At 44.2% G+C, this 57671-nt stretch carries 56 protein-coding genes, 2 tRNA genes and 1 riboswitch (1 of these 59 running past the window's edge); of the genes, 17 read left to right on the forward strand and 41 right to left on the reverse strand.

Annotated elements, in window-relative coordinates; genetic code table 11:
- Positions 1 to 21 precede the first annotated feature (21 nt).
- From MHN32_RS12040 to orn, 3 genes are all read right to left on the reverse strand, one after another.
- A tRNA-Gly gene (locus MHN32_RS12040) sits at positions 22 to 97 on the reverse strand.
- A 114-nt stretch (positions 98 to 211) separates the two neighbouring features.
- Positions 212 to 287, reverse strand: a tRNA-Gly gene (locus MHN32_RS12045).
- Between the two features lie 164 nt (positions 288 to 451).
- Positions 452 to 997 carry an oligoribonuclease gene (orn, locus tag MHN32_RS12050; RefSeq protein ID WP_010607090.1) on the reverse strand — a complete coding sequence of 182 codons (546 nt, stop codon included), beginning with the start codon at positions 995 to 997 and terminating at the stop codon, positions 452 to 454.
- Between the two features lie 161 nt (positions 998 to 1158).
- On the opposite strand from orn, the gene rsgA reads away from it, so the two are divergent.
- Together rsgA and asd are read left to right on the forward strand one after the other, a co-directional pair.
- Positions 1159 to 2211, forward strand: a complete 1053-nt coding sequence (rsgA, locus tag MHN32_RS12055; RefSeq protein ID WP_239421810.1) for a small ribosomal subunit biogenesis GTPase RsgA — start codon at positions 1159 to 1161, stop codon at positions 2209 to 2211.
- Positions 2212 to 2308: 97 nt separating this feature from the next.
- Positions 2309 to 3175 (forward strand): archaetidylserine decarboxylase, encoded by an 867-nt coding sequence (gene asd / locus MHN32_RS12060; protein ID WP_206473018.1) that lies wholly within the window; start codon positions 2309 to 2311, stop codon positions 3173 to 3175.
- Positions 3176 to 3200: 25 nt separating this feature from the next.
- Here the strand turns inward: asd and MHN32_RS12065 are convergent, their stop codons facing one another.
- The 8 genes from MHN32_RS12065 to MHN32_RS12100 all read right to left on the reverse strand — a co-directional run bounded on the left by MHN32_RS12065 (position 3201) and on the right by MHN32_RS12100 (position 10768).
- Positions 3201 to 3950, reverse strand: coding sequence for a HesA/MoeB/ThiF family protein (locus MHN32_RS12065; RefSeq protein WP_239421811.1), 750 nt, complete (start codon positions 3948 to 3950; stop codon positions 3201 to 3203).
- Entirely contained in the window at positions 3943 to 5466 is a 1524-nt protein-coding gene (gene thiE, locus MHN32_RS12070; RefSeq protein WP_239421813.1) for a thiamine phosphate synthase, read from the reverse strand. The genes MHN32_RS12065 and thiE overlap by 8 nt, the downstream gene beginning before the upstream one ends.
- A 34-nt stretch (positions 5467 to 5500) precedes the next feature.
- Positions 5501 to 6298, reverse strand: coding sequence for a thiazole synthase (locus MHN32_RS12075; RefSeq protein ID WP_102057619.1), 798 nt, complete (start codon positions 6296 to 6298; stop codon positions 5501 to 5503).
- A gap of 2 nt (positions 6299 to 6300) precedes the next feature.
- Positions 6301 to 6498, reverse strand: a complete 198-nt coding sequence (gene thiS, locus MHN32_RS12080; protein WP_010368823.1) for a sulfur carrier protein ThiS — start codon at positions 6496 to 6498, stop codon at positions 6301 to 6303.
- Positions 6495 to 7508, reverse strand: coding sequence for an FAD-dependent oxidoreductase (locus MHN32_RS12085; protein ID WP_239421815.1), 1014 nt, complete (start codon positions 7506 to 7508; stop codon positions 6495 to 6497). The genes thiS and MHN32_RS12085 overlap by 4 nt, the downstream gene beginning before the upstream one ends.
- Before the next feature lie 58 nt (positions 7509 to 7566).
- Complete coding sequence (thiC, locus tag MHN32_RS12090) at positions 7567 to 9519, reverse strand: phosphomethylpyrimidine synthase ThiC (protein ID WP_239421816.1); 1953 nt, start codon at positions 9517 to 9519, stop codon at positions 7567 to 7569.
- Positions 9520 to 9637: 118 nt separating this feature from the next.
- A riboswitch (TPP riboswitch) is annotated at positions 9638 to 9768 on the reverse strand.
- 68 nt (positions 9769 to 9836) lie between these two features.
- Complete coding sequence (locus tag MHN32_RS12095) at positions 9837 to 10256, reverse strand: META domain-containing protein (RefSeq protein WP_010607082.1); 420 nt, start codon at positions 10254 to 10256, stop codon at positions 9837 to 9839.
- A 104-nt stretch (positions 10257 to 10360) separates the two neighbouring features.
- A complete protein-coding gene (locus MHN32_RS12100; RefSeq protein WP_010607081.1) occupies positions 10361 to 10768 on the reverse strand; it encodes an acyl-CoA thioesterase in 408 nt (135 codons plus the stop codon).
- A 111-nt stretch (positions 10769 to 10879) separates the two neighbouring features.
- Between MHN32_RS12100 and MHN32_RS12105 the strand changes: the two genes are divergently transcribed.
- Positions 10880 to 12958: a TonB-dependent receptor gene (locus tag MHN32_RS12105; RefSeq protein WP_239421817.1), complete on the forward strand. Its 2079-nt coding sequence runs from the start codon at positions 10880 to 10882 to the stop codon at positions 12956 to 12958.
- 125 nt (positions 12959 to 13083) lie between these two features.
- Here the strand turns inward: MHN32_RS12105 and MHN32_RS12110 are convergent, their stop codons facing one another.
- Entirely contained in the window at positions 13084 to 13317 is a 234-nt protein-coding gene (locus MHN32_RS12110; protein WP_010607079.1) for a hypothetical protein, read from the reverse strand.
- Between the two features lie 346 nt (positions 13318 to 13663).
- Here MHN32_RS12110 and MHN32_RS12115 point away from each other — a divergent pair, with 346 nt between their 5' ends.
- From MHN32_RS12115 to MHN32_RS12125, 3 genes are all read left to right on the forward strand, one after another.
- Entirely contained in the window at positions 13664 to 14014 is a 351-nt protein-coding gene (locus MHN32_RS12115) for a helix-turn-helix transcriptional regulator (RefSeq protein ID WP_239421818.1), read from the forward strand.
- A gap of 157 nt (positions 14015 to 14171) precedes the next feature.
- Positions 14172 to 14855: a hypothetical protein gene (locus MHN32_RS12120; protein WP_239421819.1), complete on the forward strand. Its 684-nt coding sequence runs from the start codon at positions 14172 to 14174 to the stop codon at positions 14853 to 14855.
- Between the two features lie 98 nt (positions 14856 to 14953).
- Positions 14954 to 15607 (forward strand): hypothetical protein, encoded by a 654-nt coding sequence (locus MHN32_RS12125; protein WP_119232038.1) that lies wholly within the window; start codon positions 14954 to 14956, stop codon positions 15605 to 15607.
- 131 nt (positions 15608 to 15738) lie between these two features.
- Here MHN32_RS12125 and speD read toward each other — a convergent pair whose 3' ends face one another.
- From speD to rpe, 11 genes are all read right to left on the reverse strand, one after another.
- Positions 15739 to 16548, reverse strand: a complete 810-nt coding sequence (gene speD, locus MHN32_RS12130; RefSeq protein WP_095726638.1) for an adenosylmethionine decarboxylase — start codon at positions 16546 to 16548, stop codon at positions 15739 to 15741.
- An 85-nt stretch (positions 16549 to 16633) separates the two neighbouring features.
- Positions 16634 to 17047 (reverse strand): OsmC family protein, encoded by a 414-nt coding sequence (locus MHN32_RS12135; RefSeq protein WP_010607074.1) that lies wholly within the window; start codon positions 17045 to 17047, stop codon positions 16634 to 16636.
- 103 nt (positions 17048 to 17150) lie between these two features.
- A complete protein-coding gene (locus MHN32_RS12140) occupies positions 17151 to 17486 on the reverse strand; it encodes a DUF3802 family protein (RefSeq protein ID WP_029215895.1) in 336 nt (111 codons plus the stop codon).
- A gap of 152 nt (positions 17487 to 17638) precedes the next feature.
- Entirely contained in the window at positions 17639 to 19111 is a 1473-nt protein-coding gene (gene astD / locus MHN32_RS12145; RefSeq protein WP_211867163.1) for a succinylglutamate-semialdehyde dehydrogenase, read from the reverse strand.
- Between the two features lie 15 nt (positions 19112 to 19126).
- Positions 19127 to 20140: an arginine N-succinyltransferase gene (gene astA, locus MHN32_RS12150; protein ID WP_010607072.1), complete on the reverse strand. Its 1014-nt coding sequence runs from the start codon at positions 20138 to 20140 to the stop codon at positions 19127 to 19129.
- 67 nt (positions 20141 to 20207) lie between these two features.
- Positions 20208 to 21419: an aspartate aminotransferase family protein gene (locus tag MHN32_RS12155; protein ID WP_206472683.1), complete on the reverse strand. Its 1212-nt coding sequence runs from the start codon at positions 21417 to 21419 to the stop codon at positions 20208 to 20210.
- Positions 21420 to 21776: 357 nt separating this feature from the next.
- Entirely contained in the window at positions 21777 to 22952 is a 1176-nt protein-coding gene (locus tag MHN32_RS12160) for an HDOD domain-containing protein (RefSeq protein WP_010607070.1), read from the reverse strand.
- A 213-nt stretch (positions 22953 to 23165) separates the two neighbouring features.
- Positions 23166 to 23747 (reverse strand): aminodeoxychorismate/anthranilate synthase component II, encoded by a 582-nt coding sequence (locus MHN32_RS12165; protein ID WP_010607069.1) that lies wholly within the window; start codon positions 23745 to 23747, stop codon positions 23166 to 23168.
- A gap of 186 nt (positions 23748 to 23933) precedes the next feature.
- Positions 23934 to 24938 carry a tryptophan--tRNA ligase gene (gene trpS, locus MHN32_RS12170; RefSeq protein WP_010368888.1) on the reverse strand — a complete coding sequence of 335 codons (1005 nt, stop codon included), beginning with the start codon at positions 24936 to 24938 and terminating at the stop codon, positions 23934 to 23936.
- 25 nt (positions 24939 to 24963) lie between these two features.
- Positions 24964 to 25629 carry an HAD-IA family hydrolase gene (locus tag MHN32_RS12175; RefSeq protein ID WP_239421820.1) on the reverse strand — a complete coding sequence of 222 codons (666 nt, stop codon included), beginning with the start codon at positions 25627 to 25629 and terminating at the stop codon, positions 24964 to 24966.
- The gene (gene rpe, locus MHN32_RS12180) at positions 25629 to 26300 is read right to left on the reverse strand and encodes a ribulose-phosphate 3-epimerase (protein ID WP_010368892.1); all 672 of its coding nucleotides are present in this window, start codon (positions 26298 to 26300) and stop codon (positions 25629 to 25631) included. The genes MHN32_RS12175 and rpe overlap by 1 nt, the downstream gene beginning before the upstream one ends.
- A 137-nt stretch (positions 26301 to 26437) precedes the next feature.
- On the opposite strand from rpe, the gene MHN32_RS12185 reads away from it, so the two are divergent.
- Entirely contained in the window at positions 26438 to 26740 is a 303-nt protein-coding gene (locus MHN32_RS12185) for a hypothetical protein (protein WP_010607067.1), read from the forward strand.
- A 38-nt stretch (positions 26741 to 26778) separates the two neighbouring features.
- Complete coding sequence (locus tag MHN32_RS12190; protein WP_010607066.1) at positions 26779 to 26973, forward strand: DUF2970 domain-containing protein; 195 nt, start codon at positions 26779 to 26781, stop codon at positions 26971 to 26973.
- Between the two features lie 19 nt (positions 26974 to 26992).
- Here the strand turns inward: MHN32_RS12190 and MHN32_RS12195 are convergent, their stop codons facing one another.
- The 9 genes from MHN32_RS12195 to MHN32_RS12235 all read right to left on the reverse strand — a co-directional run bounded on the left by MHN32_RS12195 (position 26993) and on the right by MHN32_RS12235 (position 35849).
- Positions 26993 to 27826 carry a Dam family site-specific DNA-(adenine-N6)-methyltransferase gene (locus tag MHN32_RS12195; protein ID WP_010607065.1) on the reverse strand — a complete coding sequence of 278 codons (834 nt, stop codon included), beginning with the start codon at positions 27824 to 27826 and terminating at the stop codon, positions 26993 to 26995.
- Positions 27827 to 27873: 47 nt separating this feature from the next.
- Positions 27874 to 29226: an AAA family ATPase gene (locus tag MHN32_RS12200; protein ID WP_239421821.1), complete on the reverse strand. Its 1353-nt coding sequence runs from the start codon at positions 29224 to 29226 to the stop codon at positions 27874 to 27876.
- Positions 29227 to 30297: a 3-dehydroquinate synthase gene (gene aroB / locus MHN32_RS12205; protein WP_239421822.1), complete on the reverse strand. Its 1071-nt coding sequence runs from the start codon at positions 30295 to 30297 to the stop codon at positions 29227 to 29229. It lies immediately after the preceding gene.
- Positions 30298 to 30323: 26 nt separating this feature from the next.
- A complete protein-coding gene (gene aroK / locus MHN32_RS12210; protein ID WP_010607062.1) occupies positions 30324 to 30842 on the reverse strand; it encodes a shikimate kinase AroK in 519 nt (172 codons plus the stop codon).
- A gap of 150 nt (positions 30843 to 30992) precedes the next feature.
- Positions 30993 to 33059, reverse strand: coding sequence for a type IV pilus secretin PilQ family protein (locus tag MHN32_RS12215; protein ID WP_010607061.1), 2067 nt, complete (start codon positions 33057 to 33059; stop codon positions 30993 to 30995).
- Positions 33049 to 33591: a pilus assembly protein PilP gene (locus MHN32_RS12220; protein WP_010607060.1), complete on the reverse strand. Its 543-nt coding sequence runs from the start codon at positions 33589 to 33591 to the stop codon at positions 33049 to 33051. Before MHN32_RS12220 ends, MHN32_RS12215 begins: the two co-directional genes overlap by 11 nt.
- Positions 33588 to 34193, reverse strand: a complete 606-nt coding sequence (locus MHN32_RS12225; protein ID WP_010607059.1) for a type 4a pilus biogenesis protein PilO — start codon at positions 34191 to 34193, stop codon at positions 33588 to 33590. The genes MHN32_RS12220 and MHN32_RS12225 overlap by 4 nt, the downstream gene beginning before the upstream one ends.
- 16 nt (positions 34194 to 34209) lie before the next feature.
- Positions 34210 to 34782: a PilN domain-containing protein gene (locus MHN32_RS12230; protein WP_010607058.1), complete on the reverse strand. Its 573-nt coding sequence runs from the start codon at positions 34780 to 34782 to the stop codon at positions 34210 to 34212.
- Positions 34770 to 35849 (reverse strand): pilus assembly protein PilM, encoded by a 1080-nt coding sequence (locus tag MHN32_RS12235; protein WP_010368913.1) that lies wholly within the window; start codon positions 35847 to 35849, stop codon positions 34770 to 34772. The genes MHN32_RS12230 and MHN32_RS12235 overlap by 13 nt, the downstream gene beginning before the upstream one ends.
- Before the next feature lie 129 nt (positions 35850 to 35978).
- Between MHN32_RS12235 and MHN32_RS12240 the strand changes: the two genes are divergently transcribed.
- Positions 35979 to 38435, forward strand: coding sequence for a PBP1A family penicillin-binding protein (locus MHN32_RS12240; protein ID WP_239421824.1), 2457 nt, complete (start codon positions 35979 to 35981; stop codon positions 38433 to 38435).
- 75 nt (positions 38436 to 38510) lie between these two features.
- Here MHN32_RS12240 and metL read toward each other — a convergent pair whose 3' ends face one another.
- Both metL and metB read right to left on the reverse strand, forming a co-directional pair.
- Positions 38511 to 40859, reverse strand: coding sequence for a bifunctional aspartate kinase/homoserine dehydrogenase II (gene metL / locus MHN32_RS12245; protein WP_102057632.1), 2349 nt, complete (start codon positions 40857 to 40859; stop codon positions 38511 to 38513).
- A gap of 4 nt (positions 40860 to 40863) precedes the next feature.
- Entirely contained in the window at positions 40864 to 42084 is a 1221-nt protein-coding gene (gene metB / locus MHN32_RS12250) for a cystathionine gamma-synthase (protein WP_069020523.1), read from the reverse strand.
- A gap of 344 nt (positions 42085 to 42428) precedes the next feature.
- On the opposite strand from metB, the gene metJ reads away from it, so the two are divergent.
- Complete coding sequence (gene metJ, locus MHN32_RS12255) at positions 42429 to 42749, forward strand: met regulon transcriptional regulator MetJ (RefSeq protein WP_010368921.1); 321 nt, start codon at positions 42429 to 42431, stop codon at positions 42747 to 42749.
- A gap of 80 nt (positions 42750 to 42829) precedes the next feature.
- Here the strand turns inward: metJ and MHN32_RS12260 are convergent, their stop codons facing one another.
- Both MHN32_RS12260 and rpmE read right to left on the reverse strand, forming a co-directional pair.
- Positions 42830 to 44071 (reverse strand): malic enzyme-like NAD(P)-binding protein, encoded by a 1242-nt coding sequence (locus MHN32_RS12260; protein WP_235367996.1) that lies wholly within the window; start codon positions 44069 to 44071, stop codon positions 42830 to 42832.
- A gap of 772 nt (positions 44072 to 44843) precedes the next feature.
- A complete protein-coding gene (rpmE, locus tag MHN32_RS12265) occupies positions 44844 to 45059 on the reverse strand; it encodes a 50S ribosomal protein L31 (RefSeq protein ID WP_010607053.1) in 216 nt (71 codons plus the stop codon).
- Between the two features lie 215 nt (positions 45060 to 45274).
- Between rpmE and priA the strand changes: the two genes are divergently transcribed.
- The 5 genes from priA (at position 45275) to MHN32_RS12290 (ending at position 50343) form a co-directional block, all read left to right on the forward strand.
- Positions 45275 to 47446 carry a primosomal protein N' gene (priA, locus tag MHN32_RS12270; RefSeq protein ID WP_102057635.1) on the forward strand — a complete coding sequence of 724 codons (2172 nt, stop codon included), beginning with the start codon at positions 45275 to 45277 and terminating at the stop codon, positions 47444 to 47446.
- Positions 47447 to 47459: 13 nt separating this feature from the next.
- Positions 47460 to 47990, forward strand: a complete 531-nt coding sequence (locus tag MHN32_RS12275) for an SPOR domain-containing protein (protein ID WP_017217264.1) — start codon at positions 47460 to 47462, stop codon at positions 47988 to 47990.
- A 70-nt stretch (positions 47991 to 48060) separates the two neighbouring features.
- Positions 48061 to 48579, forward strand: coding sequence for an ATP-dependent protease subunit HslV (gene hslV / locus MHN32_RS12280; protein ID WP_010368932.1), 519 nt, complete (start codon positions 48061 to 48063; stop codon positions 48577 to 48579).
- An 11-nt stretch (positions 48580 to 48590) separates the two neighbouring features.
- A complete protein-coding gene (hslU, locus tag MHN32_RS12285) occupies positions 48591 to 49919 on the forward strand; it encodes an HslU--HslV peptidase ATPase subunit (RefSeq protein WP_239421826.1) in 1329 nt (442 codons plus the stop codon).
- 49 nt (positions 49920 to 49968) lie between these two features.
- Positions 49969 to 50343 (forward strand): DUF971 domain-containing protein, encoded by a 375-nt coding sequence (locus tag MHN32_RS12290; protein ID WP_010607050.1) that lies wholly within the window; start codon positions 49969 to 49971, stop codon positions 50341 to 50343.
- Positions 50344 to 50345: 2 nt separating this feature from the next.
- On the opposite strand, the gene MHN32_RS12295 is transcribed toward MHN32_RS12290, so the two are convergent.
- The 4 genes from MHN32_RS12295 to MHN32_RS12310 form a co-directional block, all read right to left on the reverse strand.
- Positions 50346 to 50894, reverse strand: coding sequence for a hypothetical protein (locus MHN32_RS12295; RefSeq protein ID WP_239421828.1), 549 nt, complete (start codon positions 50892 to 50894; stop codon positions 50346 to 50348).
- A gap of 291 nt (positions 50895 to 51185) precedes the next feature.
- Entirely contained in the window at positions 51186 to 53066 is a 1881-nt protein-coding gene (locus MHN32_RS12300) for a methyl-accepting chemotaxis protein (protein ID WP_130126991.1), read from the reverse strand.
- A 105-nt stretch (positions 53067 to 53171) separates the two neighbouring features.
- A complete protein-coding gene (locus tag MHN32_RS12305) occupies positions 53172 to 54224 on the reverse strand; it encodes an MJ1255/VC2487 family glycosyltransferase (RefSeq protein ID WP_010607047.1) in 1053 nt (350 codons plus the stop codon).
- Positions 54221 to 54745, reverse strand: coding sequence for a phosphatase PAP2 family protein (locus tag MHN32_RS12310; protein ID WP_010368944.1), 525 nt, complete (start codon positions 54743 to 54745; stop codon positions 54221 to 54223). The genes MHN32_RS12305 and MHN32_RS12310 overlap by 4 nt, the downstream gene beginning before the upstream one ends.
- 158 nt (positions 54746 to 54903) lie before the next feature.
- Here MHN32_RS12310 and rraA point away from each other — a divergent pair, with 158 nt between their 5' ends.
- Together rraA and MHN32_RS12320 are read left to right on the forward strand one after the other, a co-directional pair.
- On the forward strand, positions 54904 to 55407 hold the full coding sequence (gene rraA, locus MHN32_RS12315) for a ribonuclease E activity regulator RraA (protein ID WP_010607046.1): 504 nt from the start codon (positions 54904 to 54906) through the stop codon (positions 55405 to 55407).
- Positions 55408 to 55425: 18 nt separating this feature from the next.
- Positions 55426 to 56481 (forward strand): arginase family protein, encoded by a 1056-nt coding sequence (locus MHN32_RS12320; protein ID WP_239421830.1) that lies wholly within the window; start codon positions 55426 to 55428, stop codon positions 56479 to 56481.
- Positions 56482 to 56524: 43 nt separating this feature from the next.
- Here the strand turns inward: MHN32_RS12320 and MHN32_RS12325 are convergent, their stop codons facing one another.
- Positions 56525 to 57671, reverse strand: the 3' portion of a protein-coding gene (locus MHN32_RS12325) for a GGDEF domain-containing phosphodiesterase (protein ID WP_239421831.1). It continues 638 nt past the right edge of the window; only the last 1147 of its 1785 coding nucleotides appear in the window; its start codon lies off the right edge, out of view; the stop codon is at positions 56525 to 56527.

The following is a 57671-nucleotide window of genomic DNA, read 5'->3' on the forward strand; positions in this document are numbered from 1 at the left end:
TATACACCTAAAGTAAGTGTTTGGAGCGGCACACGAGGTTCGAACTCGTGACCTCGACCTTGGCAAGGTCGCGCTCTACCAGCTGAGCTAGTGCCGCATCACATATTTAGCTCTGGATTTGTCGGTAACTACGCTAGGTCGCGTCTTTACCTGTAGCAGCTGAGCTAGTGCCGCATCACATTTTTTAGTTTATACACCTAAAACAAGTGTTTGGAGCGGCACACGAGGTTCGAACTCGTGACCTCGACCTTGGCAAGGTCGCGCTCTACCAGCTGAGCTAGTGCCGCATCACAATATTTAGCTCTGTATTGTTCGGTAACTACGCTAGGTCGCGTTTTACCTATAACAGCTGAGCTTATACTGCTTTAATAATGCTCAAGAAACCCCGCAAGGCTTGTCATCTCAAGCGGGGCAGGATTCTACAAGATAAAATTTGCTTTGCAAGTGTTTTTTAAACTTTGAAGAATTTTTCTTGGTAAACTTTCAGCTCCATGATGGAGTCTTTGATATCATCCAGTGCTAAGTGAGAGCTTTTCTTTTTGATCTCACCTAGTAGCTCAGGCTTCCAGCGTCTCGCAAGTTCTTTTATCGTACTGACGTCCAAATTGCGATAGTGGAAATAAGCTTCTAGCTCTGGCATGTATTTGTTGAGGAATCTACGGTCTTGACCAATAGAGTTACCACACATTGGAGAAGCACCTGGCGGCACCCACTCTTTAAGGAAATCTAGTGTTTGCTTAACTGCATCTGCTTCCGTGAACTTACTCGCCTTACAGCGAGCAGTCAGACCTGAGCGACCATGTTGATTGGTGCACCACTCATCCATATTGTCCAACAGCTCATCACTTTGATGAATTGCCACTACTGGACCTTCAGCTAAAACATTGAGATCACCATCTGTGATCACCGTCGCGATTTCTAAGATTTTATCTGTTTTCGGTTCTAGCCCCGTCATCTCTAGATCGAGCCAGATCAAGTTTGATTCATGAAAAGTCATACTTTACCTTAGCGGTACTTTCCTTTAGATCCAATGCAATTAGATATATCATATTAGTTTAAACACTCGACCTAAAGCTTTTTTTACCATGCGCGGCGTTTTATTGATTTATAGCCTAAATTTGAACGCTCTGCACGCCAAAGCTTAAACAGATTATAAACATGGCAAAGAAAAAGAAACTCAGTAAGGGCCAATCCCGTCGGATTAGAGCCAATCATCAGAAGCGAATCGATAAAGCGAAAGAGACAGAAGTATCTGATGTTTCATGGCAAAACGACAACTTAGGGCCAACAGAAGCCGCAGTGGTGATCAGCCGCTTCGGCCAACATGCGGATATAGAAACCACAGACCAAGAGGTTTTGCGTTGCAATATCCGTCGTACCGTAACAAGCTTAGTTTGCGGTGATGAAGTCATTTTTCGTCGTGCCAAGGTCAGTGATGGTGACTTAGCCGGCGTAATTGAGGCTGTACATGAAAGGCGCACACAACTCACTCGTCCGGATTTTTATGACGGTGTGAAAGTTGTCGCTGCGAATATTGACCAAATATTGATGGTGTCGGCCGTTGTGCCCGAATTCACCCCTCAAATCATCGATCGCTACTTAGTCGCTTGCGAGGATATGGGGATAGAGCCGATTTTATTACTCAATAAAATTGATTTGCTTGACCAAGAAAGCCTCGAATATATTGATGAAGTCTTAGATATATATCGTGAGCTTGGCTATCGCGTACTATTAGTCAGTACAAAATCAGGCAAAGGCATTGACGAGTTAAAACACATGCTTGAGGACAAAAATAATATTTTTGTTGGTCAATCAGGGGTTGGCAAATCAACGTTGGTCAATACGGTACTGCCCAATGCAGATATTCTCACCAAAGAAGTCTCCGAAAATAGCGGCTTAGGGCAACATACAACCACAGTATCGCGCTTACACCACTTGCCGTCCGGTGGAAACCTGATCGACAGCCCAGGGATCCGTGAGTTCGGCCTATGGCACTTAGACGTGGAACGCGTCACTTGGTGCTTTAAAGAATTTAGGGAATTTATTGGCGGCTGCCGCTTTAGAGACTGTAAACACCTGAACGATCCGGGATGTTTACTTCGTGAAGCCGTAGATGAAGGTAAAATCAGCGAATTACGTTTTGAAAGTTACCATCGTATTTTAGAATCTATGGCTGATGGCCGCGCAGGTGCGCGCGCGCCGAGAGTCTGATAATATTTGCTAAATTGGCTCAATGACTTGAGCCCGATAGTCACTTCGCAATACAAAAATCGAAAGTGACAAGACTAATAATTAGGAACTGTTAAAAGTGAATTTGGATAAACTAAAAATTGCCATGCAATATGCATTACCTAAACATGCGGTTTCTCGTTTGGTTGGTAAGCTTGCCGCAGCAGAAGCTGGCGCCTTAACCACAAAGCTAATTAAGCTGTTTATCAAACAATATAAAATCGACATGAGCGAGGCATTGCACGAAGATCCAGCTCACTACAAAACCTTTAACGAGTTTTTTACCCGTCCACTGAAGCCGGGGATCCGTCCTTTGGCAGAAGATAGCGATATCCTTGCCCACCCAGTTGATGGTGCAATCAGCCAACTTGGTGATGTCGTCGATGGTCAAATTATCCAAGCTAAGGGTCACAACTACAGCTTACAGACGCTGCTAGGCGGTAAAGAAGAAGACGTTGCGCCTTATGTTGGTGGTAAGTTTGCAACGATTTATCTAGCACCGAAGGATTATCACCGTATCCACATGCCGGTTGATGGCACCCTTCGTAAAATGATTTATGTACCAGGTGACTTATTCTCAGTAAATCCACTTACTGCGCAAAATGTGCCTAATTTATTTGCTCGTAACGAGCGAGTTGTTGCTATTTTTGACACTGAGATTGGTCCGCTTTCTATGGTATTGGTTGGTGCAACTATCGTCGCGAGCATTGAGACGATTTGGGCAGGTACAGTGACACCACCAGCCGGAAGAGATGTCTTTACTTGGACATATCCAGCAGAAGGTGACAACGCGATAACGCTGAAAAAAGGCGAAGAGATGGGTCGCTTTAAGCTTGGTTCTACCGTGATTTTAGCGTGGGGAGCAAATAAGGCAGAGTTCTTAGATGACCAAAACCCAGAGACCGTCACACGCATGGGTACCCCTTTCGCAAAAATAGCAGAGTAGACTAATTGGTATTAGTGGCTTGAAACTACTTCAAGCCACAACAATCACACTCGGGGTTTTTACTGAGCCCATACTGCTTTTGCTGCAAACTCATAGCATCTAGCGTACAAAATACGCTTCCTTGGTGATGTCCAAGTAACACGTTTATGGTCAATAAAGCTTGCTGCGCACCGATCACCCCCAGTAATGGACTAATGACGCCAAAGTTGTCACAACTCTCCACTGGTGTTTGCGAACCCTCAGGGAAAACGCAAGCATAACAAGGTGACTCAGCCCTAAAATCAAAGCACATGAGTTGGCCCTGCGTGGCAATCGCAGCGCCAGCTATCAACACCTTGCTCGCTTGATGACAATACCTATTGAGCAAATAACGGGTAGTAAAGTTATCGCTGCAATCCAAGACAATATCGGCATCACGGAGTAACTCGGCGACGTTCTTATCAGTCAATCTCGCATTAATTGGTACTAGTGTGATCTCGTTATTGAGACTTGCCAGCACCTTTCCAGCTACTTTGGCTTTTTGCTGACCAAGGTGGTTCACCTTATACAGAATTTGCCTTTGTAAGTTAGACAATTCCACGTCGTCATCATCAACAAAAGTAAGCTTACCAATGCCACTCGCCGCTAAGTAAAACAACGCGGGACTTCCCAACCCACCGCAGCCAATCACAGCCACATGCGCCTGTTTCAATGCGAGTTGGCCTTGCTCACCAACCTCTTTTAACAGCAAATGGCGACTATACCTTAGCCGCTCTTTGTCATTGAGTTCAGTCATGCCGCGCCATAGCTTGCTTTAATTCAAGTACAGCTTGCTCTGGGTCTTGGGCCTCAGTGATAGCTCTTACAACCGCAATACTAGATACGCCAGTTGCAGCCACTTCTGGCACGCGACTTAGATCAATGCCTCCAATAGCGACGGTTGGATAGCTACTTTGCATCAAAGGTACAAAGTGCATCAGCTTTTCCAGCCCTTGGATTTGGCCGGTCATATCTTTAGTCGTGGTTGGGTAGATAGCACCAAAAGCCAAATAACTTGGGCGATAGTTATGTGCCCGGAGCATTTCATAAAAACCATGGGTCGAAATACCTAAGCGCAGCCCTGCCTCTTGGATGGCAACAAGATTAGCTTTATCGATATCCTCTTGGCCCAAATGAATTCCATAAGCGCCGTGTTTAATCGCTAACTGCCAGTAGTCGTTAATAAACACCTTCGCATCGTATTTTTGTCCAAGTGCAATGGCGGTTTGTATTTCAGCTTCAAGATTAGCTTGCTCTGGATCTTTAATTCTCAGCTGCACCGTATCGACACCTAAAGCAAGACATTTTTCCACCCAATCAGCGCTGTCCACCACGGCATAAAGCCCAATAGGGTCGTCAATGCTGGCAAAGCCAGCGGCAAAATTAAACTCCTCAGGTAATGCAAACTCTAGTTCATCAGCAAGCCAAGAGCCCGCTTCTATCACTTGCGGGTAATCATTGAGATCAACTGGGAAACTCGTATGCGCAACAGGGCCCACGCCTTCACCATAACGTATCGCCGCTTTTAGCCCTGCATTGATGTATGCTTTAGCGAGAATAAAAGCATCTTTAAATGGATACTCCTTGGCCATACATGCCGCGATCACTGACGATAAACTACACCCAGTACCGTGGCTATGCGGTGTTTGAATTTTCTCATTGCCAAGCCAATACTCGGTATCTCCCGCTAAGCCATAATCAATGCAGTAGCCTTTTGGGTAATCCCAATGACCGCCTTTAATGACCACCGACTTTGCACCGAATTCACGCAATTTGGCAGCAGCCTCTTTTACCGCTTCAGGACCTATCAAATACACGCCTGTCAGCAGCTGAGTTTCGTGTGTATTGGGTGTAATGATATCCACCAGCGGTAATAAATGGGTTTTTAACGCATCCACCGTGTCTTCTTCGGTTAATGAATCCCCGCTCGTCGCGATAGCTACTGGGTCATAAACCACTAGCGGCGGTTTTGCCCATGTTGCTTTATAATGCTCAAGGTGTTCAGCAATCAGTTGGATCTGCTGAACATTGGCGAGCATGCCAATCTTTATCACCGTTGCAGGCATATCTTGCGAAAGCGCCGTCAGCTGAGAGTCGATAACCGTGGTCGAAACCGGGTTTAACGCCTCCACCCCTAAACTATTTTGCGCCGTCAACGCAGTTACTACGGTACAACAATGAACATTAAAGCTCTGCGTTGCTTTGATATCCGCTTGAATACCAGCGCCGCCGCCAGAATCAGAACCCGCAATACTCCAAACGATATGTGACAAAGAGAACTCCTTATATAGTTATCCGCAATTCAAGTTAGTTTGTGTGCCAAAAAGGCATGCCTAAGGTTGGCGTAGAAGGTGATGCCACCTCTTTTTGTGGCATTGCTTTTGCCAAATAAGACAGACGCCCTGCAACCGTGCTGGCTTCAAACGCTTTTGCCATGGTGATAGGACAGCCCGCCCCTGCCACTGCCGAATTTAATAATACGGCATCATAACCCAGCTCAAGTGCTTGGCAAGCATGAGACGGCAAACCGAGTCCCGCATCAACAATCAAGGTTTGATGGGGCAAACGTGTGCGAATGGTTTGCAGGTTATATGGATTTAACAGCCCTTTTCCCGTACCAATTGGCGCGCCCCAAGGCATTAAAACCTCGCATCCCAGCGCATCCAAACGCTGACACAGCACCAAATCATCAGTACAATAGGGCAATACCTTAAAACCGTCTTTTAGCAAAATTTCGGTGGCTTCGAGCAATGCAATTGGGTCTGGCTGTAAGTTATATTCATCACCAATGAGTTCAAGTTTAATCCAATCCGTGGCAAACACTTCCCGGCACATCTGCGCCAAGGTCACCGCTTCTTTTACGCTATGACAGCCAGCCGTGTTTGGTAAGACTCGTAGCCCCATCTCTTTGATAAGCGACCAAAAGTCATCACCCGCCTGCTTAGTTTGCTGGCGTCTCAGCGACACAGTAACAATCTCAGCACCCGAGGTGGCGATGGCTGCCTGCATTACCTCCGGAGAAGGATAAAGTGCCGAGCCAATTAACATGCGGCTAGTAAACTGTTCACCATAAATAGTGAGCTTAGTATCAGTCAAAGACTGCATGTTTATCCCCCTTGAATTGGCGATAAAAGCTCAATCTTATCACCGTCGCTCAATGTCACGCTTGGCAGCTCCGTACGGGAAACAAAAGTACCATTAAGCGCGACGGCAAAAGGCGGTTTGGCACCTCTGGCTTCAATAAATTCCTGAATATTTTGCTCGCGGTTGATATTAATCGTTTCGCCATTAAATTCGACTTTCATAATAACTCCTTAGATAGTGCTTGTTTCACGATAAGCGGTGCCAGCAAATAACCGTGTCTGTATAGACCATTGATACTGATCACATTACCTTGTTGTTCAATTTTGGGGTGATTATCTTTAAACGCAGGTCTAAGCCCTGCTAATAAAGACAATACTCGCGCTTCGGCAAACCCACGATGAACTGAATAAGCAGCAGAGAGTAATTCGAGTGTAGAACGTACCGTTATCTCACCATTATCTTGCGACTCAATTTCCGTCGCACCAATAACAAACTGATGGTCTGGCTTTGGCGCAATGTAAATGGGGTATCTTGGGTGCATCAAGCGCACAGGTCGAGTCAAGGTCACTTCTGGGGCATAAATTCTCGCCACTTCGCCGCGCACACCACGAAGCCCGTTACACGTTGCTTTCGCACCAAGACCGCGACAATCAATCACCCAGTCATACGCTTGACTAAGCTGCGCCTTTTGCGCTTCGTCACAATGAACACCGTAGTTAATCTCTACACCTTGCTGCGTCAATGTTGCCGCACTACTTTGATAAAACGCCTGATTATCAAGCTGGCCTTCGCAAGGTAAATACAAGCCTTGATGGAAGACACCGCCAAGTTCTGGTTCCAATTGTGCGATCTGAGCGCCATTTACCACTTCCGCGCTATGATCTTTTAACGGTTTTAAGCGCTGCTGAAAACTCACTAAATCACCACGGTCTTGACCATGTGCCACAATAAGAGAGCCTTGCTGCTGGAAAAATACCGGGCTTTCCAGTTTCGCCAGTAGTTGTGGCCAAAGTTTCATGGACTCCAGCCCTTGCAGCGCCAACGCTTCATCGCATATCACAGACTCAGCCAAGGGCGCTAACATGGCCGCCGCCACACTACCTGCTGAGCTCTCCGTACCTTGCTTTGCTTGTTCAAACACGCTGATTTGATAACGCTCAGCGAGCATCAATGCAGCGATGCGCCCAGTTAAGCCAAAACCCAAGATAGCAACACGTGCTTGAGTAGACATAGCTACACTCCTAAAATTAGCCACCCGACGGGGATCAAGGTGGCTATGATGGGATAGGTTATATCGCTTTGTGGTAAAGCTCAGAGCCTGATTGCTTAAACTCTTCCGATTTTGCTTTCATCTCAGCTTCAACATCCACCATTTTAATGCTGATCTCTTCGCCTACATTATTAGGGTCGATGCCTCGCGCTTCTAACGCTTTCGCATAGTCACGTACATCTTGGGTGATCTTCATCGAGCAGAATTTAGGGCCACACATAGAGCAGAAATGAGCGACTTTGCCCGACTCTTGTGGCAAGGTCTCATCGTGATATTCACGAGCACGCTCTGGATCTAGACCGAGATTAAACTGATCGTGCCAGCGGAACTCAAAACGCGCTTTAGATAGCGCATTGTCACGAACTTGAGCACCGGGATGGCCTTTCGCCAGATCCGCTGCATGCGCCGCGATTTTGTAGGTGATCAAACCTTCTTTTACATCTTCTTTATTCGGTAAGCCTAAGTGTTCTTTTGGTGTCACGTAGCACAGCATCGCACACCCATACCACGCAATTTGCGCCGCACCGATCCCTGAAGTGAAGTGATCATAACCCGGAGCGATATCGGTAGTGAGTGGGCCAAGCGTGTAAAACGGTGCTTCATCGCAGTGCTTTAGCTGCTCTTCCATATTCTCTTTGATCATATGCATCGGCACGTGTCCTGGGCCTTCAATAAAGACCTGAACATCGTGTTTCCACGCAAGCTTAGTTAACTCACCAAGGGTACGCAGTTCGCTAAATTGCGCTTCGTCATTGGCATCGGCAATAGAACCCGGACGCAAGCCATCACCTAACGAGAAACAAACATCGTATTGCTTTAAGATTTCACAGATGTCTTCAAAGTGCGTGTAGAGGAAGTTTTCTTTGTGATGCGCTAAACACCACTTCGCCATAATTGAACCACCGCGAGACACAATACCCGTCACGCGTTTTGCCGTCATCGGCACGTAACGCAGTAGTACTCCCGCGTGGATAGTAAAGTAATCCACGCCTTGCTCAGCTTGCTCAATCAAGGTATCGCGGAAGATCTCCCACGTTAGATCTTCAGCAACACCATTTACTTTTTCTAGTGCCTGATAGATTGGAACCGTACCGATAGGCACTGGAGAGTTACGTACCACCCACTCGCGGGTTTCATGAATGTAGCGCCCTGTCGACAGATCCATTACGGTATCTGCACCCCAACGGGTCGACCATACCATTTTTTCTACTTCTTCTTCGATAGAAGAAGTCACTGATGAGTTACCAATATTGGCGTTAACTTTTACTAGGAAGTTACGTCCGATGATCATCGGCTCGGTCTCAGGGTGATTAATATTGTTTGGCAGTACAGCACGACCACGGGCAATTTCATCACGCACAAATTCAGGCGTAATAAACTCAGGAATACTGGCGCCAAACGATTGGCCTTTGTGTTGCTGCGCGAGCAATTCTTCACGCAACTTAGCGCGTCCCATATTTTCACGGATCGCTACATATTCCATTTCAGGCGTCACTATGCCTTGACGGGCGTAGTGCATTTGCGTGACATTTTTACCCGTCTTAGCACGGCGAATTTTAGGTAAATGTTCAAAGCGAATATGGTCAAGCCCTTCATCCGCCATACGCTGCTGAGAAAACTGTGACGTCACCGACTCTAGCATTTCGGTATCATCGCGCTCAACTATCCACTGCTCTCTAAATTTAGGAAGACCAGCACGAACGTCAACCAGCACTTCAGGATCTGTGTATGGACCTGAAGTATCATAAACACGAATGGGATCGTTTGATTCAAATACCGGATTTTCTTCGGTGCCACCAACAAACGAATCACTTAGCGTGATTTCACGCATACCAACGCGTACGCCTGCTTGTTCGCCCTCCACATAAACTTTATGTGAGTTTGGAAATGGTTGGCCTTTAAGGTTATGGATAAATTCTGCCGCGGCTGCTCGCGCTTCACGACGACTTAGCTTGCTACTATTGTTTGACATGACGTCCCTCTTATTTTCATACAAAGGTGTCTTGTCAGATCTCCAAAAGGAGAGAGACGAGGATAGTCCTCGGGTAAGGTGGATAGCAATAAACCACTATTGCTACAGACAAACGCAACGCGTTTGCTGTCTTGTTCCCTACGCAGGCATTAACCTGATCAGGTCCACGGATCCCGCAAAATGCGATCTCAGCCCGAATATCTGCACACAAATTTGCTGCAAAAACTCAAGGCACTCCGACAAGTAACGAATTAGCGCCAGTCTACTTGCTAACACGAAAGCTCGCAAGCACTGACACTGGAATTCTTATTTTCAGCTTATTGTTTAATAAAACTAAACTGAGGTTTTCCTTTCAAGGTCAACTTATTAGCATTTACTTCAAGCAATACACCAATTTGTAATTGGTTGATAAGCTGTGATTCAACCTGAGCGATTTCTTCACCACAGTATTTACGCGTCATGCCTAAGTTTTTAACTTTTAGCTGCCCTTCGACAATTTCGCCTTCGCCAAAAAAGCGATTACAACCCGCAAAACCGTTGACCTGCAGTGCATCGATAAAACGAATATCAATAGGCTTTTCACCAAGTCCAGCGTCTGATTGTAACTGCGTAATATGTTGACCATTTATACTCTGTAACTGCCAAGCGGAATACTTAAGCGCTTCCGTGTCTACCTTCCCTGTCGATATACATCCACTTAGCGCCATTATTGCGCCGATTATGCTGATGAATTTCATGGTAAACCATCTATTTTATGCCCTGAGTTTATTATAACGTTTCAAGACACAAAAATTGCAGTAAAATTCTGTAAAATTGTCTTACCTGAATATTTTAACACCAACTATTTCACAAATTGCTGCTCTTCAAATAAGTGCGTAATAGCGTCTGGTAAAAACGGTCTACCGCGCTCATTCACCGAAGTCCCTGTTACCACAGCATCTAGCATTAGCTTATCGTCATGCGCTCTTATTACTTTTTGCTTAAATGCGAACTTTACTCTGCTTTCACGCTCGAGTGCGACTTCAACATAAAACTCATCACCTGGGCGTAACGAGTCTTTATAATTCATTTCGCTCCGAATAACGACTAAGTTCACTTTTTGCTCAGCAAGCGCTGCAAAATCAACGTTATTCGCCAGTAAAAACTCATGCCTTGCATGCTCTAAATAATTAAAATACACGCTGTTATTAACTATTCCCTGTAAGTCACACTCGTAATCTCGGACTTTAAAATCGACTTTAAAACTCATATCTGGCCTATTTGTTTAACATTTTCGGGCTAACATATAACACAATTTCACTGTCAACTGGTCTGGCTTTTGTTAAACTGTGCCCAATTAAAAATGGGACAAAGATTAAGCATGAAGTTAAAACTCTCTACGATCACCTTGGCACTGCTGCCATTTTTCTCTCATCAGGTACTTGCCGACGATAACCTAGAAACCATTGTCGTCACTGGCGATTTTCAGAATGAAACTATCCAGACATTAAGTGCAAGCGCTTCTGTGGTTGACGAACTCACTATCGCTAAACGTGGTGCGCAATATTTAGATGAGATACTAGGTGCCACCGCTAACGTTAACTTTACGGCAGGTGCGTCTCGTGGTCGCTTTATGCAAATCCGTGGTATCGGCTTACGTTCACAGTTTGTTGATCCTATTTATCCCAGCGTTGGCTTATTAATTGACGGTATTAATTATTCAGGATTAGGCGCAAGTGCGCTGCTTTTTGATACTGAGTCAGTGATAGTGTATCGCGGCCCTCAAGGCACTAAATTCGGTTCAGATGCTTTAGCAGGAATCGTTGAAGTAAATACCCAAGCCGCCACTACAGCGCCATCATTAAAAGTGAAGTTAGGCGCAGGTAATTATGGTAGCTATGAAGCAGGCCTTGCTGCGGGCACTGGATTAAGCGACGACACCGCAGTGCGCGTCAGCCTTTATCAGCGAGAGTCTGACGGTTACGTAGATAACCTCTACCTAAACAAACCCACTCAGCAACAAGACGAGCAAGTAGCAAGAGTGAAACTTAACTCTCAAGTGAGCGACAACCTCGCACTAGAGTTCGCTTATCACCATATTGATACTGAAAACGGGTACGACGGTTTTACCTTGGATAATTCACGTAACAGCGTTGCTGATACCCCAGGCCAAGACAACCTCAGCTCCGATGCGTTTTCACTACGCGGAATTTACACTCGCTCAGACTTATTCAATGTCGAATTTAAAGTATCTGGGCTAGATGCTGATACTTTGTATAGCTACGACGAAGATTGGGTATGTAACGACGCAGCTCAACCAGCGCTATGTGCAGCAGGCTTGCACCCAGAAGGATACAGCTCAACCGATGCCTACGAGCGTAACCATGAAAATGGCAATATAGAGTTTTTAATCAAAGGTAAGCAAAATGACTGGGTGGTAGGTGTTTTTGCAAAGCGTAACGATGTTGATTTGACCCGTCATTACACTTGGCTTGAGAACCCATTTACGTCAGCATACACCGTAGAAAGTAGAGCGGTTTTTGGTCAATACGTACATCACCTATCTGACAAAACTCGCCTAATCGGTGGCCTTCGCGCGGAGCAATATGACGCTGACTATTTAGATAGTAACGGCTTTACCATTGAAACCGATGATGTAATGTGGGGCGGAAAAGTCGCACTTGAATATCAAGTTGTACCGCGCACGATGATCTACACCAGCCTTACTCGCGGTTACAAAGTCGGCGGTGTAAACGGCGAAGCACTGGCAAAAGCCAAAGATGAAGGTTTAAACATTCCGGCCGAACACCATTACTTTGACCCTGAGTATGTTTGGAACGCTGAGTTTGGCGTAAAAGGTGAATCTGAAGACAAACGTCACCTTGTACGGGTTACCGCGTTTTATATGCAACGCGATGATATCCAGCTAAAACAATGGCAAGTTTCTAACCAACAATTTGCAGGCTACATCGACAACGCCAGTAAAGGCAGTAACTACGGCCTAGAAGTTGAAGGCAACCTACAATACACGGACCGCCTTGGTTTTAGCTATAGCGCAGGCTATTTAGAGACCGAGATTGAAGACTTTGTGGCTGCCAGTGGCCTAAACCTTGATGGTCGTGACCAAGCACAAGCGCCAAATTATCAATACTCGTTTGCCGTCAATTACGAGTTAATGGATAACCTAGTGGTTGAATTGGGTGTGGAAGGCAAAGACAACTATTACCTCTCGGACAGTCACAACGAGCAAGCGCGCAATCATAACCTGATCAACGCAAGCCTTAGTTACTATGGCGACAACTGGTCATTAACGGCTTGGGGTAGAAACCTAGCAGACGAAGACATTGTAGTACGTGGCTTTAGGTTTGGTAATAATCCACTAGACGGCTGGCAAGACAATACCTATGTACAGTACGGCGAGCCGCGCGTTTATGGTCTAAGTTTTACTTACGAACTGTAGTACGACCCGTTTATCGCCTACACATCAGGCGATAAACGGGCACAAAAAGAAAAAAGGGGGAACGTAAAATTAGAGTAAAACGTTCCCCCTCACCGCAAAAACTCAAAAAGCAATTACCCTTTTAGTTACTCCATGCTTGGGGCACTGGAATACACCAACTCAACCAGATTATTCATCGTTTTTGACTTCTGCATGTAAGCCTTTTCCATATGGGCAAGCTCTTGCAGTTCAAACAAGGTTGTTTCCACCAGTGCTAACCATTTGGTTGTGGTGTCTGGCACCTCGTCACCCTGCCTTGCCGCCTTCTTGAGGGCATCGTAATAAATCGTTAAGTCATGATATTGGCGTAGATAATCCATATTGCTCTCCAACATGTCACTTTATTTCACACTAAAGTAACAAAAGCTTCGGGCAAAAATCTGCGCGAAGAAAATTTTTTTGAATTTATTTGTAAATTAATTAAAAACGCCAGCACCATCATAGCAACACCTCAGTTGACTCAAGAGTTACTCATCTCAGGCTTCGCCTAAAAAATCGAGCGAAGACTCATTAAATGCAACAAAATGTTCATTTTTCGACTGAATACACTTGAAAAAGAAAATTTCTACGATAGACTCGCGTTTACGGTTTAGATACAAAAATGCAACTTGGTTAAGCGAACAATAGAGACAAACAAATAGCATACATCCGGCTACATGGGGATTGATGCTGTTTGTGACGCGAGTGCGACAGGCAAAAAGGATTGAGTTGGTGGGGAAATATGATAAGCGCTTTACAGGAGACGACCTGCGCCGCATGCGCAAAGTCGCCGGCAAAACCACGCAAGAAATGGCTAACCTGGCCGGCGTGGAGCGTGGCACTTACGAAAACTACGAAAAAGGCGTAAGCAAATTTCCCTACGAATATTTTGAAGTATGGTGCGACGCCTGCGGCATCAACCTCAATCCACTTAGAGAACAAATCCTTGCCCTAAGAGACAAAATTGACGACGCCAAATTGTGGCGCAAGTCTCCAACACCACGAAATAGCAAATCAAGTAACGAGGATAACGGCTAATGAAAGACGCGCACTTTCATTGCCCCTCACCACAATGGCAAACAATAAAGTTACGAATAACGTTCATTTGCAACACAATGTTTTCAACTTTATTGTTAAGGAGTAAAGTGGAGTGGAAATTAAACACCGCAAAACTTAACTTAGAAAGGACGTCATTATGCGCTTTTTTATAAAAAATATAGCTAAACGACTCGTAACTTTAACAGCACTTTCCCAAAAACAAGCTAACAGGGTATCTGGTGGATCGCTTGGGCCAAAAGTAAAAGATCCAAAACTCGAAAGTGACTCAGCAGCGCCAAGTAAACAATCATCACTTAGTGCTGACTCAGTTAATCAGGTGATTGGTGGAAGTACAGGAGGACAAGCTGATGACCCTAAAGTACAAAACGATTTCATAACGCCAAATAAAAAATCATCACTTAGTGCTGACTCAGTTAATCAGGTGATTGGTGGAAGTGGTGGCAATAAAGTCGCAGAGCCAAAAGTAAAATGCGAACCAATAGCACAGTCATCAGATTACAAGTTTCAACTGGAGAAAAGCTCAACTACCCGAGTGGTAGGTGGAAGCAGTGGCACCAAAGGTGATGACCCAAGACTTACAACAGCATCTTCAGAACCACACACTTCTCACCCAAAGCTAATCCAACATAGCGATAGTAGAAAAGTTTTTGGTGGTTCCGGTGGAGCTAAAGCTGATGATCCTAGGGTGCTATTCGCAGATGCAGAAGCTAGTACCTTCAACTTTACAGTCTTAGGTATTGATGAAATTAGAAAAACCATCGGCGGAACCGGTGGCGCAAAAATAGATGACCCGAAGTTGGAACCATCCGAAAAACCATAGGCCAAAATTACAATCACTATTAGCATCTAAAACTAAGCTTATTAACTGCTACAACACACCGAAAGCTGAAGTTATAGGGCTTACTGTAAGGAAATAAAATGCGAACATCTTGGATCTTTTTACTTATTTGTGCAGCAATTGCAGCTTCACTTTCAGTAATTTATATCCATTTCAATCATTATGCAGATACTGTAATGCTTGCCTGCATTATTATATTTTGCTTTATGGCTAAAAACCATGAAAATATAAAGCACATTGCGGCACTACTGTTAATAATGACAGCTATAGAATATGGTTTAGTGAGTTACGTTGTTTCGTTAAATAGTATGGGACTACCACCTTTTCAAGGCAACCTTTTGATGTTTGGATCCCATTTCCTTGTTGATCTAACAATCCTAATGATAATGAAATATCGCGTTCGATTATCTCTTCGTTATGTTAGACGCACAGCACCTGATAATTGGCGTTCCATATATATGACTCATGCAGACCCTATCCTATATGGTATTTACTTTGCGTTTATTCTAGTTGACCTCGCGGCCTTCGGTGAAAATATTATTCGTAATTTAGAACATTTCGGCGTAGATGAAAGCTTTGCTAAACAATTCTGGAGCTGGGGCTTAATATACTATAACTACGAAATCCTAAAGTCGATTTTACTTTCCTGCGTAGTCACCACCATACTGGCTACTATCTTTGTCGAACGGCAGCGCCCTGATACGCCAGATGAGGAATTAGAAAGCGAATCTTAGTGATTTTATAACTGTCACTTTATAAGCGGGCACAGTCGTGTTCTATGCGCTTATATGATGACTTAACAAGGAATCTCAGACATTAAAAAAGGCGCTTGCGCGCCTTTTTTAATTCCTCAATTTACCGCTGATTATTCAGTTTCTGGTAAATTGCGACCGTAGAACACTTCCTGAATTTCACGATTCAGCTTAAGACGAATTTCTTCCTCTTCGTCTGCGTCTAAATCATCAGTACTAATTCCAAATAGATATGCATTTAGGTCTGTTTCCTTAAGCATCATCTTAGTGTGGAATAGGTTCTCTTGATACACGTTTACGTCTACCATGTGGTATGCGTCTTTAGTATCTTCCGTCATGTAATTCTGGATCGAGTGAATTGCGTGGTCGATATAGTGTTTTACACCATTAACGTCACGAGTAAATCCACGAACACGATAATCAATCGTCACCACATCTGACTCTAAAGAGTGAATTAAGAAGTTAAGCGCTTTAAGTGGCGAAATAATGCCACACGTTGAAACTTCGATATCTGCTCTAAAAGTACAGATGCCATCATGTGGGTGCGCTTCAGGATAAGTATGAACACAGATGTGACTCTTATCCAAATGTGCTACCACTGAATCAGGCAATGGTCCTGGTGCTTCATTACTATCAAAAGTCTGCTGTTCAACAGGCTCTTCTGATACTAAGATCGTCACACTCGCCCCTTGTGGTTCATAATCTTGACGCGCGATATTCAGTACGTTTGCACCGATAATATCCGTTACGTCTTTTAGAATATCCGTCAAACGATCGGCACTGTACTGCTCATCGATATATTCTAGATATTCTTTACGTTGCTGCTCGGTCTTGGCGTAGCAAATATCGTAAATGCTAAAGCTTAAACTCTTAGTTAAGTTGTTAAAGCCATGGAGTTTAATTTTATCAAAGGGCTTGTTCACGATAGACCCACCTTAATACAAAAAATCTGCGCTGCAGAAACAAAAGTTCGCGGATTTTATACGAAAATAGCGCTATGAAAAAGCGTTATTTTTCGTCAATTTCAACCACTTCATGGCTATGCGTAATTTCTACTGCTTTTTCAAGCATTAATGCCACTGAACAATACTTTTCAGCGGATAAACTTACGGCTCTTTCTAGGTGTTTTTCAGAGACATTACGCCCTTTCACCACGAAGTGTAAATTGATCTTGGTAAAAACCCGAGGTGCGCTTTCTGCGCGCTCTGCGGTTAATTTTACTTCCACGTCGGTCACATCCTGACGCGCCTTTTGTAGAATGCTGACTACATCGACTGACGAACAACATCCCGCTGACATTAATACCATCTCCATTGGACTTGGCGCTGCACTATCAGAACCGGCATCAAATACCACATTATGCCCCGACGCAGAGCGACCGATAAAGGTATCTCCTTCAACCCATTTTACGCTAGCTAACATAGTTATCCTCTATAAAGCATAACACCGCCAAATGGCGGTGTATCTTAAACCTAGAATTGCCTCTAAGTGTGTTTTCTACACTGTCGATAGTGATTGTGCCAAGCTATACAGCAGAATCAAACAGGTTTTTGACCAAACCTGCGAATTCTTCGATAAACTCTTTTTGTTCTACGGTGACACGTCTATCAACAACACTTGATAGCACTTCTTGTAAGTCGTACACAATGCCATCTACCTCACGCACGATCATGCTGCGCTGCTCTGTAGATAACTCAGTGTGCTGCTCGCATATACGGATAACGTTTTCAGCGATCACATCTTCGATTAATTCCATGACTGTTGGAGCCCCTGGTTCAACCGTCCCAGACTTCTCAAACAAGGCTAAGTTTTGCGTCAAATACATGACTAAATCATCGTACCCTTGTTTATCTAAAACCATACTTTGCTCACCCGAACCTATCAAAGACATCTCCTATTGATTTAAGCAGAAAGTTTTTTCGATTGCTACTTTTGTAGTCAACTAGACACAAAAAAGCAGCCGAAGCTGCTTTTCTAATCAATTTTTATTGAGTAAACCTCAATATTGGCATTTTAATCCAAAGATAAACCTGGGCTCAAGCTAGAAGGTAAAGTTACCTTTTCTAGTTCCACAGAAGCCACTGGGTATGCACAGTAATCTGCCGCGTAGTATGCACTTGCACGGTGGTTACCTGATGCACCGATACCACCAAACGGAGCTGCACTTGAAGCGCCAGTGATTGGGCGGTTCCAGTTTACGATACCTGCGCGAATACGACGTAAGAAACGGTCGTAATCAGCTTCGTTGTCGCCAAGCAGACCTGCTGATAAGCCAAAGCTTGTCTCGTTCGCTTTTTCGATAGCTGCGTCAAAGTCTGTGTAACGGAATATTTTTAACAGCGGACCAAAGTGCTCTTCATCAGGGAAGTCTGCAATGTTAGTACATTCGATGATACCTGGCGTCACAAAGCCTGTGCCTTCTGTGTGCGTCAGCTCGATAAGCGACTCACCACCGAGCTCAACAAGCTGTTGCTGTGCTTTTACCATGCCAGCGGCTGCTGCATTTGAGATCATTGAGCCCATGAACGGTTGATCTGCATCGTCAAAGTTACCCACTTTAATCGCTTTAGTTGCTTTGATCAGTTGCTCAAGGATTGTGTCACCTTGTTCACCCGCAGGAAGGAATAGTTTACGAGCACAAGTACAACGCTGACCGCTTGAGATAAACGCAGATTGAATAATGTCGTGTACTGCCGCTTTGGTATCCGCTACGTCTTTTACGATAAGCGGGTTATTACCGCCCATTTCAAGCGCTAGGATCTTACCCGGTTGACCTGCATATTGCTCATGTAGCAAGTGACCCGTACGAGAAGAGCCAGTAAAGAATAAGCCGTCAATACCCGCGTGTGACGCAAGTGCTTTACCTGTTTCAACTTCACCCTGAACTAGGTTAATCACGCCAGCAGGAAGACCCGCTTGTTGCCAGTATTTAAGCGTTAGCTCAGCAACATATGGCGTTAGTTCAGATGGCTTAAAGATAACCGTGTTACCAGCAAGTAGCGCAGGTACGATGTGGCCATTAGGTAAGTGACCAGGGAAGTTATATGGGCCAAATACAGCAACTACACCATGTGCCTTGTGACGGATCACGGCACGGCCAACTGGCATTGGATTTTCAACAACACCTGTACGCTCTTGATAGGCTTTCTCAGAAATCGCGATTTTACCTACCATAGCACCCGCTTCTGTACGAGTTTCCCAAAGTGGCTTACCCGTTTCTTTAGCAATTGCGATAGCCAGCTCTTCGCTATTTTCTTTTAGTACTTCAGCGAAACGCTTAACAATTTCTAGACGCGCGTCAAAGCTCATGTCGCTCCATGAATAGAAAGCTTCACGAGCCGCTTTTACCGCGCCATCAACTTGCTCAGCAGTAGCTGCGTTTGCGCTCCAAATAACGTCGTTGTTTGCTGGGTTTACAGAGCTAAAGCTTGCGCCTTGTCCTGCAATCCACTCACCATTTATTAGTTGTGCTGCATGTGTTGTCATAATCTGTTCCCAATCTTAAATCTTTACTAGGCTTACTTGATCGCCTTCTTCAACTTTTAGCGCCGCGGCAACATGTGGAGCAAGCGTAACTTCATTGCCATCAGTCAGGGCTAACTCAATTACTGTCGCGCGATAATCAACAAGTTTACCATTTGCGACCATAACAGGGAATCCACCGTTGCTTTCGCCTATTTTCACAGTACGAGTTTCACTATTGCGAACCGTGCGGATGTTCCCCACTTTTGCTTCTACCGTTGGACCCGCGTCGAAGATATCAACATAACCATTAAATGTGAAACCTTCGCTTTTTAGTAGCTCAATTGCAGGACGCGTATTGTCATGAACTTCACCAATCACCGCTTGTGCTTCTTTACTAAGCAGGTTCACGTAGATTGGGTACTTTGGCATTAATTCAGCAATAAAGACCTTTTGGCCGATACCCGTTAGATAATCCGCTGTCGGGAAATCCATCGAGAAGAAATGCTCTTCAAGCCATTGCCAGAACGGGCTTTCGCCTTGCTCGTTAGAAACACCACGCATTTCCGCGATAACGGTTTCAGCAAAACGAGCACGATGTTGGTTAATAAACATAAAGCGAGAGCGAGATAGCAGTTTGCCGTTTGCGCCTTTGCGATAGCCATCTTTCAAAAACAGGGTGCATAATTCCGTCGCGCCAGTGTAGTCATTACATAGCGTTAAAATATCCACTGCTTTATAAACATCGAGTGTGCGTGAAGAGTGGATCACTTTGCTTAGGTGATAATGATAAAACGCATCATCTAAACCAACCGCAGCTTCGATACCGCTGGTACCAACCACCTCGCCTGTTTCAGTATCTTCTAATACAAATAAATAGCCTTCATCAAAAGGCTTGTCTGCTTGCTTGCCAAATGAAGCAACAGAGCGTGCAATCTTCTTCTGTAATAGCTCTTCGTTAACAGGCAAAGAGGTAAAACCGTGGCCTGATTCGTGAGCAATGTTTAAAAGCGCTGGATAATCGCTTTCTTGGATTGGGCGAAGGATCATCATGAGCCCGCTTACTCCTCAAAAATGTGGATAACAACAAGGCCACCAAAAGGTGACCTTGCAACCAGTATTAAGCGTTGTTAGCAACTACCGCGGCAACGGCTTTTTCGAAGCGTGCCATCCCTTCGCGGATGTCAGCTTCTGGAATAACTAGAGATGGAGTGAAACGCACTACGTTTGCACCTGCAACCAGTGACATTACGCCTTGCTTGATACCTTCAACCAAGAATTCTTTTGCTTTGCCTTCGTACTTTTCAGTGACTACACCACCAAGCAATAGACCTTTACCACGTACTTCGGTAAATACGTTGTACTTTTCGTTGATGTCGTTTAGTAGTTCACGGAACAGCTGCTCTTTTGCTTTTACGCCATCAAGTACTGCTGTTGTGTTTACTGTGTCAAATGCCGCTTCTGCAACCGCACACGCCAGCGGGTTACCGCCGTATGTAGAACCGTGAGTACCCACTTTTAGGTGCGCAGCAATCTCAGTTGTTGTGATCATCGCGCCGATAGGGAAACCACCGCCAAGTGCTTTAGCCGTTGTTAAAATATCAGGGGTTACGTTTAAACCTTGGTATGCATACAGGTCACCAGTACGGCCAACACCAGTTTGCACTTCATCAAAAATAAGTAGCGCGTTGTGCTTGTCACACAGCTCGCGAACACCTTTTACAAACTCAGCCGTTGGTGAAATGATACCACCTTCGCCTTGTAGCGGCTCCATCATCACGGCACAAGTGTTGTCGGAAATAAGCGCTTCAAATGCCGCTAAATCGTTATAGTCTGTGTGAACAATGTCGCCCGGCTTTGGACCAAAGCCATCAGAGTATGCAGCTTGACCACCTACGGTCACAGTGAAGAAAGTACGGCCGTGGAAACCTTTGTTGAAAGAGATGATTTGCGACTTTTCAGCACCAAACTTATCTAGTGCCCAACGGCGTGCTAGTTTAAGCGCCGCTTCGTTCGCTTCTGCACCTGAGTTTGCAAAGTAGACTTTTTCTGCGAACGTGGCATCGGTTAGCTTTTTCGCTAAACGTAGTGCAGGCTCATTGGTCATCACGTTAGATAGATGCCAAATTTTCTCGCCTTGCTCTTTAAGCGCGCCCACCAAAGCTGGGTGACAATGACCTAGACAGTTAACTGCGATACCACCAGCAAAGTCGATGTACTCACGACCTTCCTGATCCCATACTCGAGAACCTTCACCTTTCACTGGAATTACCGCTGAAGGTGCGTAGTTAGGTACCATTACGTCGTCAAACAATTCACGATTGATCGTCATTTTATTTCCTCATATTTGGTGAGTGAAAGTGCAAACAAGGAGTCATTTCCTTTTGGAGGTCGGCGCGTTGCCGCCACTTGATAGGATATTTATTCACACCAATTCGGTGCTATGTATTTTGACCCGCCCCTTGATGGCACAAAATTCATACGCTCATTATTCCAGAAAAAGCGCCATTTGTCTCACTTATACCACGTTCTCAGCCCTTAGTATTCAAGGGTTTAACATATATTCTCAACTCAAGTGAATAACTATCTAGGGCAGATATTTAGGGCAAAGCAAGCGCCGTGCAGCCTTGCACAGATCATTTAAGATTAGGTTTTGAATGAATAGTCGCAAAAAAAATTTCAATTTTTTTTACAAAATCGTCAACTGCAGGTTATGGAACGCACATTTTGCCAATTGCTGACGCATTTCCTCGGTAAGTTCTAAATGATTGAGCAAAATCTCGGCTTCGTCGTCTTCAATTAACTGGCTATCTTTTAAAACAAGCAGTTGTGCGTAGCCATAGGCTTTTTGCATCACTTGTGTCAGTGGTAATGGGTCGGCAATGTTTTTATGCGCATTTGGTAGATAAGTTTGCGCATACTCTTCCATGACGGCATTAAAGGGTAAATAACGTAACTCCATTTTTTCAATTAGCTTACGTGAAATCTCTGCTGAATGTTCTATCAACAAGTTACGTAAAAATAACGGATCAGGAGATAACTCCATTAATGCGGTGTGTAGGTCTTTTTGCTTTTTGTCTCGTGCTATTTGCACCTTGGCTTGCCACACCTTTTCAAAGGTGCGTAAATAAAGACGGATCAAGGCCACTTTCCCAAGCTCTAGTAACATGCCTAAAGTAAACGCATGCTGTTCTTTTACCCCAAAAAATGGTGCCAGCTCTTTTGCCGCAATGGCCGTGCTCATGCTCAGCTCGCGTAATTTACGCTTCATTAAGCCAAATGGTTCTGTAGCATGCGGCATCCAGTGTCTTACCGCCATTGTCGGGATCACCATTTGCAAGTTCTCAAGGCCTAAATACCTTAATGCTAATGCCGGCGTGTCGACCTTAATGGACGTGCCTTTACTGTTTTTTTTGCGATACTGTGGCAAGTTGACTAGCGAAACCAGCTCACGACCCAACCAACTTAAGTCATTAACCAAAGGTTCTAAACGCCCAACTGAAGCTGAGCGCACGGCAAGAATGTCTAAAATCGCAGGAACGGAGTCTTGAATGCCAATGACTTCATGATAGATATTATCAAGGTCATGCAGTTGCTTTGTGATAGCTTCTTCGATAACTGAATGTAGATGCTTACTCGCTTTGGCAATATATTTGTGATGGCTTGTGCTGCTTTCTTGGCGTTTTGCAGCCGCTGCAATTTCCACCTCTAGCATAGTGCGCTGTGCGATATTCTCCCCATAGCTAATATCAAATGTATGGATATAGCCTATTTGCTTTTGCGCAAAGTTGAGGCTGATAAGAAGGTCATGGGCACGCTCGGATAGCGCTTGTGCCATTCTAATTTGCTTATTTTCTTGCGTCATGCATGCTACTTATCTAAAGGAAAAACACTGAGTTAAGCACTCAACAGAATCGTCTTACTGATTAACATTATACCAGTAAAAGCAATATTATGATTTGATATTGCGCACAATAGAATCAAAAAGTTACGTATCAAAAACTAGTCTAACCAACAAAAACGCAGCGAATATGGATGTATAACACCTAGGCGAAATCCTGTTGGTTTTGTTTAAACTTTAGAAGCGTTTTATAAAGTTATCAAGTAATGCTAAGCCGTGTTCAGTGAGGATAGCTTCTGGGTGAAATTGCACACCTTCAAGTGCTCTATCGGATGCCAAGAGTCCCATAATTTCATCACGCTCCCCCTCTTGTGTCTGTGTCCAAGCCGTTACGGCTAGAGACTTTGGTAAGCTACTTTGCTCAACAACCAAAGAGTGGTAGCGGCATACTTCGTATGGTGATGGCAGGCCTTGAAATACGCCTATATTGTTATGGTGCACTTGAGACGTTTTCCCATGCATCACTTGTTTTGCGCGAATGACTTTGCCACCTAAAGCTTGTGCAATAGTTTGATGACCAAGGCAAATGCCGAGAATAGGGATTTGTCCCTGTAGACGTTTTACGACTTCAAGCGAGATCCCCGCTTCATCAGGACTGCAAGGGCCAGGAGATAGCACAACATATTTGGGATTAAGCTGCTTGATTTGTGAGGTGCTGATTTCATCATTTCGCTTTACCAGCACATCCACATCTAAGCGCTGAAAATACTGCACTAAGTTGTAGGTAAAGGAATCATAGTTATCAATCATCAACAGCATGTAGGTACCACTAAAAGAACCAAGCGGCCTATTTGCCACTGGGGTAAGGATGTTCGTTATAAATCTATTTTATCACGAACTCAACAGGAGGGTTTTCTTATATCTAGTATCTGCTTTAAACCAAGGGTCTGCAGACCCTTGTAATACAAAAAGACACCATTTATGGTGTCTTTTCATTGTGTTTTATTAACCGCGAGGAATAAAACCGACGGCGTCATACACAGCTTTCAGTGTTTTTTCGGCACGAATACTTGCTTTTTCCGCGCCTTTTTTCATGATTTCGTCCAGCAGAGTTTGATCTTCTCGGATTTCTTTAAAGCGCGCTTGAATAGGCTCCAGCATATTCACTACCGCATCGGCAGTGTCTTTCTTTAAATGACCGTACATTTTGTCTTCGTACTCTGGCACTAACTCTTCAATTGAGCGTTTAGTTGCAACACTTAGTAGAGTCAGTAAGTTGGATACTCCTGGCTTTTCAACACGATCAAAGTAAATGCGTGCTTGCTCATCTGAATCTGTTACCGCTTTTTTCAGCTTTTTCTCTATCTTCTTCGGTTCGTCCAACAGCATCACAAAACCATTTGGGTTTTCGTCTGATTTTGACATCTTCTTGCTCGGATCTTGCAAGCTCATAACACGAGCGCCAAACTCTGGAATATAAGGTTCTGGGATCTTAAAGACATCGCCATACAGGTTGTTAAAGCGCGTTGCGATATCGCGGGTCAACTCAAGGTGCTGCTTTTGGTCTTCACCAACCGGTACTTGATCCGCTTGATACAATAAAATATCCGCAGCTTGCAATACTGGATAGGCGAATAAGCCAACGTTTACGTTATTGGCGTGCTTTGCTGATTTATCTTTAAACTGCGTCATGCGGTTTAATTCACCCATTTGTGCATAACAGTTCAGCACCCAACCTAGCTGTGCATGCTCAGGAACCTGTGATTGTACAAATAGTGACGATTTATCTGGGTCGATGCCGCAAGCAGTATATAGTGCTACGCCGTCTAATACGCGATCGCGTAGTTGCTGTGGCTCTTGGCGAACCGTAATGGCATGCAAGTCAACCAACATAAAGTAACAATCATGATCGTTTTGTAGTTTAAGCCACTGGTTAATGGCACCTACGTAATTGCCTATTGTCATACCACCGGTTGGCTGAATACCACTTAATACTACAGGTTTACTCATGTCGTTCCTTTATTTCTTCATTGAATTAACGTTGATTGATAATGGGAATAATATCTAAGAATCCATCACAAAGGTACTGTGGATTGAACTCTTTCAAATCGAATCCCTGATTATACCCATAATTTAGCGCAATCACAGGTATCTTAGCGCCCTGAGCGGCCAAAATATCGCTTTTAGAGTCCCCAACCATGATTAGCTTATCCGCTGGTATACCAAGACGCTCGGCAGCCAGCAATAGCGGAGCTGGTGACGGCTTTTTGTCAGTGTCATCACCACAGACGATACAATCAAAATGCGAAGTGAGATTTAATTTATCCAGCAGTTTTAGCGTAAATGCACGATTTTTATTTGTCACGACGGCTTTTGGCACTGTGGCAAATGCAGATAGCCCTGTCTCAACATGCGGATACAAACCCGCATACTGACCAACTAATTCGTCATAATGCACTTTAAAACGCTCAATGGCGGTGTGCGCTAAACTTTCGGATAAGTCTTCGCTAACTTCATGGCTACCGCTTAGGCCTCTTTTTACTAACATATCGATGCCGTTACCTACCCATTCACGCACCAGAGCATGACTAACAATTGGGTGAGCAAGCTCAGACAGCGTCAAATTGAGCGCCATGTACATATCCTCGACGCTATCAACTAACGTGCCATCAAGGTCAAATAAAATACCCTCAAAACGCATTATTTTACCTTTGCTAATTCTTGACGCATGGCGTCTATTACCGCTTTGTAATCGGGTTGATTAAAGATAGCGGAACCCGCAACAAACATGTCTGCACCTGCCGCTGCAACCTCAGCAATGTTGTCCACCTTAATTCCCCCATCCACTTCAAGACGAATATCGCGACCGGAAGCGTCAATGCGTGCTCTCGCTTCTTTTAATTTCTCAAGTGTATGTGGGATAAAACTTTGGCCACCAAAGCCCGGGTTTACTGACATCAAGAGGATTTGATCAATTTTATCCATCACATGATCAAGATAATGCAGCGGTGTGCCCGGATTAAATACCAAGCCAGCTTTACAACCTGACTCTTTAATCAGCGCAAGGCTTCTGTCTATATGCTCGCTGGCCTCTGGGTGAAATGTAATAATGCTCGCTCCGGCTTTAGCAAACTCGGGAATTAGACTATCTACAGGCTTTATCATCAAGTGTACGTCGATAGGAGCAGTAATTCCGTAATTTCTTAATGCGTCACAAATCATTGGACCAAAAGTTAAATTTGGCACATAGTGATTATCCATTACATCGAAATGAACCACGTCGGCACCTGCTGTCAGTACCTTTTCAACATCTTCGCCTAACCTCGCAAAATCTGCGGATAGAATGGATGGTGCAATTAAAAAATCAGACATACTTTTCCCCTAAACGTAAGACCGCGATACTGTACCGTAAATTGCCCAAAATGTCTGCGATTTAAGGCGCTTTATGATTGTGCAATAAACGAACATTGTGTATCATTATGTGATATTTAACTTCTGGGGATAGGGTTATGGTTTCTAGATATAAAGCACGGATTGCTCTGCTTGGGACGGTATTAGCCGTGTCGGCAGGGGTATTTTCTTTCGACAATGATGAAAGTCTTGCCGCAAATTACTCCGCATGCGCTTGTAGCACTGGCAATTTAAGCAGTCGAATAAATGCAGTGGAATGTCAGCAAGAAGCGCACACCAGTTGGGCAGCGTGGTTGACTGGCGGTAGTTCGAGTGGCCAATTCCATTATTTGGATTTGCTTGAGTTATTACTTGGCTCTAAAGACAATCAAAGCAGTAGTAAAGTTTCATCTCCTTACTAATACCAGTTGAGCCAATCAACTGGTAAGAGGTAAACACTATGGCTTCTTCCAATAGTAAATTCGCGTTAATTCAAAGTGTCTGTGCGGCAATGTTTGGTGTGCAGAGCGGTCAAAAACAAGCATATGACTTTAACAAAAAGCATTTTTGGCCGTTTGCTTTTGCGGGCATCGTTTTTGTCGCCGCTTTTGTCATTGGCTTAATTTGGTTTGTAAATGGTGTAGTTTTGGCTTAGTCCTTTATGCCGCTGCAAATTACGAACGGTGATATAGCGCCATTAGCTCGTCAACTTTATTCCGCCCATTACCTTTAGGGCTAATTGTACGTTTCACCTTGATCACATCTAGCTTCGCTTGATTGTAAATCTTTCGTGTCCACACCGTATCGTGATTGGAGATTAACACTGGCGTTTGCTTTTCAAAAGCCGCAGTTTCCGCAAGATTCGCCAGCTGTGCTTGATCGTCTAAGTTAAACCCACCTTTTGCATAGCTAGTAAATGACGCAGTTTTGCTCAAAGGTACATACGGAGGATCGCAATACACTACCGCATTCTTTGGCATGGTTTCAAATACTTGGCTGTAACTTTGACAGGTGAAAGTAGCCTGTTGAGCCTTTTCAGCAAACACATATAACTCGCGCTCTGGAAAGTAAGGCTTTTTGTATTTACCAAAAGGGACGTTAAAGATCCCCTTGAGGTTATAACGACATAAACCATTGTAGCCATGGCGGTTCATATATAGAAATAGAATCGCACGCTCATACACATCAATGCTTTCGTTAAACTGTTGTCGATACGCGTAATACGCATCTGGATGGTTATTCAGCTCGACGAATAGCCTTTTAGCGTCACTGATAAATTCATCAGGAATACGCTTCAACTCTTTATACAGGTTGATAAGATCAGCGTTAATGTCATTTAAGACATAATGCTTAAACTGAGTGTTAAGGAAAACAGATCCCGCTCCAACAAAAGGTTCTACTAGCGTGTCGGCTTCATTACTTGCTGCTTGTAGGCGCTTAGAAATATCTTCTACTAAGCTGTATTTTCCGCCTGCCCATTTTAAGAAGGCTCTAGTCTTTTGTTGCATGCTCGTTCTATGTCGTGAGTGGTTGCGCGATTTTACACTAAATGTGGCTAATTACCGAGAGACTGAGTAATTTCTTGTTTAATTTTACTCATTCTCTTAAAAAATGGCTGACCTTTTTGTAGCGCTTCTGGCAATACTGCCTTTGCTTGCTTCGCTGATGCCAAACTCTGGTAAGCATCAGTAGTAACTACAAACCAAGTTCGGCCATTTCTTAAAACAGTAAACTGCTGTGTCACTACCTCGTTATGCTCCGCCATAAACCCAGCTGCAATCTCACTTTCTGTCACTGCAAGTAACTGGATCACCCATTCACCATCTGAGCGACTGAGATACCAAGGGTTTCCCGTCAATAGTTCAGGCTCCGCGTGCTGAAGCTCTGTTACTGGCGATAAAGTGGCTGGAGTACTATCAACATTGGCTTCTTCAGCTTCATTCGCTTGCTCTGATAGTGCGTTATTGTTGTTTGTCGTATCTTCTTTTGTTTCGGTTAGTGCAGATAAAATACTGCCAACAGGCGCAGTTTCGACTTGCGTTGGCGCTTCGGTTGGCAACTCTGGTTGCACGTCGTTTTCAATTTCAACTTTGGTATTTGGCGCCTCAAATATCTCTTGCGCATCAATAGCGGTGGCTACTGTTTCTTCATCACCTTGAGTCGGTGTCCAGTATCGTTTTAATTCTTGCTTATACACTAAAGCAACCATCAACGCTGTTAATACCAAACAAAGTGCAATGACATACCATTGCCATTGTGATTTGCTACCTACTTTGGAGCTTTGTTCACGTAAATTTAGACTCTGCAGCTGTGGCTGCCAAGAAAGTAAAACACTCGGATTACCTCGAGCTTCAGCAACAAACGTATTAAAAATAGGATCTTCGTCAGGCGGTAAGTCTTTGTAAAACATGCTCATCAAGCGCTTACTCTCGAGCATGGATAAAGGCTCGATATGAATATCCAGACTTTCAGGGATCAGCTGAGGCTGCTGCGCCGTAGCGAGTATGTAAATTGTTTCGCGAGAAGATTTTGCGAGCTTTTGTAGTTGTTCCGCAAGCTCTTGGGTTAAATGCCTGACGTTGTCTAACACCCATAAACATGGCCCACAAGCTTGTTCATCATGGAGCAACATGAAGTTTTCACTTAGAGATAACTTCTGATCAATGAGAGGACTGCGAAAGCTATGCTCAAGCAGCTGCCGTACCACATCAAACTCTTGAGTATTGGCAGTCAGCTTTACAAACGCTTTGTTAAAGTCTGGGTATTTATCAGTAAGAAACGATTCCGCAAGGTAGCTTTTACCAAGACCTGAAGAGCCGACTAAGGTTATCAGGTTTTGGCCATAGTCGAATTGCATAGCAATTCTATCTACCAATGCAGCTCTGCTTGGTAAAATTTGCGACTGCATTTAACGACCTATTAGAGTTACCACGGTTTCATCGCTAACATCATCCACTAGCGCACATTGGCCTAGTTGCGTAGGAAGAATAAAGCGAATTTTGCCTTGTTTGTTCTTTTTGTCTTTGCGCATATGTTGTAAAAACTGCGCTGCGGTCATCTCGCTTGGCGCTTCTGTCGGTAATTGATAAAGCGCAATAACACGACGGATCTTTTCAACATCAGCAGTACTAAGCGCGCCGCGTTGACAAGCCAAATTTGCAGCTATCATCATACCGGCAGCAACGGCTTCACCATGCAACCAATTACCATAGCCCATTTGCGCTTCAATCGCATGGCCAAAGGTGTGACCCAGATTAAGTAATGCACGCAATCCCGCTTCGGTTTCGTCTTTGGCGACGATCTCGGCTTTTATCGCACAACACTTATAAATAACTTGTTGAAGGCTTTCAGCATCTAGTGCGCTGAGCTGAGGATGCTGATCCGTTAATGTATCAAGAAAAGATGCGTCATAGATCAACGCATATTTAATGACTTCAGCCATACCCGCAGCAAACTCTCTTGCAGGCAATGTACTTAAGGTCTTGGTGTCGATAAAAACCGCTTTTGGCTGATAGAAAGCACCAATCATGTTTTTACCTAGCGGATGATTTACCGCTGTTTTACCACCAACCGATGAATCTACTTGTGACAGCAAAGTCGTAGGGATTTGAATAAACGGAACACCACGCTGGTAGCATGCCGCAACAAAACCAGTCAAATCGCCAACCACACCGCCACCGAGGGCAATCAAACACGTATCACGACCACAATTATGCTCGAGCAAAAAGGCAGAAATCTTTTCAAACCATTCTAGCGATTTGTATTGTTCACCATCAGGGATAACAAAATGTAGCGGTTTTTGAGCATCAAATATTGCTAACAGACTATTTAAATATAGAGGTGCAATGGTGGTGTTGGTGATGATAACAGGACGACTTTGCCCAACGTACTGCTTAAGTCGTCCTTCATCTGATAAGAGATGTTCACCGATAAAGATGGGATAGCTCCGCTCGTTTAAATCAACCTTTAATTCAAGCATGGCGTCCCTCCTACGGTGTTGTTATATTAGAAATCTAATTTTTCAATAATTTGGTTTGCAACTACTTTAGCGCTTTGCTCATCCGTGCGAACAACGTGATCTGCCACTTCTCTATATAGTGGTTCACGCTCATCAGCTAAGCGCTCTAGTACGTCACGTGAGTCTTCACTGGTTTGTAGTAATGGACGACGCTTATCACGCTGAGTACGAGCTACCTGTTTTTCGATCGGCGTTTCTAGGTAAACAACAATACCGCGCGCAGACAACTTGTTGCGCACTTCTTTGCTGATCACAGAGCCACCACCTGTCGCTAACACAATGCCTTGCATTTCTGTTAGGTCAGAGATGACGCTTTCTTCACGCTTGCGGAACCCCTCTTCGCCCTCGATATCGAACACCCAAGAAATATCGGCACCTGTGCGGCGCTCAATTTCCTGATCCGAATCGAAAAATTCAAGGTGTAATTGATCTGCAATGTGACGACCAATCGTGCTTTTACCAGCCCCCATCGGGCCTACTAGAAATATATTACGTTTCTCAGCCATATCTTTTTAGTACAAACGAACTCTAAAATTTGAAATAAAACCCCGCCTAACGACCTGGCCCCAAAATTAAGGAGGGGATTATCTCAGTAATCCGTGAACAATTTCAAGTCAAACCACGCAAAAAGCGCAATACTTTTACTGTCAACGGGCCTATAAACTGTCTTGAATGATCTTAGGCGTCACAAATATCAGCAATTCTCGCTTTTCATTAATATCACGAGAGTTCTTAAACAATAGACCTAAATATGGGATATCGCCCAAAATTGGGATCTTACTTACTGCCGTTTTCACTTCTTGCTGATAGATACCACCCAGTACGATAGTTTGACCATTTTCAACCAGTACTTGTGTTTGGATCTCTTGGGTATTGATTGCCGTCGCCGGGCCATTTGGCGTTTGCACGGTATCACCTTTAGTGTCTTGTGTAATCACTAAGTCGAGAATTATTTTATTATCAGGTGTGATTTGCGGTGTCACCTCCAAGCTTAAAACCGCTTTTTTGAAGCTCACCGTCGTTGCACCACTTGATGATGCCTCTACGTAAGGAATCTCTGTACCTTGCTCGATACGCGCCTTTTTCTGGTTAGCTGTCGTGATGCTTGGCGTCGCGATTATCTCACCTTTATTTTCTTGCTCCAGTGCAGACAACTCAAGATCTATCAAAGTGCCATCAGCTAATTTCGCAATGTGCATACCAATACTGCCAGCAGGGACTCCTTTTACGCCTAAATTAACGTTTAAGCGGTTTTCCAAAGACGGAATATTGCCATTGGATAGCGCATTCGCACCGTCTAGCGTACCAGAGATGGCATCACTGCCTTGCTGATCGCTAAAGCCCCAGCGGACACCTAAGTCTTCTTGTACTGTGTCATCTACAGTAACCATGCGCGACTCTATACGCACCTGTTTTACCGGCACATCTAAGGTTTCAACCATCCGACGTACACTTTCAATACTGCGTGAGGTGTCTTTAATTAATAAAGTATTGGTACGTTTATCAACCGATACACTACCACGATGACTAATAATAGAGTTGATATCGGTTTTGAGTAAGTCAGCAAACTCTTCCGCTTTCGCGTAATTAAGTTGAATATACTCGCTATATAATGGTTCTAGCTCTTCTACTTGCTGACGCGCTTGTAATTCCTTGGCTTCTCTAGCAGCGAGTTCTTCAGATGGCGCGACCATCAAAATAGAGCCATCCATACGCTTATCTAGCCCTTTCACACGTAACACAACATCAAGCGCTTGATCCCAAGGTACACCATCTAAACGCAAGGTTATATTGCCAGATACGGTGTCACTCGTTACTAGGTTAAAGTTGTTTGTATCGGCGATGATCTGTAGTACGGAGCGAATTGGAATATCCTGAAAATTCAACGTGATCGGCTGACCTTTATATTCTTTTTTATCGCCAAAGGTTTTATTACCTTCGTCTTTTTCAACTGATAAGGTAAAGATGTTATCAAGCTGTTGATAGGTAAACTTGAATGCCGCATTTGGCTCAATCACAATGCGGCTTTTATTGTCTTCTTTAAAGGTTTCTATGCGAGATACCACAGTGCCAAAATCTAACACATCGAGTTCGTATAGCAGGTCTTCTGCAATATCGATATGGTGGAAGTCCGCAATGATTTTACCACCGCGCTCTTGTACATCGATGGCCGCTTGGTTGTGCTCAAGAAACGCAAGTACTTTAGCTTCACCTTTCTCACCGCGACGAAAATCGATAGCTTGAATTTGGTTGATAAACGCAGTGACTTTTTGACTTTGATCTTGTTCAGAGACAATCGGTTTATTAGACACTTCCACTATCACAAGGTTATTCTTAACCTCGGTTTTATATAGCTTAAGCTCATCCATGTTGATGGAAACGGCAAAACCACCATCTCTGAGTTCACTGGTAATGCCTTGAATACCAGCTTTATCAATACTCAAAGCTTTTAAGCTTTCTTCAAACTCAGCCTGCTGGAAAAACAATTCAATACTGGTGCTTTCGCCGACAACACGAACTTGTGGCTCTGTATTGAGTTTTTCATCAAACACCAGTTGTAGTTGAGTTTCCCCTGTCGGAACGGGGTTATAGCGAATGTCATACAACATAGGAATGGCATGCGTAATTGACGAAAGGCCAACTAAGGCAACACCGAGCACAGAACGCCATAATGTTCGAGTGCTTTTAATGGTTGATTTTATAACGTTATTGTTAGTATTCACTCGTGCCACCTTGTTCCGCTTCTAACATTTCCACTTTTGTTAGCCTTTCTTTCCAACATCCCGTTCCATCTGGGATCAATTCTAATAATTCTAAATGATCGGCATGTACACTCAGCACTTTGCCATGATACAGGCCCATATATTCACCACGCTTTACACGATACAAGCCTTGCGTCGCCGCTTCGATTAGCGCCCAACGACCATCAGACTTGGCAATAATGCCTTTCATACGTAGATTATCCAACGGAAATTTCTCCAATGGATAGCGATCTCTATCTGGATCTGGGTGTAAACAGTTTTTAATTTGAACTAGTTTATTTTCAATCACTTCAGGCTGGGGCGCAACAAAAGGGCTACGCAATTCTGAAGCGCTATACTTAAATGGCTCATAATTTTGCATTTCAGGTATAGGCTCGATTTTTGGTGTTGAGCTTGCTTTTACCTGATCAATAAATTCTTTTTGTTCTGCAGTACTATCATTACAACCCGAGATGAACATCAACGAGGTCACGCAGAGCATCAGTCGGATCATTTCTGACCTCCTTGCTCATAACGATAAGTTTTTGCCACAACACTAAATACCAGCTCGCCATTTCCTGCATTTTCGATTCTAAAATCATGTAGGCTGACTATACGAGGTAATTCAGATACCTTACTCACAAACTGACCAAATTCATGATACTTACCTATCACTTCTAGCTTAATCGGCAATTCGGTATAAAACTCTTTACGTACCTCTGGCATCCAGCCAATTTTTAGGAAGGTTAATCCGCTTGAGGTACCAACGTAAGTCAGATCATCAAGTAGTCCAGGCGTTTCGTTGGAGCTTGGCAGTCGTCTCAACAGCTCAGTGAATTGCGCTTCCATATCAATCATTTGCTGTTTATATAGCTCTAGATTGTTTGCTCTTGCGTATTTAATCCGGTAGCTCGTTCTCAGCTCTTGCTCTTTTTTAACCGCTTGGTCGTAGCGGTCAATGGAACTTGAGACCATCAGGTTATAACCCAATACCATCATTAGTAAAACCACCAGAACGGAGCATAAAACTTTTACAGGAAATGGCCAATGACCAATATTATCGAGCTCCAGCTCATTCCAATCTATTTCTTTTAAACTGTTTAAGTCAAAATTCATGCACTGTGCCTCCGCCCTATTTCGCTTTATCGGCTAAGTGGATGTCGTCATGAGACTTAATATAAAAATGCATCGTAAAATCACTCAGTAATTTTGAACTTTGCTCACCGGCTACTATGCCTTGGATCACCGGCCGCTCTATTAAATATGATGATTCAACTTGTCGTAGCATTTGCGATAAGCGGTTGTTTGATTCACTCCGACCAATGACTTTGATCATATTGTCTTGTCGCTCAAGACTGGTGAGATAAACCCCAGCCGGAACCACTCGCGCTATTTCATCGATAATTTGCGTGCCGAGACTGCGGTTGAGTTGCAACTCCTCAATAAGCCGAATACGGCGCTGTAAATTTTCTTTTTGCTTATTCAGGTCGTTAATCGCAACTATCCGTGAATCTAGTTGAGTGATCTCGCTTTCGAGATAGCGGTTTTTAATTTCTTGCCCGGTTTTTAAGCCGTCATAGAAGCTGCCAAGCATGTACATTAACAACAGACAAGCCGCGATGATCACCGCAATGATAGTCAGAAAGATTTGTTGCGACGCTTGCCTTTGCTGCTCGCGCCAAGGAAGCAAATTTATATGTGGCATGATGAGAAGCTCCTTAATGCCAAGCCTGTCGCTAAGGCGAATTGCGCTTTATGCTTTTGCAGCACATGCCTATCTACTTTTGGTGCAATCTCCATATCAGTAAACGGGTCTGCCACTATTGTGTGGATCCCAAGCTCATCAATGAGCAGTTTATCTAAGCCATCCACTAAAGCCGTTCCACCCGTCAACACGATGTAATCGATATGATCTTTACCACTGGTCGTCATAAACATTTGCACTGCTCGACGAATTTGCTGCAGCATAGAAGTTTGGAAAGGAGCCAAGACTTCAAAGGTATAGTTTGGAGGTAAATCCCCCGTCGTTTTCGCCAGTTCTGCTTCATCGTAGGTTTTGTTGTAATAAGCAACAATGCTGTTGGTATATTGCTCACCACCAAACACTTGGTCACGAGTGTAAATCGTTTTCCCAGATTGAATAACGCTAATCAGCGTAAGCACTGCGCCAATATCTATCATTGCTACGATTTTATCAAAGGCATCATTTGGCAGTTCAGGGTAAATGACATCCATGGCTCTACTTAGTGCGTAGTTTTCTACATCAACAACTTTCGCTTTGAAACCCGCTTCTTCCAATGCGCCAACCCGTGCTTGCACGCTTTCGGTACGAGCCGCAGAGAGCAGCACATTCATTTTTGACGGATCGGCTTCGTTTACTCCAATTTTTTCAAAATCTAGACTAACTTCATCTAACGGGTAAGGGATCAGGCTATCTGCTTCTATTGCTATCTGAGACTCGAGTTCAGCATCAGTTAATGACACATCCATAAAGATCACTTTTGTAATCACGGTCTGACCGGATACGGCAACTGCTGCATATTGCGTGAGCTTTGGAATGCGCCGCTTCATTTTAGTTATCGCGTTGCCGATCGCTTCAATGTCTTGAATGGCCCTTTCATTTACTGCTCCTTTCGGAATAGGTTCAATCGCAACGGCTTCTACTCGGTAGCTGGAACTTGTCTTCGACAGCAACACCGCTTTGACACAATGGGAGCCAATATCGATCCCTATCATCAGAGGTGCTTGTTTTTTTAGTAGTTGGCTCAGCATGTGAAGCGCCCGTTTCCTTTTAAGACTGTGTACCATAAAAATTTAGCACACAAAAATATTAATCGTTTTTTAATCAAGATATACTAGCAGTGTCTACCTGTAATTGGGAGTCTAACTAGGGATAATTCCGTGAAATTATTGAAAAGATTTTTACAATTCGTTTTTGTTTGTACCCTTTTAGGCGTGTTGACACTTATCAGTCTTTATTATTATGTCAAATCTGACATACCAAGTGTAGAGGTTTTGAAAGATGTTCAACTACAAACACCCATGCAAGTCTTTACACGAGACGGAAAACTCATCAATCAATTTGGTGAAAAGCGCAGGATCCCTGTACGTTTGCAGGATGTTCCACTCCCCATGCGCAAGGCATTCTTAGCGACAGAAGATAACCGTTTTTACGATCATTTCGGTATTGATCCGATAGGTATCGTCCGCTCCGCTTTAGTGCTTATCACCACAGGGCAAAAAAAGCAGGGAGCCAGTACGCTCACCATGCAACTTGCCAGAAACTTCTTCTTAACAAGAGAGAAAGCCTATATTCGTAAAGTGAAAGAAATCTTTATTGCGTTGCACATTGAGCAACTATTAACGAAAGATGAAATTTTTGAGCTTTACTTAAACAAAATTGAACTGGGCAATCGCGCCTTTGGTATCGGTGCTGCAGCGCAAGTCTACTACGGTCGCTCACTATCAGAATTAACTTTAGCAGAAATGGCAATGATTGCAGGCCTGCCAAAAGCGCCTTCTGCGTTAAATCCAATCCGTAACCCAGAGCGCGCGCAATTGCGCCGGAATGTTGTGCTCGGACGAATGCTTGCTGAAAAGTATATTACCCGCGCAGAATATAGTGAGGCGACACAAGCTCCTATCACGGCTAAATTCCATGGCGCCGAAATCGAGCTGTATGCACCTTATATTTCTGAAATGGTTCGCGCCTATATGGTCGAACGCTACGGTACTGATAAAGCTTATAACTCAGGCATGAAAGTTTACACCAGTGTGGAATCAGACATGCAACAGGCTGCTCAGCATGCATTAGTTGATAATTTACATGCCTACGATATGCGTCACGGCTTTAGAGGCGCAGAAGAAACCTATTGGCATGCTGAAACGGAATCGCCGCTAAGCCATGAAAGCATTATTACTCGCCTTAAAAAGGTCAATGAAATTGGGCCGTTAAAAGCAGCTGTGGTGCTAAGCATTGCAGAGAAAACGGCCGACCTGCTCTTAAAAACCGGTGAGCAAATTACATTGGAATGGTCAGGCTTAAGTTGGGCCAGACAATACATCAGTGAAACGCGTCAAAGCTTACCACCAAAAACAACCGCAGATATCCTCGCGCCAGGCATGCAAGTGTTTGTCCGTAAACAAGACGACGGTTGGATGTTAAGTCAGTTGCCGCAGGCATCCAGTGCCCTCGTCTCACTTGACCCGCAGGATGGGCGTGTAAAGGCGATTGTGGGCGGCTACAGCTTTGAGCTTAGCCAATACAATCGTGCTACCCAAGCTAAGCGCCAGGTGGGTTCAAACATCAAACCCTTTATTTATTCGTCCGCATTAGAAAATGGCTATACCCTAGCCACCATTCTTAATGATGCCCCGATTAATCATTGGGACAGAAGCGTTGGCGTGGCTTGGCGTCCGAAGAATAGCCCTGAAGTGTATAACGGCCCAATCCGTATTCGCCGAGCGCTTGCACAATCGAAAAACGTGGTATCTGTTCGTTTGATCAAAGGCGTTGGCATAAATAAGGCTGCTGATCATTTGCTTAAATTTGGTTTCCAAGACGCAGATATTAATCGCAGCGAGTCGTTGGCACTTGGTAGTGCAGCACTGACTCCTATTGAAATGGCGCGCGGCATGGCCACTTTTGCCAACGGCGGTCACCTCATTGAGCCGTATTTTATCGATAAAATTACCGACTCATTCGGCACTGAGCTGGGTTCTGCAGAGCCGTTATTGGTCTGCGACGAGCAGCAGCTGGAAGAACAACCTGAGCGCTGTGCACCGCAAGTAATTTCGGAGCAAAACGCATTTCTGATTGCTGATGCGCTTCACAGTGCAATCTGGGGTGGCGGTAGCTGGAAACACGACACGGGTTGGAGCGGCACAGGCTGGCGTGGTCAGTGGTTAAAACGTCGTGACCTTGCTGGAAAAACGGGTACCACCAATGACTCAGTAGATACTTGGTTTACGGGCTTTAACCGCAATGTCCTCACCACAGTTTGGGTTGGCTTTGATGATGCGAGTAAATCCTTGGGTCGTGCGGCCTACAACGCTAACCTTGGTAATAATCAACTTGTTGGTGCAGAAGCCGGAGCGATTTCAGCACAACCTGCTTGGATAGACTTTATGCGTGAGGCACTTAAAGATGAGCCTTTGGCTCCGATAGAGCCGCCACCAGGGCTTATTTCAACTCGGATTGACTTAAAGACAGGGCTTTTGTCTCGCAAGAACGATTACACATCTCGGTTTGAATATTTCGAGCAAGGTACGGCCCCAACCAAGTACGTATTGGATACGGATAGCAGCACACCGTTTGACGATACCGCGCCGCTACCGACTCACGAAGAGTTATTCTAAAATAGAAATGCCGATACAGATGTATCGGCATTTTTGTCTTATACCAGTTGTATTATATCTATTTTCTTAAAAGAGTTATTTTAGATTTTGCGTCAGCCAGAATAAATCGGAATGTATTCCCGCTGCTGTCACTTCTTTACCTGCCCCCGGGCCTTGGATCACCAGCGGGTTTTGTTCATACCATTTAGTGTGGATCACAAAAATATTATCACCCGGCGTTAAATTCGCGATTGCCGAGCCATTTGGTACCTGTGCAATGCCTACTTTTGCAGACACTTTGCCATTGCTTGCAATTTCAAGCGCACCAGTATAACGAAGCGCAGCGTCATTCGCTGTGGCCTTTGCATAGTGTGTCGCATAAAAGTCATCGAGTTGCTGGCGATTTTCTAAAAACGTTTGCCATGAACCCACACTCAATGACTCAGGCATTAACGCCTCTAATTCAATATCATCAAGCTCAAGTTCAATGTCTAACTCTCGTGCTAAGATCAAAAGCTTACGCTGCATATCACGGCCAGATAGATCTTCGCGCGGATCGGGCTCAGTAAAACCAAGTTCTTGCGCCCCGAGCACTAGCTCAGAAAATGCTTCAGAACCATCATAGCGACTACACAGCCAAGATAAAGTGCCGGAAAAGACGCCTTCAATTCTCACCACTTCATCGCCACTATTTTGCAGATCAGCCAACGCAAAGTTAATGGGTAGACCTGCGCCAACACTGGTGTTGTAACGCCATAACAGGTTACGCTCTTGTAACTGCTGACGCAGCTTGGAGTACCAACCTTGTTGTGCCGTGCCGGCATATTTATTAGCGCTGATCAAATGGCAGTCATGTTCAACAAACTGTGGATACAACTCGCTGAAACGCTCGCTCGCAGTAATATCGACCACCACTTTATGCTCGTAATCTAGCTCTTTAATACGAGTGAATAGCTCTGCTTCATTATATTCGATGGCCTCATTTTGCCATTGCTGTTGCCACGATGCTAAATTCAACCCGCTTGGACAGAACAACATTTGCTTAGAACGCAGTAAGCCAACCAACTTAAGATCAAAGTGCTCACTCAGCTTAGCGACTTGGTTTTTGCATTGTTCGATAAACACTTCACCCACATTGCCAACACCAGCTACAATCACAGCAAGCTCTCTGCCTTTATTGACCAAACGTTCGTGCAATATAGCAAGTAGATCGCTATCAATTGCTTGATCGGTTAACACTAAGCTGTAATGGCGCTCTTGCAGCACAAAACGGGTGACAATCGCATGTTCATCCAATAATTCCAGAGCTTGCTGATGTAAGCCAGCAACATCCTGACTTGGGGCAACAATAGCAAAGCCTTGTACTTGCGACTCAATAATATTGGCTCGCGAATCCAGCGCTTTAATCACAACATGGCTAAACTCAGATGGCACCAGTAAGTGTGCCTCTCCACCTTTAACAAAATGATGAATGCTATGTTGAATAAGCTGGCTTAGCTGTTTCACTTCACCACTTTTTAGCTGCTCAACGCGTAACAGGTCAAGTTGTCCAAAAGTGGTAATAAAGCGCTTCTCTTTGCTATAGCCTGCCTTTACTATCTCAGTGCCAAGTGCATCGGCGTCAAAGCTGCTGCGAACTTGCAGTTTTATATCAGTATCTTTAAGTGGAGACAGCGTTTTTGCATGTAGTACTGGATTACCTAATCGTGCGAGTAATTCAGCTTGGCCACGACATACCTTTGTGTATTTTATGGCATTGGCGACTTTACGTGGATCAGTGCTGAATACACCCGTTGTATCCGTCCAAATTGATACTTGAGCCGCATCAAGATAACTTGCCAACAAAGTCGCGCTATAGTCACTGCCATTTCGGCCTAAAGTCACCGTTTCACCTTGTGCATTTGCGGCAATAAAACCGGTAACGATATAGATAGCGTGATCATCAATTGCGCGATAGCACGCTTCTTTGTTATGGGCGTGTAGTAACACCCCCTCTTGTTGTACAAATAACGTACGAGCGTCGATAGCTTTGGCTTCGATACCTTGAGAACTTAGGTAGTTTGCTAATATACGAGCCGACCATAGCTCTCCATGTGCAAGTAAACTCGCGTAGTGAAGATGCTGTTCTTCTCGTCCTGAAGCGATTGCTTGCAGCTCATTGACAAGCTGTTTGAGTAACACACTGTGTTGTTCACCTACAAACAGGGCATCAATTAATTCACGTTGATGATTTTCAACTTGTAATAAAACATCGTTGAATGCGCGAACATCTTGCTGCTCAAAGCTTTGCCATAACTTCACTAGGGTATTCGTTGTTTTTCCTGCAGCAGAAACCACAACACTGTCACCTAGTTGACATTGCTCTAACACTATCTTGGCAACCGCCTGATAACGCTCTGGCGAGCTTAAACTCGAACCACCAAACTTATGTACTACTTTTGCCATTTACTCACCATAACGCTACTGTATGTGCCGGCGTTAATTTGAATGACTTAGCATCATCACTCGCCTGACTTTCATCAATACATGCAAATCCCGATTCCAGATCTGCAATGAGATCCTGTGCATCTTCAATGCCTACAGAAATACGAATCAACGTGTCGCCCACTCCCGCTTCTAAACGTGCTTGCGGATCCATACCCGCGTGTGTCATCGTCGCTGGATGACAAATAAGACTCTCAACCCCACCTAAAGATTCTGCCAATGAAAAGTGCGTTAGAGACGTTAAAAACTTCGCAGATGTTTGCAGATCGCCTTTGATATCAAAGCTCACCATGCCACCAAAGCCGAGCTGTTGTTTTTTCGCAAGTTCGTGTTGAGGATGCGACTCAAGGCCAGGGTAATAAACTTGGCTAACATACGGCGACTTTTCTAAATATTCCGCAATAAGCTGAGCATTTTCTTGATGTTGGCGTAAACGCACATTTAAGGTGCGCAGTCCACGTAGGGTAAGGTAACTATCAAAAGGTGCACCGGTAATACCGATATTATTCGCCCACCAAGCTAACTCATCACCCAATTCCTGTGTACGCGCGATCACCGCGCCCCCCACTACATCAGAATGACCATTGATATATTTAGTGGTTGAATGCACGACGACATCCACGCCAAAGGCAATGGGGTTTTGTAATGCAGGAGACAAGAAGGTGTTGTCAGCGGCGACCAAAGCCCCCACAGCGTGTGCTGCATTTACGACAGCTTCTATATCCGTTAACCGCAAAATTGGGTTACTTGGTGTTTCAATCCAAACTAATTTAGGTTTGATCTGCTGCAGCTGTGCAAGACTTTCTGATTGTGTGAGATCCAAGACGGCTAATTTGAGCAATCCACGCTTTGCAAGCGATGTAAACAAGCGATAGCTACCACCATAGCAGTCATGTGGAATAACCAGCGTATCGTCATGGTTAAGCAGTTGAGTTACTAGGTGAACGGCAGCCATGCCAGTGGCGGTAATAATACCACGAGCACCACCTTCAAGTTCGGTAAGTGCCTGTGCAAGCACATCACGATTAAAGTTACCGCTGCGGCCATAATCGTAGTCGCGTTTGGTATCAAAATCGGCAAAAGAATAGGTGGTAGAAAGGTAAAGCGGTGGCACTACTGCCCCATGTGCTTTATCAGCTTCTATACCGTGACGCACTGCTACCGTCGATTTATTAACTTGACTCATAAGGTCACCTAGATAGTTGGATGTTTAGACGTCTAAAAGGTTAGAGCAACAGAAACCAGAAGTCAAAACATTTATACTGCTAAATGGCTAAATAACTAGTATTTGACTATCTTTTTTAAACCGATAAAATTTCGCCACTCTAGGCGTTGCTAATACGACTGAGTTATTGAAAACTATGGCAGAGATTCTTCTATCTCGCTATGGCGGATTAGTTTATTCATCTATTTGAGTTTGGGATTTATCTTTAATTCGTAAGGTTATCCCTATATTCATGCGGTTGGTGAATAATGTAGACCAGAACCCAGTCATATTGGCATTGATGTAACTGAGGCAAGTACACAATTATGGCAAAATGGAACGGTGAGTATATTCACCCATATGCAGAACACGGTAAGAAAGCAGAGCAAGTAAAAAAGATCACGGTGAGCATACCTCTGAATGTACTCAAAGTGCTAACTGATGAGCGTACACGTCGCCAAGTGAATAACTTACGTCATGCCACGAACAGTGAGCTTTTATGTGAGGCGTTTCTACATGCCTTCACAGGCCAGCCACTGCCGAGCGATGAAGACTTGAGAAAAGATAATCCAGAGCGTATTCCTTTAGAGGTAAGACAAATAATGGAAGAGCGCGGTTTGGAGATCCCAGAAATAAACGAAGAGTGATAACTACTCTTTCGCTCTGGAAATACAGACACAAAAAAAGCCTCAATCGAGGCTTTTTCATTGGAATAATACCAATGGTATTATTCCATATATCCAGCTGGCATATCGATTTGTGCCACGCCTGATTCAATTGCAGCTATCGCTACCGCTTTTGCGATACGAGGTAACAAACGTGGATCCATTGGTTTTGGAATAATATACTCAGGACCAAACTCTAGACTATCTACGTCAGCCGCTTTTAACACTTCAGCAGGTACAGGCTCTTTCGCAATCGTTCTAATTGCTTCAACCGCTGCAATCTTCATCTCGTCATTGATAGCGGTTGCGCGTACATCAAGCGCACCACGGAAGATAAACGGGAAACACAGTACGTTATTTACTTGGTTTGGATAATCCGAGCGGCCTGTCGCCATGATCAAATCATTACGTGCACCGTGTGCAACTTCAGGGCTGATCTCAGGGTCTGGGTTAGAACAAGCGAATACCACTGGCTTGTCAGCCATTAGCTTTAGATCCTCAGCAGAAAGTAAGTCTGGGCCAGAAACACCAACAAATACGTCCGCATCTGCAATCACGTCTTGTAACGTACGCTTATCCGTGTTGTTTGCAAACAGCTCTTTGTATTCATTTAGGTCATCACGACGAGTATGGATCACGCCTTTTCTGTCCAGCATATAGATGTGCTCACGTTGGGCACCGCATTTGATCAGTAATTCCATACAAGCAATAGCGGCTGCACCCGCGCCAAGACACACAATAATCGCATCATGAATATCTTTACCTTGGATTTCCAACGCATTCAGCATACCCGCAGCGGTTACAATTGCAGTGCCGTGCTGATCATCATGGAATACAGGAACGTCACAACGTTCAATTAGCGCGCGCTCAATTTCAAAACACTCTGGCGCTTTAATATCTTCAAGGTTAATACCACCAAATGTGTCTGCGATATTTGCCACAGTATTGATGAAGTCTTCAGTGGTGTTGTGCTTAACTTCGATATCGATTGAATCAAGGCCCGCAAAACGCTTAAATAATAGTGCCTTACCTTCCATAACAGGCTTTGACGCCAAAGGACCTAAGTTACCCAAGCCAAGAATTGCCGTACCATTACTGATCACCGCAACCATATTTCCTTTACCCGTGTAACGGTATGCATTCGCCGGATCAGCCGCGATTTCACGTACTGGCTCTGCAACACCTGGGCTGTATGCAAGTGCTAAGTCTTTTACGGTCTCGGCAGGTTTAGTGAGTTCAACACTGATTTTACCTGGAACGGGCTTCTCGTGATAATCTAGAGCTTGTTGACGAAAGTCTGTCATGGCGCGATATTTTCCTACGAAGTTAATGTGAGAGTGTGGTAAACGTTCGCATTCTGAATGTTGGCAACCTAGCTAGCTGGTTACAGCAACACACAGTGCGATTAACTATATGAGCGACGACATTCAACCACTCAACAAGCGTATGTGCTTTGCTGTCGCGGTATGTCAATAGGACATATAGTTAATCGACCGTATTCACACAATACCGAGTTTTGCTCATTATTCAAGTAAAATCAGGTCTATCCACTAGCATGGTATTTTCTATACTTTTCCGAGAAGATAAGCTCAATTTTAAGAAATATTTCACAAATAAAATGACTAAAACTTAAAAAACAAGACGCTAAAACCAGCACAGAATGTATAAAACTAGCACAAATGTACACCAACTATAAAAACAATAAGAAAATTGCAACTTAACTAACTTTAACGTCAAGATACCGACATTTAATCGCAATATACTGACTTTAGTTTATATTACGTGCTCATACCTGATAGTATTTACTATATGAGCTTTGATTATTTTCACAACTTAAGCTCGTAAATGTTCAATATTTATCTGCTAAATAGAGTTTTTACTCTACCCAAGAGATCAGTAAAGTTTTGCTGCCAAACTGGCAAGTTTTTTATTTTAGAAGAATAAAAGAGACAATAAGACGGGATGACTGACGGTCTATCTGCTGATGCAGAATAGGATGTATAAATCGAGAAGGTATTTTCAAACAGGCACAAAAAAAGCACCCTAAAGGTGCTTTTTTCGACTAGACCAACAAGATTACTTCTTGCTGCTAAGTGCACCGAAACGCTTGTTAAAGCGATCTACACGGCCACCTGTGTCAAGGATCTTCTGCTTACCAGTGTAGAACGGGTGACATGCAGAACATACGTCTAGGTGAATATCTTTACATAGCGTTGAACGAGTTTCGAACTTGTTACCGCAAGAGCACGATGCAGTGATCGTCTCGTAATTAGGGTGAATACCTTCTTTCATAGCAACCTCTAGTTAAGGCCGTATCGCTCTCCAAACCCGAAGTCTGGCACCATACGTAGTTATACAAAAATGTGGACGCGTATTTTAGTGCTTAACTGAACAATCTACAAGCAATATTTCAGAGTTTTTTTATCACCTTCGCAGAGTACGTTTTCAATTCGTACCACCTTAGGTATATACTTCGTCACTGCGCTCACTTTATGGAATTGTAATACATGCTCATTCTTGAAGTAGCTTTAAAGCTGCCACTGCACCGAACATTCGACTATTTGCTAGCACCAACCATGCAAGTTGAAGCAGGAATGAGAGTCACCGTCAATTTCGCCAACCGTCGCTGCACAGCGATTGCGCTTGCTAAAAAAGACGACACCGATGTACCAAAAGAAAAACTCAAGCAAATTATTGAGGTGTTGGACGAGCATCCTGTCTTTAATCAAGCACAACTTAGCTTTTTACACTTTGTCTCTCAGTATTACTGTCATCCAATTGGCGATACCTTATTCACAGCACTACCGGCGGTACTCAGAGATGGAGGAAGCCCAGACAAAACTCAGATCCCTATCGTCAGATTAACGGAAAAAGGGCAGAAACTACCAACACTGCGAGCCAAAAAGCAACAAGCGCTGCTTTCTCAATTACATGAAGGTGGTGCAATAAAATTAAGTGAACTCAAAGCGCTCGGATTTGCTAGCCAAACAATTAAAGCATTGGAAGAAAAAGCGCTTATCTCACAATCTATTGAGCATGATAGTGATTGGTCGCAAAACGAATTACAGCTAGGCGAAAAGCCACGCCTAAACGACCAGCAAGCGACTATTTGCAGCGCCGTTAATGCACAAGTCGGTTACCGTACCTTTTTAATCGAAGGTGTAACGGGAAGTGGTAAAACCGAAGTCTACTTACAGAGCCTTGAAAACATAATAAAAGCGGGTAAACAAGCACTGATCTTGGTGCCTGAAATTGGACTCACACCGCAAACAGTCAACCGCTTCAAAAAGCGCTTTAATAACCTGCCCATTGATTTATGGCACTCAAATCTAACCGATAATGAGCGCCTACATACTTGGCGTCGCGCCGAAAAGGGTCTGAGCGCTTTGGTTATCGGTACTCGCTCGGCCATTTTTTTGCCATTTCAAAATCTCGGCATGATCATCGTTGACGAAGAGCACGACAACTCGTTTAAACAGCAAGAAGGCCTGCGCTATCACGCCAGAGATCTCGCTGCATTTCGAGCGCATCAGGCACACTGCCCTTTGCTTTTGGGAACCGCAACACCGGCATTAGAAACATTACACAAAGCCATTACCAACAAATATCAACTCGTCACACTGAGTAAACGAGCGCAGACCCAGCACGACAACCAATTTCACCTTGTCGACATGAAAGGTCAGCCAGAACAAGGCGGGTTTTCACCAATGAGTTTACATTGGATGGAAAAAACACTCGCTCGCGGTAAGCAAGTTATGGTGTTTCTAAATCGTCGGGGCTTTGCACCAACATTGATGTGTCACGAATGCGGATGGCTTAATACCTGTAAACATTGCTCTACTAGCGCCACGTACCATAAAAACATGAACCGCTTGGTATGCCATCATTGTGGTGAACAGGACTTTGTACCGAGACAGTGTCCAGATTGCGGCAGCACCCAAATCATGCCCACAGGGCTTGGTACAGAACAACTCGAAGGCTTCTTAAGCGAACGCTTCACTGATATTCCCGTCACTCGCATTGACCGAGATTCTACGCGCCGTAAGGGCAGCCTTGAAAGCGCCCTTGAAGAAATTAATCAAGGTGGCGCGCGAATTCTGGTCGGCACTCAAATGCTTGCCAAGGGCCACCACTTTGCCGATGTCAGCCTTGTGATTATCTTGGATGTGGACTCAGGACTTTACTCTTGTGACTTTAGAGCAACCGAGCAAATGGCACAGCTCATTACGCAAGTTGCTGGACGAGCCGGACGTGCCGGTGAAGCGGGAACCGTGTTATTGCAAACGCATTTTCCAGAACATCCATTATTGCAAGATTTAATTAATAATGGTTATGGCGACTTCGCGCGATATGCCTTACAAGAGCGTGAAGAAGCTATGCTTCCCCCCTTCGCACACTTAGCTATCATCCGCGCCGAGGCAACAAATATAAATACAGTATTGCGCTTTTTGTCGGATTTGGTTCCAGCTACCCCCTATCCTGGTATACAATTGCTGGGTCCAATTCCAGCACCACTTGAACGAATAGCTGGAAAGTTCAGATATCAATTACACATACACGCACAACAACGCACTGTGCTGCGGGACTACCTTTCGCAACTTGCGCGCTATATCGCTACGCATGAGTCTGCCAATCGAGTACGCTGGAGCATAGATGTTGATCCAATGGATAGCTATTAAAATCAAATAACCTATGGCACAGCACGATTACATCAATAAGAAACCTAAAGGCAAGGGGAAAGACAAGCCAGAAAAATCGGCGAAATTTCCTGTTATTGCTGCTATTTTTGCATTTCTACTAATCGGAGGGTTTGCCTACGGTCTTTGGTTTATAAAAACCAATGCCGATCCTAAAGAAGTAGAGCAAGCCAAAAACCCACACCCAGTTGCAGAGCAAAAGGTTATTAAACCAAAACCTCGCCCACCTGAGTTCATTGAAGAAATTAAAAATCATGAAATCAAGGTCGAAGTTAAAGAGATCGAGAGCAAAGGTCCCTATCAAATGCAGTGTGGTTCATTTAGAACCCATAGCCAAGCCGAAGCCATGAAAGCCAAAGTTGCGTTTGCTGGATTAATCGCGGAGATCCGTCGTACCGAAGGGAGTAACGGTGTCTGGTATCGTGTCCGTCTTGGCCCCTACGATACCAAGCGTTTAGCAGAAAGCGATAAAAACAAATTACAACGCGTTGGGATATTTGGCTGCGGGATTTGGGGCTGGACTTGATTTTTATAAGTCCACCCATATTTCCTACTAATCTAGAGTTACACGGGCACAGGCCCAGATAAGGATTACTATGACTACCATCGTTAGTGTTCGTCGCGATGACAAAGTGGTTATCGGCGGTGATGGCCAAGTTTCGCTTGGTAACACAGTTATGAAAGGCAACGCACGTAAAGTACGTCGTCTATACAATGGTAAAGTACTGGCAGGTTTCGCTGGCGGTACAGCTGATGCATTTACATTATTTGAACGCTTTGAAGCAAAGCTAGAGATGCACCAAGGCCATCTCACTAAAGCAGCCGTAGAAATGGCAAAAGACTGGCGTACCGACAGAGCATTAAGAAGGCTTGAAGCCCTACTTGCGGTAGCCGATGAAACCGCCTCGCTTATCATCACAGGTAACGGCGACGTGGTGCAGCCAGAGCATGATCTTATTGCTATCGGCAGTGGTGGTAACTTCGCACAGGCGGCTGCAACCGCACTACTTGAAAATACCGACTTAAGTGCGAAAGAAATCGTGGAAAAGAGCCTGAAGATCGCCGGCGATATCTGCGTATTTACCAATAATTTCCAAACTATCGAAGAATTGTAATAGGACTCGTCATGACAGCTATGACTCCAAGAGAGATTGTGCACGAGCTTGATCAACACATTATCGGTCAGGACAAAGCCAAAAAAGCCGTCGCGATTGCACTGCGCAACCGTTGGCGTCGTATGCAGCTTGATGAAGAGCTGCGTGCAGAAGTTACACCAAAGAATATTTTGATGATCGGCCCAACGGGTGTGGGTAAAACTGAGATTGCCCGCCGTCTAGCAAAGCTTGCTAACGCACCATTTATCAAAGTAGAAGCGACTAAGTTCACCGAAGTGGGTTATGTTGGTAAAGAAGTTGAGACCATCATCCGCGATCTAGTCGAAGTTTCTATTAAGCTAACACGTGAACAACAAACCAAGAAATTCAAATTCCGCGCTGAAGAAGCTGCCGAAGAGCGTATTTTAGATGCACTTTTGCCACCAGCAAAAGACGCTTATGGTGAGTCTCAGCCAAATGAAAATTCGTCAACACGCCAAGTATTTCGTAAGAAACTACGTGAAGGTCAGTTAGACGACAAAGAAATTGAGATCGACATCGCAGAAACGGCGCCTCATGTTGAGATCATGTCACCTCCTGGTATGGAAGAAATGACCAGCCAGCTACAGAGCATGTTCCAAAACATGTCGGGTGACAAGAAAAAGAACCGTAAGCTGAAAATTAAAGAAGCACTTAAGCTATTGATTGAAGAAGAAGCTGCAAAGCTTGTTAATCCAGAAGAGCTTAAAGAGCAAGCTATTGAGTCAGTTGAACAAAACGGTATCGTGTTCATTGATGAAATCGATAAAATTTGTAAGCGCGGAGAATCTTCTGGCCCAGATGTTAGCCGTGAAGGTGTACAACGCGACTTACTACCACTTATCGAAGGTTCAACCGTTAATACTAAACACGGCATGGTAAAAACCGACCACATTTTATTTATCGCGTCAGGTGCGTTCCAAATGGCCAAGCCGTCGGATTTAATCCCTGAACTACAAGGTCGTTTACCTATTCGCGTTGAACTAGAAGCACTAACTGCGGGTGATTTCAAACGTATTCTAACTGAGCCAAATGCATCTCTTACAGAGCAGCAACAAGCGCTACTGAAAACAGAAGACGTCACTATCGACTTTACCGATGACGCTATCACTAAACTGGCTGAAGCTGCATATCAGGTCAACGAGAAAACTGAAAACATCGGTGCGCGCCGCCTTCACACTGTGATGGAAAAGCTGATGGAAGAGATTTCATTCGATGCCAGTGAAAAGGCCGGTGATACCTTGACGATTGATGCCGCCTACGTTGAACAGCATTTAGACATGCTTGTTCAGGATGAAGATTTAAGCCGCTTCATTCTGTAAATTAAAATCAAAAGCGGAGCCTTGCTCCGCTTTTTGAGTTATACCAATTATGTATCAAGTCACCAAACTTCATTATCATACGCTCAGTAAAGTACTCGATGTTTATTTTGAGGACGGCCGCTGTTTTACGCTAAGTGCCGAATTCTTACGAACACATTCACCATCCGCCGAAGTGCAAGGGCATAGTCCGGCGCAAAAGCAACTCGTGCTAAACAAACAGAATGTCGCCATAAAGAAAATTGAACCCGTTGGTCACTATGCTGCACGCTTTGTTTTTGATGATGGCCACGACTCAGGGCTCTACAGCTGGCAATACTTATACACTATAGCTACACAACACGATGTGCTATGGCAGGAATATGTAAACGCTGTAGAAGAGTATAAAACCCAAAAGGACAGCGTACCTATCAAGTTTGTGCCTTAAATTTACTGTTGATAAGCAGCCTGATACGAAGATTTGACATTATCGACCAAGCTATCTAAAACCTTTAAATTCATCTTATTGGGGAAGAAATCAGCTTGTGCCGCTAGCTTGTTACGCATCTTCATTAGTGTCACTCGATCTTCTTTTAAAAACGCAACACTCGCGGCTATATACTCTACCCAAAGGAACTCGGCAGGATTATTCTTCGCAGAGAGCAGAAGTGCCTCTCCAACCTCTATCGCCTGTTCTCGCTTTCCCGCCATAGCGTAATTCTGAAATAAATGCCATTGCAAACTTGCTTGCTGCTCTCCAGTCATGGTTTTATATTGCTCAATGAGCATTGCAGCTTCTAAATAACAACCCTGATTATACAGTACTCGCCACCCAGAGTTAGGTGTTTGATCAAAGCTTTTATAATTCATATTAGTCATGTTATTGCGTACAGTATCGAAGCTATCTCGACATAACATCGAAGCTTGAACAGAAAAGTTTCCCATAACCAAAAGTAAAAATAGCCCCCGGATACAAGAATGACGTGTGGAGAGTTTCATTTAAATATTCCTTTTCAACATGTGATTTTCTCTTTATAAAACATACCTTTTAAAGATGCAAACCCCTACCTAAGACGATCCGGAAAATTTCTACAACAGTACATATTACTCACGATGTTGAATAGAGTCACCTTAAATGCAATACGCTTCTCAATATTCAAAATGACAATCAACCTGAACCTTAAAAATAATAAGCAAGCTCATTTCTTATCCGAGCCTCAGGTTTAATAAAAAACCCCACTATAAATTAAGTGGGGCTTTGACATTAAGAACCTCAGGTTGAATTGGTGTTTATACCTGATACTTAGCCACGGCTTCGTGTAATACGCGCGCTTGCTCTGCGACTTCTTCACTACTTTGCGCATTAGAGCGAGCATGCTCTGAGGCACCTTGCGCAATGTCTCTGATCTTAACCACGTTTTTATTCACTTCTGAAGCAACTTGGTTTTGTTCATCAATTGCCGTCGCGATATGTGTGCTCATTTCCATAATCGTTTGCACATCTTGGGTGATCATGCTGAGCAACTCCCCAGCCTTTTCGGCTTGCGACACACTTTCATTGCCTTGTTCACGACATTGTTCCATGATGTTCACCACTTCTCGTGTACGCTGTTGCAGTGTAGAAATGATACTTTCAATTTCTTGCGTGGAGTCTTGAGTACGCTGCGCAAGTGACCTAACTTCATCCGCTACAACAGCAAAACCTCGACCTTGCTCTCCCGCACGTGCAGCTTCAATAGCAGCGTTTAGCGCAAGTAAGTTTGTTTGCTCTGCAATACCACGGATCACATCCAATACCGAGCCAATAGTTTCACCGTCACGCTCTAACTGAGCAACAACACTTGAAGCACCACCTAACGATTCCGATAACTGCATGATGTGCTCAATTGTTGCTGTGACCTCACGGCGACCTTGTTGCGCATTTTCATTCGTTGTCTCGGCTTTATGCGCCGCTTCACCCGTATTATGAGAAATGTCTTGGATCGTCGCTTGCATCTCGGTCGCAGCGGTTGCAACCATATCCGCTTCGTGCAACTGCTCAGCCATACCAGTACTCGTTTGGGCTGTTGTCTCCGTTAAATGATCCGTGGCTTCATTAATAGTTGCCAACGCTCCATTCACATCAGCAATGAGATCTCTGAAGTCAGAAATTAAGCTATTAAAATCACGGGTCATAATCGTGATTTCGTCATTACCGCTTTGTTCAATTTGTAGACTTAAATTATTTTCACGACGAATGCGCTCAATGGTTTGATAAACGCGCTCTACGGGCTGAATAATTGAGCGACTAGTCGATAACACCAAAGTCATCACGATAATACCAGCCACAACAAATACACCGATGGCAAGCATCTGAGTTTTATCAACGTTTTCTTTGATCTCTGCCTTTGCCTGCTCCACGACTTCAGAGACCACCGCATCACTTTTCTCAACACTCACTTTCATCTTGCCAAGCGCACCGCTCGTTAAATCTAAGCCAAGTGCTTCTTGTGCTCGAACTAAACCCGCAAATTTGGATTGATAGGTGCTCAATAAACTAAGTAGCTTAGATTGATATTGAGCGTTAAACCCAGCACTACGAATTTCCTGAGAAAACTGTGCAACTAGCTCGTCAAAACGCTTAAGATATTTGGTATCAAAACGTAACATAAAGTCTTTTTCGGCTCGACGAAGCTGCAGCATGGTTGAAAGGAGTTGATAATTCTGCTGCTCTTTTAGTAGTGTTTCTACCTCGTGTACCGCACCACGAAGCTCACCGTAAAGAGCATCCTTTGGATGCAAACCAATTGTTTTTTGTAATTGCACCACTTTTTGAAAGTCATCGTAATAACTTTTTGCTAAGCGTTCAAATTCGTTGATCCGACCTAAATCGATATCAAAATCAGAAAAAGTACCTTGCAACAAAGCGAGCTTAGTTTGCAGCTCACGATACTCGTTTTCAAACTCATCGAGTGAATCTACCTGCTTGTAAAAAAGGAAATTTTTCTCGTGTTTGCGCATTGCTAATTCATGAATGTCGAGCTCTTCTGCATATTGAATGGTTTCATTCAATTTCAGCATAGTACGAGCTTCGTACATGATCATAATTAACATAACAACCAAGGCAATCCCTACCACTAATGCATTCACTTGCAAACGACGTCTGATAGTCAGATTTTCTAATACCGCCATCGGCTTACCTACAATGTTAATAGACTGGCTAAAGTATAGCTGAAGCCTTTCAGCCTTGCCTCATAATAGGTAATTATTCTGGGTTCATATTACAAATTAATATATTTACGCCGCTTTTACATACAAATTATTAACACCATTCCAGAGTTGATTGTGCAATAAATCAATATTGTGCCATTGACCTCCTATCAACCACTCCACTAGCAAGCTAGGATCGGATGGAAAATAAAACGATGCCTTCGCGTCTGTTCGCAGCCATTCTTCCAGCGCCCCAGCATTGAGATAATTCATCACTTGGGCATGACCGAGTTCGGCTAGCGTCTGTGCATTATTCTGCTGTTCAAATTGACCATCTAATGGTTTAAGTAGCAGTTTTTTACCGAGTTTTAATGCTTCACTAGACAGCTCAAACCCGGCATTTGCAATCACACCACTGGTATTTCTTAAGTCCTGAATAAACCCAGAACGACTCGGTTTTCTCAGGTGAATATGTTGCAAAGAAGCATTGTCGGCATCCGGGTGATAGCAGTAAAACTCCTTATCAGGGAAATCTTTTAACAACTCAATAATGCTATCCAAAGCTTCAAACGGCAGATAAACCAAAACTTTGTTAATTATCGATGCACATTGCTCCTGCTCAGCCTCGTAAGGAATAAAAGGCGGAATAATATGCTTATCAAACGGTTGCCAGTGCACCCCAAGATGAATATCAGCTGGTGCAAAATACCGGATCAGGGCTTTGTGCCAAGGCTGTACGGCAAATTGTGGAACAGCATCATATAAATATGACGCTTGATGACTCATTGCTATCACCGGAACCTTTGCCAGCTTTCCTGCCCACGCACTGACAGGCTCAAAGTCGTTAAAGATCAAGTCATAACCTGATACATCTAATTTTCTAACGTCGCGAATAAACTCACCAAACTTGAGCGACTGAAAAGTTTTTAAACGATTTAACTGGCCACGCTCGGTAACGAATGACAACCCTCGGCAACTGCGATAATCACCAAAATCATGCATATCGAAATAGTTTTCCGAAGGACGTCCAGAAAAAAAGTAGTCAACAGAAATTCCCATGTTGCGAAAGCAATTTGCCATTACCCGAGCTCGAGTCGTATGGCCATTTCCCGTTCCTTGAACACCATATAGTATTTTCATACGCTTCCTAATATCACTATCGCTAAACTTGCACAGGCAACACCCATTGCCGCACCAAGCACCACATCAAGTGGATAATGTACCCCTACAATTACGCGTGACAATGACACTCCTGAAGCCCAAATCATCAACGGAAACGCAGCTAGTGGAATTTGCTCCATCAAGCAAGTCGCATATAGCCAAGCGCCAGCACTATGCCCCGAGGGCAGACTAAACTTATCACTCGGCGTCAACAAGGCTTTCACTGCGTAGCAGTCACATGGTCGTAATCGTGCAAAACGATTTTTTAGATAGAAGTAAAGCGGCCTTTCAATTGCAAAGGCCAAAATCACGGTGAGTGCAAATTGCTGACCTAGCTGCTCCAAAAACAGAGCGCACGCAATTGCGACCAACACATAGAGTCCACCGTTGCCACTTTTGGATAGACCTAATGCTATCAATCTAAACCAGTTTCTTGGTTTAGGGCAAAACACCACAAAGTATAATGCAGCGTCCAGCTCGGCTAGTTTTGCTTTCATCATTCGAGTCACGCCTAATTGCTCACAATATCAGCATAGAAGAGCAAAATAACAAATAGGTGACACTTTTAAGACACAAATATGTAAGTTGAATCAAAGCATTGCTAAGCACAAGTATGAGAGTATACTGGTTATCGACAATCAATATTCGAGGATTCAATATGGAATACAGCACTTCTGATCTTTGCGACCACTTTGCTGATGTGGTTGATGTGCTAGAGCCTATGTTCATCAATTTTGGCGGCCAGACGTCATTTAGTGGTCGTATCACTACCGTCAAATGTTTTGAAAACAATGAGCAGATCCAAGATGTACTACAACAAGACGGTACTGGTCGTGTGCTGCTCGTTGATGGTGGTGGTTCAACTCGTCGTGCACTGGTTGATATTGATTTAGCTGAGCTGGCGGTCGAGAACAACTGGCAAGGCATCATCGTTTACGGCGCGGTGCGCCATGTTGATGAATTAGAAGAAAGCGATATTGGCATTCAAGCAATCGCTTCTATCCCAGTAGCAGCAGATAGCAGTGGCAGCGGCGAAGTCGGCATTCCCGTTAATTTCGCAGGTGTCTCTTTTTACGAAGATGATTTTGTTTACGCCGACTCCACCGGCATTATCATCTCTGCGGAAGAGTTAATTTTAGAAGATGATAACGAAGACAATTAAGCGCTAGAAGTAACAGTCATGAGTACAGCAGTCCGTATATATGATGAAAGTAATATTGCCACTTTTGTCAGTGCAAGAGCCGGTGAAACCAGAATTTGGCAAAGCATAAGCTTTTTACAATGTGATCATGACTACGCGGCTTCGCTCAGAGACGCGGCCCAATTTGGGATCCGTTACGTGTTGTTGGGGATCCCCGAGGATATAGGTCCGCGCGCCAATTGCGGGCAAGGCGGCGCCGAGCTCGGTTGGCAAGCCTTCTTAAAACGCTTTTTGAATCAGCCCGATAACCAGTTTTTGTCAGGCGATAAGGTTTTGTTGCTAGGCGAGGTGGATACCCTCGCTATTCAAACGCGTGCACTATCGCTCGATAACGCTAATAGCGAACAGCTAGCGCAGCTACGCACTCTCTGTGCTGACCTCGACAGCCAAGTTATTGCAACCCTAGCACCTATCTTTGCTGCAGGCTTGGAGCCAATTATCATTGGTGGTGGTCACAATAATGCTTTTGGTATTTTGCAGGCACATTTTGAGGCCAGCAAGCATGCCGCTGGTGCCATCAACTTTGACCCTCATGCTGACTTTCGAGCTTGTGAAGGGCGACATAGCGGTAATGGCTTCAGTTACGCGCATCAAGCTGGTAGTTTGTCGCATTATCATGTCATCGGCTTGCACGAGCACAAAAACAACCAAACAATCCTTACTCAATTGCAAAACGCTGGATTCGGATTTTCAAGTTATCAAGCGATAAAAACCAGGCAAACTCAGAGTTTATCCGCATCACTCGACAAAGCGTTGGCAACGATGCCAAGCGACATTCCATTAGGCGTAGAGTTAGACGTTGATGCCATCGTCGGTATGCCTGCAAGTGCCCTGACCTATCAAGGCTTCACAAGTAGCGATGCCGAATATTTTGTGTACCGTATGGCTCAGGCTCGAAATGCTAAATATTTGCACTTATGTGAAGCAGCCCCGGCTAGACACCCACTTGGTGAGCAGGCGGGTATCGAACATTGTGGCCAAATACTAACGAACCTTGCGAACGCTTATTTAAGTACCCGTCAACAGAGGCGCTAAACACTGTCACAGCCAAACCAATGTAAAGGTAAGGCGCTCCTAGTTATTGAGGTAGCCTTTGTTTCAGCCAACTGATCAAAATATTGCTGTTCTGTGGTCGAGAAAAGTAAAACCCTTGCGCTGCCACCGTGCCAATGCTTTTTACAAACTCGAGTTGCCCGAGAGATTCAATACCCTCGCCAATCACGCGACAGTGCTTTTCTTGATGCATCTCTACAATGCCTTTTACCAAGGATTTGGTATGCCCCATATGCTCTGGTTCTTGCGTCATATTGCGCGACAGTTTCACGTACTCAAAACGCAGTGCGGGTAATTTAGCAAGTACCAGCGGCGCATCACCAAAGCTATCGACACACATTTTTACACCCAAGTTCTTCAAACGACTGATCATCGCAATTTCTTGCTCATCTAGTTCGGCAAGCATACTAGCTGGACACTCGATAATGATAGCGCCAGGGCTTAACTGATGGTTGAGCATAGTGTAGTCAATAAACTCGATAAAGCTTTCGCTCAAGAGCTCAGCACCAAAGACATTAATACTGATGGGAACGCTGATCCCTTCCATTTTCAGTGCCAATGCAATTTCGCATGCACGCTCTAATACATATTCAGCAACGGGAATGGCAAGTCCAACTAAACGAATATCATCAATAAACTCATTGGCACTTAAAATCCCTTGCTTTGGATGCTGCCAACGCAACAATAATTCCACAAACTCAATGCTGTTATCTTCATGACGAACGACTGGATGAAAATAGAGCTCAAACTCAGATCTAAAGTTGATTTTAGCTAACTCCGACAACCTAACCTGTTGCTCCAGCCGATGAATTTGCATACGTTGTTGATACGGCACGACCTGTTGATGGCTATGCTGATGCGCTTCTGATTGTGTATCTAGCGCTAAAAACACGCAAGAAATCAGGTTCTCAAGCTGCCCCATTTCTTCATCGCAATTCACATAACTCGCACGCATCATGATCTCTAACGTACAGCTACCAACATTGAATGGCTTTAAAGTGCTGTTTGATATTTCCTCTATCAGCTGCTCATGAAAGTGCTTACCATGCTTTAACGAACATACAAACGCAAAGTTAAGACCACCTAGATGCGCCATTTTCGCAGTTTCATTGCCATGAGTGATGGCCATAACATCGCCTGATTGCAAACATTGTGCAATACGATTAGCCGAC

The sequence above is a fragment of the Pseudoalteromonas sp. Of11M-6 genome (assembly GCF_022347905.1).
Lineage (GTDB): Bacteria > Pseudomonadota > Gammaproteobacteria > Enterobacterales > Alteromonadaceae > Pseudoalteromonas.

What these genes read in the sequence shown, in the direction of transcription:
- thiS (WP_010368823.1), bottom strand. Translation starts at nt 6,498, where the DNA reads ATGAAAGTCGAATTTAATGGCGAAACGATTAATATCAACCGCGAGCAA.
- MHN32_RS12195 (WP_010607065.1), bottom strand. Translation starts at nt 27,826, where the DNA reads ATGCAACAAAAGACTAGAGCCTTCTTAAAATGGGCAGGCGGAAAATAC.
- hslU (WP_239421826.1), top strand. Translation starts at nt 48,591, where the DNA reads ATGACAGCTATGACTCCAAGAGAGATTGTGCACGAGCTTGATCAACAC.
- aroB (WP_239421822.1), bottom strand. Translation starts at nt 30,297, where the DNA reads ATGCTTGAATTAAAGGTTGATTTAAACGAGCGGAGCTATCCCATCTTT.
- MHN32_RS12290 (WP_010607050.1), top strand. Translation starts at nt 49,969, where the DNA reads ATGTATCAAGTCACCAAACTTCATTATCATACGCTCAGTAAAGTACTC.
- orn (WP_010607090.1), bottom strand. Translation starts at nt 997, where the DNA reads ATGACTTTTCATGAATCAAACTTGATCTGGCTCGATCTAGAGATGACG.
- MHN32_RS12155 (WP_206472683.1), bottom strand. Translation starts at nt 21,419, where the DNA reads ATGACGATCAATCGTGAATTGTTTGACGACGTAATGGTACCTAACTAC.
- trpS (WP_010368888.1), bottom strand. Translation starts at nt 24,938, where the DNA reads ATGAGTAAACCTGTAGTATTAAGTGGTATTCAGCCAACCGGTGGTATG.
- rpmE (WP_010607053.1), bottom strand. Translation starts at nt 45,059, where the DNA reads ATGAAAGAAGGTATTCACCCTAATTACGAGACGATCACTGCATCGTGC.
- rpe (WP_010368892.1), bottom strand. Translation starts at nt 26,300, where the DNA reads ATGTCTGATTTTTTAATTGCACCATCCATTCTATCCGCAGATTTTGCG.
- MHN32_RS12135 (WP_010607074.1), bottom strand. Translation starts at nt 17,047, where the DNA reads ATGTTAGCTAGCGTAAAATGGGTTGAAGGAGATACCTTTATCGGTCGC.
- MHN32_RS12065 (WP_239421811.1), bottom strand. Translation starts at nt 3,950, where the DNA reads ATGACTGAACTCAATGACAAAGAGCGGCTAAGGTATAGTCGCCATTTG.
- MHN32_RS12200 (WP_239421821.1), bottom strand. Translation starts at nt 29,226, where the DNA reads ATGCAGTCGCAAATTTTACCAAGCAGAGCTGCATTGGTAGATAGAATT.
- MHN32_RS12305 (WP_010607047.1), bottom strand. Translation starts at nt 54,224, where the DNA reads ATGAAAATACTATATGGTGTTCAAGGAACGGGAAATGGCCATACGACT.
- MHN32_RS12100 (WP_010607081.1), bottom strand. Translation starts at nt 10,768, where the DNA reads ATGAGTTTTAAAGTCGATTTTAAAGTCCGAGATTACGAGTGTGACTTA.
- MHN32_RS12185 (WP_010607067.1), top strand. Translation starts at nt 26,438, where the DNA reads ATGGTTTCTAGATATAAAGCACGGATTGCTCTGCTTGGGACGGTATTA.
- MHN32_RS12310 (WP_010368944.1), bottom strand. Translation starts at nt 54,745, where the DNA reads ATGATGAAAGCAAAACTAGCCGAGCTGGACGCTGCATTATACTTTGTG.
- MHN32_RS12085 (WP_239421815.1), bottom strand. Translation starts at nt 7,508, where the DNA reads ATGTCTACTCAAGCACGTGTTGCTATCTTGGGTTTTGGCTTAACTGGG.
- MHN32_RS12220 (WP_010607060.1), bottom strand. Translation starts at nt 33,591, where the DNA reads ATGATCCGACTGATGCTCTGCGTGACCTCGTTGATGTTCATCTCGGGT.
- MHN32_RS12110 (WP_010607079.1), bottom strand. Translation starts at nt 13,317, where the DNA reads ATGGATTATCTACGCCAATATCATGACTTAACGATTTATTACGATGCC.
- MHN32_RS12165 (WP_010607069.1), bottom strand. Translation starts at nt 23,747, where the DNA reads ATGCTGTTGATGATTGATAACTATGATTCCTTTACCTACAACTTAGTG.
- rsgA (WP_239421810.1), top strand. Translation starts at nt 1,159, where the DNA reads ATGGCAAAGAAAAAGAAACTCAGTAAGGGCCAATCCCGTCGGATTAGA.
- MHN32_RS12120 (WP_239421819.1), top strand. Translation starts at nt 14,172, where the DNA reads ATGCGCTTTTTTATAAAAAATATAGCTAAACGACTCGTAACTTTAACA.
- MHN32_RS12230 (WP_010607058.1), bottom strand. Translation starts at nt 34,782, where the DNA reads ATGCCACATATAAATTTGCTTCCTTGGCGCGAGCAGCAAAGGCAAGCG.
- MHN32_RS12075 (WP_102057619.1), bottom strand. Translation starts at nt 6,298, where the DNA reads ATGCAGTCTTTGACTGATACTAAGCTCACTATTTATGGTGAACAGTTT.
- MHN32_RS12160 (WP_010607070.1), bottom strand. Translation starts at nt 22,952, where the DNA reads ATGACGCAAGAAAATAAGCAAATTAGAATGGCACAAGCGCTATCCGAG.
- MHN32_RS12105 (WP_239421817.1), top strand. Translation starts at nt 10,880, where the DNA reads ATGAAGTTAAAACTCTCTACGATCACCTTGGCACTGCTGCCATTTTTC.
- metJ (WP_010368921.1), top strand. Translation starts at nt 42,429, where the DNA reads ATGGCAAAATGGAACGGTGAGTATATTCACCCATATGCAGAACACGGT.
- MHN32_RS12300 (WP_130126991.1), bottom strand. Translation starts at nt 53,066, where the DNA reads ATGGCGGTATTAGAAAATCTGACTATCAGACGTCGTTTGCAAGTGAAT.
- MHN32_RS12095 (WP_010607082.1), bottom strand. Translation starts at nt 10,256, where the DNA reads ATGAAATTCATCAGCATAATCGGCGCAATAATGGCGCTAAGTGGATGT.
- priA (WP_102057635.1), top strand. Translation starts at nt 45,275, where the DNA reads ATGCTCATTCTTGAAGTAGCTTTAAAGCTGCCACTGCACCGAACATTC.
- MHN32_RS12275 (WP_017217264.1), top strand. Translation starts at nt 47,460, where the DNA reads ATGGCACAGCACGATTACATCAATAAGAAACCTAAAGGCAAGGGGAAA.
- rraA (WP_010607046.1), top strand. Translation starts at nt 54,904, where the DNA reads ATGGAATACAGCACTTCTGATCTTTGCGACCACTTTGCTGATGTGGTT.
- astD (WP_211867163.1), bottom strand. Translation starts at nt 19,111, where the DNA reads ATGACAACACATGCAGCACAACTAATAAATGGTGAGTGGATTGCAGGA.
- thiC (WP_239421816.1), bottom strand. Translation starts at nt 9,519, where the DNA reads ATGTCAAACAATAGTAGCAAGCTAAGTCGTCGTGAAGCGCGAGCAGCC.
- hslV (WP_010368932.1), top strand. Translation starts at nt 48,061, where the DNA reads ATGACTACCATCGTTAGTGTTCGTCGCGATGACAAAGTGGTTATCGGC.
- aroK (WP_010607062.1), bottom strand. Translation starts at nt 30,842, where the DNA reads ATGGCTGAGAAACGTAATATATTTCTAGTAGGCCCGATGGGGGCTGGT.
- MHN32_RS12190 (WP_010607066.1), top strand. Translation starts at nt 26,779, where the DNA reads ATGGCTTCTTCCAATAGTAAATTCGCGTTAATTCAAAGTGTCTGTGCG.
- MHN32_RS12295 (WP_239421828.1), bottom strand. Translation starts at nt 50,894, where the DNA reads ATGAAACTCTCCACACGTCATTCTTGTATCCGGGGGCTATTTTTACTT.
- astA (WP_010607072.1), bottom strand. Translation starts at nt 20,140, where the DNA reads ATGATGATCCTTCGCCCAATCCAAGAAAGCGATTATCCAGCGCTTTTA.
- MHN32_RS12175 (WP_239421820.1), bottom strand. Translation starts at nt 25,629, where the DNA reads ATGCGTTTTGAGGGTATTTTATTTGACCTTGATGGCACGTTAGTTGAT.
- MHN32_RS12260 (WP_235367996.1), bottom strand. Translation starts at nt 44,071, where the DNA reads ATGACAGACTTTCGTCAACAAGCTCTAGATTATCACGAGAAGCCCGTT.
- metB (WP_069020523.1), bottom strand. Translation starts at nt 42,084, where the DNA reads ATGAGTCAAGTTAATAAATCGACGGTAGCAGTGCGTCACGGTATAGAA.
- MHN32_RS12225 (WP_010607059.1), bottom strand. Translation starts at nt 34,193, where the DNA reads ATGAATTTTGACTTAAACAGTTTAAAAGAAATAGATTGGAATGAGCTG.
- MHN32_RS12320 (WP_239421830.1), top strand. Translation starts at nt 55,426, where the DNA reads ATGAGTACAGCAGTCCGTATATATGATGAAAGTAATATTGCCACTTTT.
- MHN32_RS12115 (WP_239421818.1), top strand. Translation starts at nt 13,664, where the DNA reads ATGCTGTTTGTGACGCGAGTGCGACAGGCAAAAAGGATTGAGTTGGTG.
- MHN32_RS12140 (WP_029215895.1), bottom strand. Translation starts at nt 17,486, where the DNA reads ATGGTTTTAGATAAACAAGGGTACGATGATTTAGTCATGTATTTGACG.
- MHN32_RS12125 (WP_119232038.1), top strand. Translation starts at nt 14,954, where the DNA reads ATGCGAACATCTTGGATCTTTTTACTTATTTGTGCAGCAATTGCAGCT.
- metL (WP_102057632.1), bottom strand. Translation starts at nt 40,859, where the DNA reads ATGGCAAAAGTAGTACATAAGTTTGGTGGTTCGAGTTTAAGCTCGCCA.
- MHN32_RS12235 (WP_010368913.1), bottom strand. Translation starts at nt 35,849, where the DNA reads ATGCTGAGCCAACTACTAAAAAAACAAGCACCTCTGATGATAGGGATC.